Here is a 55,835-nt window from a genome sequence, read left to right as displayed (position 1 = left end):
GCCTGGTCGTCGCCGTGTCCGACGGCCCGCTCACCGGGATCTCCGACGTCCGCCCCTGCACCCTCGGCGGCCTCGACACCAAGTCCGCCCTGGAGCTGCTGACCCGGTACACCGGCTCGGTCCGCATCACCGTCGACCCACGGGCCGCCGAGGGCCTCGTCGAGGAGTGCCAGGGCCACCCCGCCGCCCTGAAGCTGGCGGGCGGGTGGCTCGCGGCCCGCCCCACCACCGCCGTGGCCGACCTGGCCAAGAACCTGCACACGGAGAGTGACGAGGGCACCCCGCTCAGCCGGGTCTTCCGCCTCGCCCACGCCGCCCTGCCGAGCCCCGCCGCCCGGATACTGCGACTGCTCTCCCTCGCCCCGGCCGGACTGGTCGACCCGCACATCGCCTCCGCCCTCGCCGGCTGCTCGGTGGGCGGCGCCCGCACCACCCTGGACGACTTCGTCGCCCTCGGTCTGCTGCACGCGGTCGACTCCCCGCTGCCGCAGTACGAGGTACCGAGCTGTCTGCACCCGCTGCTCAAGGCCCTCGCCGAGACCCAGGACCGCCCCGGTGAGCTGCAGCTGGCCCGGGCCCGGATGCTGGAGCGGACGGTCCGGCTGCTGCAGTCCTGCCGCGCGATCACCGAGACGGACAACCCCGAGGCCCGCGAGAAGCTCCAGGACCTGCCCCGCTCCCTGCGTTTCCCCAGCCCTCGCGCCGCCGAGGAGTGGCTCCAGGCCCGCAGGCCCGCCCTGCTGGCCTCGGCCCGGCTCGCCGTCGCCGACGGGGAGCTCGACACCCTCGCCCGCCGGCTGATGTCCCAGCTGGTCCGGGCGATGGTCGCGCACTTCGGCACCCAGGCCGCCGCGCCCGACCTGTACGGCGTCCACCGGCTCGTGCTGGACGTGGCCGAGCGCCGGGAGCTGCCCCGCGAGCGGGCGGCGGCACTGCTGAACCTCGGCGACCTGGACGCGCAGACCGGTCGGACCCAGGACGCGCTGACCCGCTACCGGGCCGCGCTGGACGCCGGGCGCGAGGCGAGCGACCCGTATGCGACCGGACGCGCGATGGAATCCGTAGGCGGTGCGCATCTGGAACTCGGGGACTACGACCGGGCGGCCGACTGGTTCGGCCGAGCTCTCGCCCAACGGCTGGCCCGGGACGAGCGTGCGGACGCCGCCCGGCTGTACGGCCGGATCGCCGCGGCACACACCTACGCGGGCCGCTACGGCGAGGCGCAGCGCGGATGGCGGGCCGCGGCCGCCGGGCACCGCAAGAACGGTGATGTGGCCGCCCACGCACGGGCGTTGAGCGAGCTCGCCCGTGTCCAGGAGTACGCCGGGCGGCCCGAGGAGTCGCTGCGGACCTGCCAGGAGGCCGTCGAGTGGGCGCGGCGCGCGGAGGACGTACGGCTGCAGGCCGCGTTGCAGCTGCGGCTCGCCGACACCCTGGACCGCCTCGGCGATTCGGCCGCGGCGGGGCTGCACCGGGGGGCCGCCGAGCGGCTGCTGGCGGAGGGGCATTCGGGGGCGGAACCGGAACCGGAACAGCCCGATCCTTCGACACATGACGCTGATGCCTGCGAAATCCGTAGTACACCTGCTGAAGATTGATGCAATGAAAGGCTAGACAGCGGGAACACCTTCATTAGACTGGCTCTGCCGCACCTTCTCCTGCGGTGTCTCCCGGTGTGCTCATGCATGCCCGGGTATGTGTTGTATTGCCCTGCACATCCACTGAGCCAAGGACCGTGATCGACGTGAAGGTCGGCATCCCCCGCGAGGTCAAGAACAACGAGTTCCGGGTGGCCATCACCCCCGCCGGCGTGCACGAGCTGGTGCGCCACGGCCACCAGGTCGTCATCGAGCACAACGCCGGTGTCGGCTCGTCGATCCCGGACGCGGAGTACGTCGCCGCCGGGGCCGAGATCCTGGCCACGGCCGACGAGGTGTGGGCCTCCGCCGACCTGCTGCTCAAGGTCAAGGAGCCCATCGCCGAGGAGTACCACCGCCTCCGCAAGGACCAGACGCTCTTCACCTACCTGCACCTGGCCGCCTCCAAGGAGTGCACCGACGCGCTCATCGAGTCCGGCACCACCGCGATCGCCTACGAGACGGTCGAGCTGCCCTCCCGCGCGCTGCCGCTGCTCGCCCCGATGTCCGAGGTCGCGGGCCGGCTCGCCCCGCAGGTCGGCGCCTACCACCTGATGCGCTCGGTCGGCGGCCGAGGCGTCCTGCCCGGTGGCGTCCCCGGGACCCAGCCCGCGCGGGCCGTCGTGATCGGCGGCGGTGTCTCCGGCTGGAACGCGACCCAGATCGCCGTGGGCATGGGCTTCCACGTCACGCTGCTCGACCGCGACATCAACAAGCTCCGCGAGGCCGACAAGGTCTTCGGAACCCAGGTGCGGGCGATCATGTCCAACTCCTTCGAGCTGGAGAAGGCCGTCCTGGACGCCGACCTCGTCATCGGCGCGGTCCTCATCCCGGGCGCCAAGGCGCCGAAGCTGGTCACCAACGAGCTCGTGGCGCGGATGAAGCCCGGAAGTGTCCTTGTCGACATCGCGATCGACCAGGGCGGCTGCTTCGAGGACTCCCACCCGACCACGCACGCCGAGCCGACCTTCCAGGTCCACGACTCGGTCTTCTACTGCGTCGCCAACATGCCCGGCGCGGTGCCCAACACCTCCACCTACGCGCTCACCAACGCGACCCTGCCCTACATCGTCGAACTGGCCGACCGGGGCTGGGTGGAGGCGCTGCGCCGCGACCCCGCGCTCGCCAAGGGGCTCAACACCCATGACGGCAAGGTCGTTTACCGGGAGGTCGCGGAAGCCCACGGTCTGGAGCACGTCGAGTTGGAGACGCTGCTCGGCTGAGCCTCTGACCTCGGCAGAGAGCTAAGTCACCTTTTCGTAAAGGCGATACGTCAACAAGGCGCGTCAACCACTCACCTGCGGCCGGACCTTGCCCGACAAGGTCCGGCCGGATGTGTGTATGGTCACTTTGCGGCTCTCGGTCAACTCGCCTCGAACGTAACCCTTTGGTCGATTCGTACACCGGTGAAACCTGCTGTGCGACGGCCGTACGCCCTTGACAGCGCGATGTTTGATTGCCGACACATCCTGCCGGGTCCGGCGGATTGTGTTGCTGTGGACACCCGACACGCCATAGAGTCGCCAACCGTCGGCATGGTGCCACGCTGACCTTGTCTAGAAGTTTCCTGGTCACCAAGGAGGTAAGACGACTTGTGAATGAGTCGACATTTACTCCCGGAGGTGGTCAACCAGGAACGCCTGCACGGGCCGAGGGCCCCGCGGGGTTCGAGGCTGTCGGCTCCGTCGCGGTGCGCACCTTCGCAGCCCACCAGAGCCACCCGAATCCAGGAGTGACTCTGTCAGCACACCAGAGCATGGATGGCCATCACGTGAACGCCATGGCCGGCGACGGAAGTGGCGCGCCCCACAACCACTTCGCCGACTACGACGAACTGCCCGAGGGGCACTTCTACGACCCCGACGCCGAGTACGAGCCCGACCCCGAGTACGCGGCTACGCTCGCTCCTGACGCTGCCCGCCAGCGCCGTGAGCGCATCGGCCCGACCGGTCGCCCGCTGCCGTACTTCCCGATCCCGGGTCCGCTGACCGATCACGGACCCGCGAAGATCATCGCGATGTGCAACCAGAAGGGCGGCGTCGGCAAGACCACGTCGACCATCAACCTGGGTGCCGCGCTCGCGGAGTACGGCCGCCGTGTGCTGCTCGTGGACTTCGACCCGCAGGGCGCGCTGTCGGTGGGTCTCGGTGTCAACCCGATGGAGCTCGACCTCACCGTCTACAACCTGCTCATGGAGCGGGGCATGGCGGCCGACGAGGTCCTGCTGAAGACCGCGGTCCCCAACATGGACCTGCTGCCCAGCAATATCGACTTGTCGGCGGCGGAGGTCCAGCTGGTCTCCGAGGTCGCGCGCGAGTCGACATTGCAGCGTGCCCTGAAGCCGCTCATGGCCGACTACGACTACATCGTGATCGACTGCCAGCCCTCGCTCGGCCTCCTCACGGTCAACGCCCTGACGGCCGCGCACAAGGTGATAGTGCCTCTGGAGTGCGAGTTCTTCGCGCTGCGTGGTGTCGCCCTGCTGACGGAGACCATCGAGAAGGTCCAGGAGCGGCTCAACCCGGAGCTGGAGCTCGACGGGATCCTCGCCACGATGTACGACTCGCGCACCGTGCACAGCCGTGAGGTGCTCGCGCGTGTCGTCGAGGCGTTCGACGACCACGTCTACCACACGGTCATCGGGCGCACGGTCCGCTTCCCGGAGACCACGGTCGCCGGCGAGCCGATCACCACGTACGCCTCCAACTCCGTCGGCGCCGCCGCCTACCGCCAGCTCGCCAGGGAGGTGCTCGCCCGGTGTCACGCCGAGTGAGTCTGCCGGGGGCCGACGAACTCTTCCGTACGACAGGGGGAATGGCGCTCCAGCCGTCCACACCGCGACGGGGGGCCAACGGCGACGCCCGGGTGCCCGCCCCCGCGGGGGAGAGCGACGGGGCCGCGGCCGCGTCGCCCGAGGACGCGCCGCAGTCGGTACCCGCCCAGGGCGGCGACGGCGACGGGGCGGAGCACGTGGCCACGGAACCGGCCGAGGCCGGTGAGTCCCGCAGCCGGGGCGCCGGGGCCGAGAACTCCGGACGACGTCAGGACGCGCAGGAAGGTTCTGCCGCGCCGCGCAAGCAGCGCGGTGGCGGCCGGGCGGCCTCCCGCCGGCCCAGCGGACGTGAGCGGCACGACGAGAAGATCACCGTGTACGTCTCCGCCGAGGAGCTCATGGACCTGGAGCACGCGCGTCTGGTGCTCCGCGGCGAGCACGGGCTGGCCGTCGACCGCGGGCGGATCGTCCGCGAGGCGGTGGCCGTGGTGCTGGCCGATCTGGAGTCCCGGGGAGACGCGAGCATCCTCGTACGACGGCTGCGCGGGCGGTAGCGGTAGCCTGCGGGGGCCATGACCTCGAACGACGATCCCGCCCTCGCCTCCGGCCCGGCCGCCGGTCGCCGGCGTGTGCTGGGGCGGGGGCCGGGCCTCGGGGCTCCGGAGCCGGAGGCGTCGGTCGAGCCGGAGCAGGAGTCGGAGCAGGTTCCTGACGAAGCCCTTCCTGAAGAACCGGTTCCCGAGGAACCCGACGACGGTGTCTTCAAGGTGCGCCTGTCCAACTTCGAGGGCCCCTTCGACCTGCTCCTCCAGCTGATCTCCAAGCACAAGCTGGACGTCACCGAGGTCGCCCTGTCGAAGGTGACCGACGAGTTCATGGCGCACATCCGGGCCATGGGGCCGGACTGGGACCTCGACCAGACCACCGAGTTCCTGGTCGTCGCCGCCACCCTGCTCGACCTGAAGGCCGCCCGGCTGCTGCCCGCCGCCGAGGTCGAGGACGAGGCCGACCTCGCCCTCCTGGAAGCCCGTGACCTGCTCTTCGCGCGGTTGCTGCAGTACCGCGCGTACAAGCAGATCGCCGACATCCTCGACCGACGGCTCGACGAGGAGGCCCGGCGCTACCCCCGTACCGTCGGCCTCGAACCACACCACGCCGAGCTGCTGCCCGAGGTCGTCATCAGCATCGGCCCGGAAGGGTTCGCCAAGCTCGCCGTGAAGGCGATGCAGCCCAGGCCCAAGCCGCAGGTGTACGTCGACCACATCCACGCGCCGCTGGTCAGCGTGCAGGAACAGGCCGGGATCGTGGTCGCCCGGCTCAAGGAGCTCGGCCAGGCCAGCTTCCGGACGCTGGTGGCGGACACCGACGACACCCTCACCGTCGTGGCCCGCTTCCTGGCGCTGCTGGAGCTGTACCGGGAGAAGGCCGTCGCGCTGGACCAGGAGACCGCCCTCGGTGATCTCCTCGTGCGGTGGACCGGCGGGGAGGGCGACGCCGAGCCGATGGTGACCGACGAGTTCGACCGGCCGCCCGAGCCGCCCGAGCCGCCCGAGCCACCCGAGCCACCGAAGGAGGACAAGGCGTGAGCGAGCAGACCAGCGACGTCCCGGCCGGGCCGCGTACCGTCGCCGACCTCGATCTCAAGCCTGCCCTGGAGGCGGTCTTCATGGTCGTGGACGAGCCCGTGACCGAGGAGCACCTGGCCAAGATCCTCCAGCGGCCGGGGCGGCAGATCGCGGACGCGCTGCGTGAGCTGGCCGACGAGTACACGGTCCAGGGGCGCGGTTTCGAGCTGCGGCTGATCGCCGGTGGCTGGCGTTTCTACAGCCGCCCGGAGTTCGCGGCGGCCGTCGAGGGCTTCGTGCTCGACGGCCAGCAGGCCCGGCTCACCCAGGCGGCCCTGGAGACGCTCGCGGTCGTCGCCTACCGCCAGCCGGTGAGCCGCAGCCGGGTCTCGGCCGTACGAGGAGTCAACTGCGACGGGGTCATGCGGACCCTCCTTCAGCGCGGTCTGGTCCAGGAGACGGGCACGGAACCCGAAACAGGTGCGATCCTGTACACGACGACGAACTACTTTCTGGAGCGGATGGGCCTGCGCGGTCTGGACGAGCTCCCGGAGCTCGCGCCCTTCCTCCCGGAGGCGGAGGCGATCGAGGCCGAGACGCTGGAAGGGGTTCCGTCGTTCGATCCGGACGCTCCTGAGGCGCCGGACGCACACGACGCAGACGACCAGACGGACATTTGATGCGAAGCAGCAGCGGCAGGAACAGCAGCGGAAACAACGGCGGGAGCCGTGGTGGCAACAGCGGCGGCCGCGGCGGGAACAGCGGCGGCCGCGGTAATCACCGCGGTGCCGACAACGCCCGTGACGACAAGCAGGGCGGTCGGCCGAAGAACCCCCGCCCGGAGGAGCGGCGCTACGACGTAGGGCCGGGCGGCACCCATGAGGGCCCGAAGTCCGGGCGTGGTGCTTCCGCGCGCGGCGGTGCCAAGGGCGGCCCCAAGCAGGGCCAGGGCACCGGGCGCGGCCGTTGGGTGCCGGCGACCTCCCGTGAGTACGAGGCGCGGGCCGAGGAGCGCAACCGGGAGCGGTACGCCGGGAAGAAGGACGTGAAGCTTCCCAAGACCTTCCCGGGCGCCGAGCAGGAGGGCGAGCGTCTGCAGAAGATCCTCGCGCGCGCCGGCTACGGCTCGCGGCGGGCCTGCGAGGAGCTCATCGAGCAGGCGCGGGTCGAGGTCAACGGCGAGATCGTGCTGGAGCAGGGCAAGCGCGTCGACCCGGAGAAGGACGAGGTCAGGGTCGACGGCCTGACCGTGGCGACGCAGTCGTACCAGTTCTTCGCGCTGAACAAGCCCGCCGGTGTGGTCTCGACGATGGAGGACAACGAGGGCCGACAGTGCCTCGGCGACTACGTCACCAACCGGGAGACCCGCCTCTTCCACGTGGGCCGTCTCGACACCGAGACCGAGGGCGTCATCCTGCTCACCAACCACGGTGAGCTGGCGCACCGGCTGACCCACCCCAAGTACGGCGTGAAGAAGGTCTACCTCGCGCACATCGTGGGCCCGATCCCGCGCGACCTGGGCAAGCGGCTCAAGGACGGCATCCAGCTGGAGGACGGGTACGCGAAGGCGGACCACTTCCGGGTGGTCGAGCAGACCGGCAAGAACTACCTGGTCGAGGTCACCCTGCACGAGGGCCGCAAGCACATCGTGCGCCGGATGCTGGCGGAGGCCGGCTTCCCGGTGGACAAGCTGGTGCGGGTCGCCTTCGGCCCGATCACGCTGGGCGACCAGAAGTCGGGCTGGCTGCGGCGGCTGTCGAACACCGAGGTCGGGATGCTGATGAAGGAGGTCGACCTGTAGGTCGGCCCCTGAGACGACGGCCGGTCCCGGGCATCTTGCCGGGGCAGGCCGATTCGTTTTCGCGCTTCCCGCGGTCTCTGTTCCTGACGGAAGGAGCGGGGATGACCACGACGAGCACGAACCGCGACGAGTCGGACCGGCACCGGATGGCCGCGGGGGCGCGTCTGACGGCCCTGGAGGGCCGTGGGTGGTGTCGGCCGCCCTCGGGGCCGTGTGAGCCACCAGAGGCGTTTGAGGGGCCGCTGAGGGCCTCTGGGGCGGACGGGCCGAGCGCAAGGGTCGCCCGCCTTGAGGTGCTGTCGTGAACCCCGGGGAGCTGCTGGAGCGTTCGCTCGCCTACGCGCTGGGCAGCGTCGCCGCGGTGGGGCCCGTGGGTCCGGGCCGGGCGACGCCCTGCGCCGAGTGGGACCTCGGGGAGCTGCTCGCGCACCTCGACGACTCCCTGGACGCGTTGCACGAAGGGCTGACCGGCGGGCGGATCGGGCTGCTCCCGCGGACCGACCGGGTCCGCGGCTTCCGTACGCGCGCGTGCGCCGTGCTCGGCGCCTGGGCGGCCGGACCGGACGGGCGGGTCCTGGTCGGGGAACGGCCGCTGGACGTACGGGTGATGGGTGCGGTGGGCGCCGTGGAGATCGCCGTGCACGGCTGGGACGTGGCCCAGGCCTGCGGACGGCCACGGCCCCTTCCGGCCGCCCTCGCGGCCGAGTTGCTGCCGGTCGCGCGGTGCGTGGTGGCGGGGGAGGACCGGGGGGTGCGGTTCGGGGAACCGGTCGCGGTGGCGTCGGACGCGTCGCCCGAGGTCCTGCTACTGGCGTGGCTCGGACGCCGCGACTCCCTCGCCGATTGACAGCGCGGTCTGCTGCGCCGACGCGGCGTTCGCCCCTTCCCGGAGCTGGCCGGTGCGGGCCAGCAGACCGCGCATCGTCTGCGCGGCACGGACCGCCGCCGTGCCGCAGCAGTTGTTGAACAGGACGTGCAGCTGCTCGACCCGCCCGGCGAGGGAGCTCAACCGGGGCAGCCACTCGGCGAGTTCGTCCTCGCCGTACTCGTAGCGGAACCGGTCCTCCTTGCTCCCCGACCCCCAGGCGGTGCTGCGGCCGTGGAAGCGGACGACGGCCAGCCGTGACGAGGTCACGGGAGCGACGGGCGGGATGGAGGAGGGGAGCGTCTGGGTCATGTCGACGGCGACCGCGGTCATGTCGTACCGGGCCAGCAGCGCGCAGGTGACGTCCGCCCACTCCTTGCGCCACCAGCCGGGATGCCGGAACTCCACGGCGATCGGCCAGCCGGCGGTCCGCTCGGCGCACTCCCGCAGGAACGCCCCGGCCCGCTGTCCGGGCCGGAACCAGGGCGGGAACTGGAAGAGCACGCTGCCGAGCCGTCCGGCCGCCCGGAGCGGTTCGACGCCCTCGGTGAACCGCGCCCACACCTCGTCCAGCACCCGCGGGTCGCCGGGCTCGGGGGGCAGCCCGGCCGGCATCACGGCAGGGCGCGTGGGGTGCCCGGTGAGCAGCGAGAACGCCTTGACGTCGAAGACGAAGCCGGGGGGTGTGCGCTCGGCCCACAGACGGGCGTTGCGGGCGTCAGGCAGGGCGTAGTACGCCGAGTCGACCTCGACGACGGGGAACTGCTCGGCGTAGTGCCGTAGTCGTCCCTCGGCGTCCCGTCGCCCCGGCGGATACCAGCCGCTGCCGGTCAACGCGCGGTCGGTCCATGAACACGTGCCCACCAGGATCTCGCCCATTGGGTCCGGTTACCCGGGTTGTGCGATCCCACCCGGCGACTTTATAGTCGCAGTGACTATTAAGAGCGGGCGGCGGCAGCGGAAGGGGTGGGTGCCTGTGGACGCCTACGACAAGTACGCCCATGAGCCCTTCGCCGTCACCGTCGACCTCGCCGTCCTCACCGTCTCCGAGGGCGCCCTGTGCGTGCTGCTCGTGGAGCGCGGGCAGGAGCCGTACGCCGGACGCTGGGCGCTGCCCGGTGGGTTCGTGCGGCCGGACGAGTCCGCCGAGCGGGCCGCCCGGCGTGAACTCGCCGAGGAGACCGGGCTGTCGGACGTGTCCGGGCTGCATCTGGAGCAGCTGCGCACCTACAGTGAGCCGGACCGCGACCCCCGGATGCGGGTGGTGTCCGTCGCCTTCGCCGCGCTGGTGCCCGACCCGCCCGAGCCGCACGGCGGCAGCGACGCGGCGGACGCCCGCTGGATGCCCTGCGACCGGGCGCGGCCCCTCGCCTTCGACCACGACCGGATCCTGGCCGACGCCCGCGAACGCGTCGGCGCCAAGCTCGAGTACAGCTGCCTCGCCACCGCCTTCTGCCCCGCCGAGTTCACCCTCGGCGAGCTCCAGCAGGTCTACGAGACCGTCTGGGGCACCGCCCTCGACCGGCCCAACTTCCGCCGCAAGGTGCTCGCCACGCCGGGTTTCGTCGAACCGGTCCCGGGCGCCGCGCGGTTGACCGGCGGCCGTGGCAAACCGGCCGCGCTGTACCGCGCGGGTACCGCGACCACGCTCCATCCACCCCTGCTCCGACCGCCTCGGGAAGGACGTCCCGCATGACCGCCACGACCGTCAGGAAGCGCGCCGCCACGGGGGCCCTGCTGGGGCTCGCCCTGGGGGACGCGCTGGGCTTCCCGACCGAGTTCAACGATGTGCCGTCGATCCTCGCCAAGTGCGGGCCGTGGCGCGAGATGGAGCTGCCGAGGCCGGCGATCGTCACGGACGACACACAGATGACGCTGGCGCTGGGGCGAGGGCTGCGCACGGCCATGGACCGCGGGCTGCTCGCGCCCAAGCGGATGGAGCGTCCGGTGCGCGAGGAGTTCGTGGACTGGTACCAGTCGCCGGAGAACAACCGCGCGCCGGGCCGGACCTGTCTCGTCGCGTGCAACCTGCTGAAGACCGAAGGGCGCCTGTGGCAGGACGCCAGCCAGATCCACTCCAAGGGCTGCGGCGCCAACATGCGCGTCGCCCCGGTCGGCCTGATCCCCGGGCTCAGCGACGAACAGCGCGCCGGCGCCGCCCAGTTGCAGTCCGCGCTCACCCACGGCCACCCCACGGCGCTCGCCGCCTCCGACCTCACCGCGCATGCCGTACGGCTGCTCGCCCAGGGTGCCGAGCCGACCGGACTGGTCGGGCAGCTGCGGTCGTACGCCCTGGAGAACCGCACCCGGTACCACGAGCGCTGGCTCGGTGACCTGTGGACGCGCGGCCAGGACCCGACCGCCGAGCACTTCATCGCGCGCGGCTGGGACGAGTGCCTGGAGATCCTCGGGCGCCTTCAGCAGGCGGTCCGTACGGTCTCGCCGGAGACCGACCCGTGTCTGGCCACCGGCCAGGGCTGGATCGCCGAGGAGGCCCTGGCGACGGGGCTGTTGTGCTTCCTGCTCTTCGTCGACGAGCCGGTGACCGCCCTGCGGCGGGCCGCCTGCACCGCCGGGGACTCCGACTCGATCGCCTGTCTGGCGGGGGCGTTCGCGGGGGCGTACCACGGGGCCGACGTATGGCCCGCCGAGTGGGCGGACCGGATCGAGTACCAGAGCGAGCTGGCGACGTTCGGTGCCCTCTGGGACTAGGCCAGCCGGATCGAGTCGCCCTTCACCGTGATCTTCTTCTCGGCCAGCGGCTGGGTCGCCGGCGGGTTCTCCACCGAGCCGTCCGTGATGCTGAACCTGCTGCCGTGGCAGGTGCAGTTGATGGTGCCGCCGTCGACGTTGGCCACCGGGCACCGCTGGTGGGTGCAGATGTTGGTGAAGGCCTTGAACTCGCCTTCCTTCGGCTGGGTGACGACGACCTTCTCGTCCTTGAAGATCCTGCCGCCGCCGACCGGGATCTCGCCGGTCCTCGCCAGTTCCGTACCGGCGGAGGCCTCGACCGTGTCGGAGCCGGTGTCGCCGTCGCCCTCGTCGCCGTACTCGCCACAGCCGACGGCGAACGCCGCGGCGCCGCTCGCGAGGAGGACCGTGCGTCGCGTCGGGCCTTGAGTCGTCATGCAGTCACTCCGAAGGTGCGGAAGAACCAGAGGGCGGACGTCAGCCAGATGATCGTCAGCGCGGTGAAGACGAGCCCGCCGACGATCGGCAGCAGCCAGGCGGGGAGTCGCTCCGAGCGGAGCAGCAGCATCTTGGCACTGAACACCCCGAAGAAGAAGCAACCCAGGAGAGAGTGCCAGAAAACGCGCGTTTCGTATGTTTGGCAGCCGAGCGCGTACAGACAGTGCACCGCGACCGGCACCGACACCAGGAAAGCGGCCCGGCCGGACCAGCGGTGCAGCGCCCCTGACCAGCTCGGACCCGGCAGCTTGCCGTACATCATCAGTGCCGAGAGGAACTGGACGACCGCGAAGAGGATCGCGACCGTGGCCAGCCAGGACTTCACCGCGCCCGTGCTGCTGAAACCGGCGAGGTTGAAGGCGGTCCCCGCCGGGTCGTGCACCGTGCCGTACGCGCCGAGGGCGACCGCCACCGCGGCGGCGACCAGCGCGGGAATCAGATAGCGGGCCGGGCTCGGCGGCGGTGCGGCGGGCCGGCGGGACGGGAATCCCTGGGTGGCGGCGTTCGGTTCGACGCTCATGTCGGCTCCCTCGTACGGACTGGGGTTCAGGGGGTGACGGGGCGGGCCGTGAGCTGCTGTCCGTCGACCGTCACCACGCCGGTCTCCGGGTCGATCCCGGGCGCGGGGGAGGGCTTGCCGTCCTGGGTGAGGATGCCGACCTGGGTGCCGTCCTTCAGCACGATCCAGCCGCCGTCGACCTTCGCGCCCCGCACGGTGGCCGTCGCCCGGTACAGCCCGGACGGCTTGATCGCCTTGTCGGCGGTGAAGGTGTGATGCCCGCCGCCGATGTCGACCGTGCCGCTGATCCGCCTGCCCTCCTCGAGGGTGCCGTTCAGCACGGCCCCGCCCTTGCCGGTGAGCTTCATCGTGCCGTCGTCCTCGATGTCGCCCTTGAGCCACGACTCCTTGTCCCGGCCGTCGCAGAAGTACGCGATGGCCCGGCCGTCGCGCAGCGAGACGGCGATCGCGGAGGAGTCGTCGTCCGTGCGGCCCGCGTAGTCGGCGTTCGGGACCGGGGACTTCGTCGGGGACGGCGAGGGCGACGGGGTCACCCGGGTGGGTGCCGGTGTCGGGCTCGCCCTGGTGCCGGGCGACTCCCGGACGGACGACGACGTGGTCCTCTCGCCGGTCGTCGCGTTCAGCGACAGCATGAACAGGCCCAGCAGCAGGCCGGCGAGAAGGGTGAACAACGGTCCGGGACGCTTCATCAAGGGCCTCCCCCGAGGCGGGTTTCCTGCCCATGAGAGCGGACCGGGGGGCCCGAGTCCAGGGGCGCACGGGTGCGTTCTCACCATGAGTGGCGGAGCTGTGACATCCGGGTGACAGGGTCGTGGGTGTCTCAGCGGGCGGGCGGCGCGCGCCGGGTGGGCGCGGGCTGACTAGGCTGGATGGGCCAAGAGCCGTACATCAGCAAGGAGCATCGCCGTGGCGGTACGAGCGGTCCGGGGCGCCGTCCAGCTCGAACGGGACGAAGCCGGTCACATGGACGAGCAGGTCGGGGCCCTGCTCACCGCCGTCCTGGAGCGGAACGACCTCACCACGGACGACCTGATCAGCATCTGGTTCACGGCCACACCGGACCTGCACAGCGACTTCCCGGCCGCCGCCGCCCGCAAGCTCGGCATCGTCGACGTCCCCCTGATCTGCGCCCAGGAACTCGACATCGAGGGCGCCATGCCCCGGGTCGTGCGGATCCTCGCGCACATCGAGTCCGACCGGCCCCGTAGCGAGATCAACCACGTCTACCTGGGTGCCGCCGGCGCTCTGCGCAAGGACATCGCCCAGTGAGAACCGCACTCGTCATCGGCACCGGCCTCATCGGCACGTCCGCCGCGCTGGCGCTGGTAAGCCGCGGGGTCCAGGTCCACCTCTCCGACCACGACCCCGAGCAGGCCCGTACCGCCGCCGCGCTCGGCGCCGGCACCGACGAGGCGCCCGAGGGACCCGTCGACCTCGCGATCGTCGCCGCCCCGCCCGCCCATGTGGCCGCCGTGCTCGCCGACGCCATGCGCCGGGGCGCGGCCCGCGGTTACATCGACGTGGCCAGTGTCAAGGGCGGCCCGCGCCGGGAGCTGGAGACGCTCGGCCTCGACCTCGCCTCCTACATCGGCACGCACCCCATGTCGGGGCGCGAGAAGTCCGGCCCGCTGGCCGCGACCGGCGACCTCTTCGAGGGCCGCCCCTGGGTGCTGACGCCGACCCGGGACACCGACACCGAGGTGCTGAACCTTGCCCTGGAACTGGTCTCGCACTGCCGGGCGGTCCCGGTGGTGATGGACGCCGACGCCCACGACCGCGCGGTCGCGCTGGTCTCCCACATGCCCCACCTGGTGTCCAGCATGGTCGCCGCGCGGCTGGAGAACGCCGAGGAGGCCGCGGTACGCCTGTGCGGCCAGGGCATCCGTGACGTGACCCGGATCGCCGCGTCCGACCCCCGGATGTGGATCGACATCCTCTCCGCGAACCCCGGGCCGGTCGCCGACCTGCTCACCGACGTCGCCGCCGACCTGGAGGAGACGGTGCAGGCCCTGCGCGCCCTCCAGTCCTCCGACGAGGCCAAGCGCGGCGAGGGAGCCGTGGGCATCGAGGACATGCTGCGGCGCGGGAACGCCGGCCAGGTGCGGGTGCCCGGCAAGCACGGCTCGGCTCCGCGCGCGTACGAGGTCGTGGCGGTCCTCATCGACGACCAGCCCGGTCAGCTGGCCCGCATCTTCGCGGACGCGGGACGGGCCGGGGTCAACATCGAGGACGTCCGGATCGAGCACGCCACCGGACAGCAGGCGGGTCTGGTGCAGCTGATGGTGGAACCGCAGGCGGCACCCGTGCTGACGGCGGCGCTCAGGGAGCGGGGCTGGGCCATCCGCCAGTGACGCGGAGCGGGCCGTCCGCCGGTGACGCGGAGCGGGGCCGTCCGGCCCCGTCAGGAGGCCTCTGGCGAGCCAGTACCCTTGTGCGGGGCCCCATCGCGCCCCGCACACCCCACCGCACCGCACCAGGAAGGTCCCCTCCCGTGGAAAACGGCGCCGCCCAGCCCGTGATCGTCGCCATCGACGGTCCCTCCGGCACCGGCAAGTCGAGCACCTCGAAGGCCGTCGCGGCGCAGCTCGGTCTGAGCTACCTGGACACCGGCGCCCAGTACCGGGCGATCACGTGGTGGATGGTGACCAACGGGATCGACATCGAGGACCCCTCCGCGATCGCCGCGGTGGCCGGCAAGGCCGAGATCGTCTCCGGCACCGACCCGACCGACCCGACGATCACCGTCGACGGCACCGACGTCGCCGGGCCGATCCGCACCCAGGAGGTCACCTCCAAGGTCAGCGCCGTGAGCGCGGTGCCGGAGGTGCGGGCCCGGATCACCGAGCTGCAGCGCTCGATCGCGGCCTCCGCGGTGACGGGCATCGTCGTCGAGGGCCGCGACATCGGGACGACCGTGCTGCCCGACGCCGACCTCAAGATCTTCCTCACCGCCTCGCCCGAGGCGCGCGCCGCCCGGCGCAGCGGTGAGCTCAACGGCGCCGACGTCAACGCCACCCGCGAGGCCCTGGTCAAGCGGGACGCGGCCGACTCCTCCCGGAAGACCTCGCCGCTCGCCAAGGCGGACGACGCGGTCGAGGTGGACACCACCGAGCTCACGCTCGCGCAGGTCATCGAGTGCGTCGTCACCCTCGTCGAGGAGAAGCGGGCCAGTAAGTGACATCACCTTCCCTGCGGGGTGCCGAGGTCGGACGGCGCATCGGCGTCGGCCTGATGTACGGGCTGTGGAAGCCGCGCGTGCTGGGCGCCTGGAAGGTGCCCGCGACCGGCCCGGTGATCTACGCCGTCAACCACTCCCACGCCATCGACGGCCCGATGGTCATGGGCGTGGCGCCCCGGCCGACGCACTTCCTGATCAAGAAGGAAGCCTTCATCGGCCCCCTCGACCCGTTCCTGCTGGCCATCGGACAGGTCAAGGTCGACCGGTCGGGCACCGACCGCACGGCCATCACCCAGGCCCTGGACGTGCTCTCGGCCGGTGGGGTCCTCGGGATCTTCCCGGAAGGCACCCGGGGGGAGGGCGACTTCGCCGCGCTGCGCGCCGGGCTCGCGTACTTCGCCGTCCGCGGCGGCGCCCCGATCGTCCCGGTCGCCGTGCTGGGAAGTTCCGACCGGCCCGGCCGGTTGGTAAAGGCGCTGCCTCCGTTGCGCAGCCGCGTCGACGTGGTCTTCGGTGACCCGTTCGAGGCGGGTGACGGCAGCGGGCGGCGCACCCGCAAGGCGCTCGACGAGGCGACCGAGCGCATCCAGAAGCAGCTCACCGCGCACCTGGAAAACGCCAGGCGCCTGACCGGGCGCTGAGCGACACTAAGTAGTGGATCAATCCGGAGAAACCGGGTGGTCCACCGATCACCACGATGAACGACGAGGTACGGACTTCATGAACGACCACATCCACTCCGACGGCTCGGGCGAGCAGCACGACCACGGAGCGCTTGGCGATGCCGAGTACGCGGAGTTCATGGAGCTCGCCGCGGAAGAGGGCTTCGACGTCGAGGACGTCGAGGGCGCGCTCGAGGAGGCCGGTCACGGGCCGCTGCCCGTGCTCGCCGTCGTCGGCCGCCCGAACGTCGGCAAGTCGACTCTGGTGAACCGCATCATCGGCCGCCGCGAGGCCGTCGTCGAGGACAAGCCCGGCGTCACCCGCGACCGCGTGACCTACGAGGCCGAGTGGGCGGGCCGCCGCTTCAAGGTCGTCGACACCGGTGGCTGGGAGCAGGACGTCCTCGGCATCGACGCCTCCGTGGCCGCGCAGGCCGAGTACGCGATCGAGGCCGCCGACGCGGTCGTCTTCGTCGTCGACGCCAAGGTCGGCGTCACCGACACCGACGAGGCCGTCGTCCGGCTGCTCCGCAAGGCCAACAAGCCCGTGGTGCTCTGCGCCAACAAGGTCGACGGCCAGAGCGGCGAGGCCGACGCCACCGCCCTGTGGTCCCTCGGCATCGGCGAGCCGCACCCGGTCTCCTCGCTGCACGGCCGCGGCACCGGCGACATGCTGGACGCCGTCCTGGAGGCCCTGCCGGAGGCGCCTGAGCAGAGCTTCGGCACCGCTGTCGGCGGTCCGCGCCGCATCGCGCTCATCGGCCGCCCGAACGTCGGCAAGTCCTCCCTCCTGAACAAGGTGGCGGGCGAGGAGCGCGTGGTCGTCAACGAACTCGCGGGCACCACCCGTGACCCGGTCGACGAGCTCATCGAACTCGGCGGCGTCACCTGGAAGTTCGTCGACACGGCGGGCATCCGCAAGCGCGTCCACCTCCAGCAGGGCGCCGACTACTACGCCTCGCTGCGCACCGCGGCCGCCGTCGAGAAGGCCGAGGTCGCGGTCATCCTGATCGACGCCTCCGAGTCCATCTCGGTGCAGGACCAGCGCATCGTCACCATGGCGGTGGACGCGGGCCGCGCGATCGTCATCGCCTTCAACAAGTGGGACTCCCTCGACGAGGAGCGCCGCTACTACCTGGAGCGGGAGATCGAGACCGAGCTCGCCCAGGTCGCCTGGGCGCCCCGGGTCAACGTCTCGGCGCGCACCGGCCGTCACATGGAGAAGCTGGTCCCGGCGATCGAGACGGCGCTGGCCGGCTGGGAGACCCGGGTTCCGACGGGCCGCCTGAACGCCTTCCTCGGCGAGCTGGTCGCCGCCCACCCGCACCCGGTCCGCGGCGGCAAGCAGCCCCGCATCCTCTTCGGCACCCAGGCCGGCACCAAGCCCCCGCGGTTCGTGCTCTTCGCCTCCGGCTTCATCGAGGCGGGCTACCGGCGCTTCATCGAGCGCCGGCTGCGTGAGGAGTTCGGCTTCGACGGCACCCCGATCCACATCTCGGTGCGGGTGCGCGAGAAGCGCGGCAAGAAGAAGTAGACGCTGTGACGCCGGAGGGGCGGCCCCGAATCGGGACCGCCCCTCCGGCGTCTTCGCGACCGGCTCAGAAGCCGCGGCGCTGGCCCGGCGGCAGCCCGGTCGGTACGTGCTGCACCACCGTGCCGTGCTGCCCGATCTGCCCGACGCGCTGCCACTGCGACTGCTGTTGTCCGGCCCGGGCGCTGTGCGCCCCCGCGCTGTAGGCGCTGTACGAGCTGCTGAACGATCCCGGCCGGTGCCCGCCGTAGGAGTCGGAACCCTGGGACAGGCACCCGAAGGCCGTGAACCCCAGCTCCTCCTCGCCGCTGCGGTCACCCGGCAGCGAGCGGAACGACTTGACGTACTCGGCGTAGAGCGCGTCGTAGATCGGCGTGACCGAGGGGCCGCACAGCGGGTCCGGAACCGACCGCGAGGGCGGAATCGACTGGTAGGACTGGCGGCGGGGAACGTCGTAGGTGTGCACGTATGTCCAAACGACCCCAGGCCTCCTGAGATGCGGCCGGGGGAGCGCCCGTTGGGGGCGCGGGGAACCGCGCGACGAGCCGCGCACCACCCCCACCCGCCGACGAGGACGCGGCCCCGTGCGTCCGACGCCCTCAGGTCCCCGCGAGCGGCATCGCGGCGGCGACCAGCTTCCCGTTCGCCGCCGCCTTGTCGATCGCGCCCCGCAGCAGGTCCTCCCGCGGCTGACGCCCGATCGAGCCCGCCGGCGCCGCGAACATCAGCACCTGCTGGTGCTTGTTCGCCGCCGCCCGCCAGCTCTCGGTGACCTGGAGCGGCTGGTGCGCCTGCCACCACGCGACCGGCTGGCCGCCCGCCGCGTTCGGCTGGAGCACCGCGTGCAGCTGGCCCACCGCCAGCAGCACCGACCAGCCGTGCAGCACCGGCGGCACCTCGGTCAACTGCGGGATCGGCATGAACCCCTGCTCGATCAGCAGCGGCAGGAAGTCGTCGCCCGCCCCCGTCGCGCCGGGGCGCACGATGGGGCCGGTCGGTTCGACCACGAGCGCCGGGTGCAACTCCCCGGCGATCAGCACGAGTCCGCTGGTGACACCGAGCACCGCCTGCTCGGGCACGACCTTGTCGGCCTCCAGGTCGACACTGTCGCCGCTGATGGACCGCACGGCGCCCTGAAGCTGCTCCTCGGTCACCTGGACGACCTGCGAGGGCAGACAGGTGGCGTGCGCGAAGGCGAGGACGGCGGTCTCGTCGCCGATGAACAGGACGGTGCTGGTGCGCTCCGCTTCGGAGTCGCCCGGGGTGCGGCAGGACGTGCAGTCGTAACTGCCGGGGGCGTTCTCACCGGCGAGCAGCCGGTCGGCCTCATCGTCGCCGATCTCGGCGCGAACCTCGTCGCTGACGTCGAGCATGCGCGGCACGGGTGACTCCCTCGGGAAGCGGTGCCCGGGTGGGTCCCGGGCTCATGAAGGAGACAACGGCCGATCCGCGGCGGGAGTCACGCTCTTGGGCGAACGGAATCGAACCACCCGAGCGACGGTGACCGGCACACCCACACCCCTCCCGGGCACGGCACCCCGCCCGCCCGGTCCGCCGACCGGGTGGGGCCCTCCGCTCTCCCGCCGCGCCTCGACGGCCCCGCGCGACGCCCCGCCCAGCATGGGCCGATGTACCGCAAGCCGCTCGAACTCCTCCTCGCCGCCTGTCTGCTCGCCGCAGCACCCGCCCTGGCCCACGCGGCCCCACCACCCCCGGCCCCCGGTCCGAACCCCGCGCCCGTGTCCTACGACTGCGCCCGCGACGGCTGGCCCTGGTCGTGTGTCGCGTTCTGCGAGAGCAGCGGGCACTGGGACGTCAACACCGGCAACGGCTTCTACGGCGGCCTCCAGTTCTGGCAGCCCACCTGGGAGTCGTTCGGCGGGCTGAAGTACGCCCCGCGCGCGGATCTCGCCACCCGGGAGCAGCAGATCGCCGTCGCCCAGAAGGTATTGGCCGTGCAGGGCTGGGAGGCCTGGCCGGTCTGCTCGAAGCGGTACGGGCTCAAGGGCCGTATGCACACGGTGCGAGCCGGCGACACCCTCGACGCGATCGCCCGCAAGTACCGCGTCAAGGGCGGCTGGCAGGCGCTTTACCAGGCCAACAAGGACATGATCGGCCCCTATCCGGACCGGCTGAACCCGGGCACGCTCCTGGCGCTCCCGAAGGCCGCCAAGAGCACTACCCGGCGCCCGGCCGTGTTCGGTCCGCCCCTGCCGGCGGGGCCAGTTCGGCCGCCTCTCCGCTGAACACCACCGTGCCGCGGCGCAGTTCGTACACCAGCGCGGGCCGCCCGTGCAGCGCGGGCGGCAGCCGCTGCTCGGCGACGACCACGCACGCGTCTAGGCCGCTGAGCACCTCGTAGGTGCGGGCCGCGACCGCGGGGGACATGCCCTGCGTGGGCTCGTCGACGAGCACCACGCGCGCGCGGGCCAGCACGGCGCGGGAGAGCGCGAGCATGCGCTGCTCACCGCCCGAGAGGGTGCCCGCGCGGCGCCCGAGCAACGCGGCGAGCTGAGGATAGGCGTCGAGGGCCGCGCCGTACGACGGGGAGGCCAGCGTCAGGTTCTCGCGCACCGTGAGCGAACCGAATACCGCCTGCCGCTCGGGGACCAGGCACAGACCGCACCGGGCGCGCACGTGAGCGGGCAGGCGCGTCACGTCGGTGCCGTCCCAGACCACGGCGCCGCCGGAGAGCGGCACGGTGCCGGCGAGGGCGCGCAGGACCGTCGTACGGCCGCTGCCGTTGCGGCCCAGCAGGACGGTCAGGCCAGGGCCCGGGGCGGCGAGGGTGACGCCGTGCAGGGCCTCCAGGGGGCCGTAGCGCACGCGCGCGTGGCGGAGCGCGAGGGTGGTCGTCGTCATGGGGTGGCCGTCCGCAGGGTGTCGAGGACGTGGGCGGGGGGTCCCGAGGCGACGATGCGGCCCGCCGTCATGACGTGCACGACGTCGGCGAGGTCGGCGACCAGGTCGAGGTCGTGCTCCACGACGAGCAGTGCCGTGCCGTCGGCGGCCAGGGCCCTCAGGACCCGGGCCAGCGCGGCGACCTCGGCGGTGTCCAGACCGGCGGCGGGTTCGTCGAGGAGCAGCACGCGCGGGCCGCCGGCGAGGGCTCGGGCGAGTTCGGTGCGGCGCAGGGTGCCGGTGGGCAGGCCGGCGGCGGGGAGATCCCGGACCGGGCCGTCCAGGGCGAGCAGCCGAAGGACCCGCTCGACGGCCGCCGGATCGGGGACGCGGCCCTGTTCGGCGCCCACGCGCACGTTGTCCGCCACGGTCAACGACGGGAAGACCGACAGCTGCTGGAAGGTGCGGGCGACCCCGAGGCGGGTGCGGGCGTGCGCGGGGAGGGCGGTGATGTCCCGGGTGCCGAGGAGAATCCTGCCGCCGGCGGGGGTCAGGGTGCCGGCCAGACAGTGGAAGAGGGTGCTCTTGCCCGCGCCGTTGGGTCCGACGATCGCGGTGACCCGGCCGGGCGGGATGTCGAGGTCGACGGCGTCCAGAGCGGTGAAACCGTCGTAGCGGGCCTTCAGACCGCGCGCCCTGAGCGTGCGGGCGGGTGGCCCCGCCGGGCGCGCGGCGACGGTCACCGGCGGCGCCGGGACCCGCGCCGGCCGCGGCCGCGCCGGCCGCAGCCTCGCCCGCACCGCCTCCCCGAGCGGCGTCGGCCGCACCGCCCGCCGCGGTCGCAGCCGCCCCGCCACCGCCCGCAGCGCCTCGTACGGGCCACCCGGGAACCGGCCCACCAGGACCGCCAGTACGCCGATCAGAGCCGCCGCCACCCCGCCTCGCGCCCCCGCGTCCAGGCCGACCAGCAGGGCCGCCGCCAGGAGCGCGCCCAGGGTGCTGTCGGCGCCCAGGACCACCACCGCGGCGAACCACAGCAGGCCGCGGACGGGGTCGTAGGCGCCGGGGTCGAAGGCGCGCAGGCCCATGCCGAGCATGCCGCCGCCGAGGGCGGCCAGCGCGGCACCCGCGACGAACGCCAGGAGTTTCAGGGACGGCACCCGGACGCCCGCCGCCGACGCGCCCGCCTCGTGGTCGCGCATCGCCGCCAGCGCCCGGCCCGTACGGCCGGTGCGGAGCAGGCGGGTCGCCAGCAGGGCCGCCGCCAACAGCGCCAGCTCCAGGGCGTAGTAGGCCCGGTCACCGTCGAAGCCCGCCGGGCGCCCCAGCGACAGCCCCGAGGTGGCGTACGGCTGCGCGAAGACGAAGCGGCTCACCCCGACGCCCACCGCGAAGGTGGCCAGGGCCAGCGCCAGGCCCCGGCGGCTGATCGCCGGCCACCCCGTCAGCAGGCCCAGGGGGGCCACCAGCGTCACCGCCACGGCCAGCGCGAGCAGTTCGGGCAGCCGGGGCAGTCCGGGGAAGCGGCCGGCCGCCAGCAGGGCCGTGAACAGGGCGCCGAGGCCCGCGTACGCCGCCTGCCCCAGGGAGATCTGGCCGCCCCGGCCCGTGACCACCACCAGCGACAGCAGCACCACCCCCAGCGCGGGCACCTGCACCGACGTCTGGAGGTCCGGGCCCGCGAAGCCGAGCGGGAGCAGGAACAGCACCACCGCCACGATCCACGCGCCCGGCGGGGTCGGCACGCGCGCGGAGGCCGTGCGCGGCAGGGCGTCCCGGGTGCCGACGCGGGGCAGCACGAGCGCCGCGACCAGCAGCGCCACCACGAACAGGTTCGCCCCGACCGCCTGGAGCAGCGGCTCGCCCCAGCCCGCCGGATGCAGCCGCGTCAGCTGGCTCTGCGCCACCCCGATGCCCAGCGCGACGACCACGGCGACCGGCAGGCTGCGCATCCGGGCCGCCACCGCCACCGCCACGACCTCCATCACCAGCAGCGGCAGGCCGTACGGGTCCAGGCGGACGTGGGGCGCCAGCAGGACGCCCGTCAGGCCCGCCGTGAACGAGCCGAACGCCCAGCCCGCCGCGGCCACCCGGTCCGCGTCGATGCCGCCCAGCACGGCCAGCTGCCGGTCGTCGACCACGGCCCGCAGTTCCCGCCCGAAGCGCGCCCAGCGGACCACCGCCCCGACGGCCGCGGAAAGGACCAGCACGACGGCCAGTTGCCCCCACGGATCCGCCCGCAGCACCTCCGGCGCGTCGTCCCGCGTGCCCTGCCCCCACACCAGCGTCGCGCCGCCCACCAGCAGCACGAACACGCCGATCGACGCGACCAGGGTCTGCGCCGGGTCGCCGCCCAGGACCGCCGTCGGCCGGAACACGAAGCGCTCCAGCGCCACCCCGAGACCCGGTGCCAGGACCAGCAGCGTCAGCGTCGCGCCCGCCCACAGCGGCCAGCCCCACTCCACCACGCAGGCGCGCAGCGCGTACGCGCACACCATGGCGATCGCCCCGTGCGCGAAGTTCAGGACACCGGTCGCGCGGTACGTCACGATCAGGCCGATTCCGGTGAGGGCGGCCGCGCTGCCGACCGAGAGGCCGGCGAGCGTGAGGTCGTAGGTGAGCGAGGACATCAGCCGGTTTCCCCGGCGGGCTCGCAGATGGGGCACGGGCCCAGGTCACCGCTCGCCACCCGCTGGGCGTCCACCGGTACGGCCTCGGCCTTCCCGGAGACCAGCGGGCAGTCCGCGCGGTGCCACAGGGTGCCGCCCGGCACCATCAGCAGGTCGCCGCTGACGGCCAGGGGAGCGGTGGCGGGACGCGCGGAGTCGTCCTCGGGCTCGGCGGCCACCAGCAGGCCGTACAGCTCCTCCACGCGCGCGGCGGCCAGGGCGCCCCGGCCGTGGGTGAGCAGCACCGCGCCGGCGATGATCAGGGCGGCGCCGGGGACCGTGCAGGAGGCCAGGTACGGCAGCTGCCGCTCGGCGTACCGCTCGCCGGAGACGCCGTACCAGCCGATGACGCACAGCACCGCGCCCGCGGCGAGCGCGGCCCAGCCGGCCCACAGGACGGGGTGCACGGTCCGCACTCGGGCTGTCCGCATCTGGCTCCCCCATGTCGCGTGCCTGTCCATGTCGGCCAATCTTTTGCACTATGCCTTCTGGAAGCCGACCCTGAAAGCACCGGGCGCACGCGGCCCGGACCGACACCCGGTGGTGAGCCAGATGGTCCTCGCGAGCGACCGCACATGGGGCAAGCGCAGCCGAGGGCCGGCGGCGGTGGTGTTCGTCCTCGCCGCGGCCCTCACGGCATGCGGCGACGACAGCGGCGGGAACGAGAGCCCGTCCGTGACGCCGACCCCGGAGACGACGAGCAGCGCGCCGCGCACGAGCGCGTCGGCCGGTGGGCCCGCCGACCGGGCGGCGGCCGAGAAGGAGGTCACGGAGAACTGGGAGAGGTTCTTCGACCCCAGGACCTCCACCGAGCAGAAGCAGGCCGTCCTGGAGAACGGCGACGAGATGGGGCCCGTCCTGGCCGCCTTCAGCGGCGACAAGCGCGGCGGACAGGTGGACACCGAGGTCAGCGGGGTGGAGTTCGGCTCGGCGACCAAGGCGACCGTGACGTACACCCTGCTCCTGAACGGTGCCACCGCCCTGCCGGACACCAAGGGGACGGCCGTCGAGCAGGACGGCACCTGGAAGGTGTCCGTCAGCACGCTGTGCGCCCTGGTCCAGCTGAGCGGCAATGCGTCGGCGTCGGCGCTGCCGGGCTGCTGAGGCCGTCGCCGCGGTGCTGCTGCTCGCCCTGAGCGCGGCCTGCGGCAGCCGGCTGCCGGAGAGCGACTTCGAGCACGCGGAGCGCTCGGCACCCGCGCGTAACGCCACCCCGATCCGCGTCGGCATCGTCACCAGCGTCACCAGCCCCGTCGGCGGCGACACCTTCGTCGACCCCCGCGACGGGGCGAAGGCCTGGTTCGACCGGCTCAACGCGCGCGGCGGCATCGACGGGCGCCGGGTGGAGGTCCGCGAGTGCGACGACGGGGGCAGCGGCGTCGGCAACAACACCTGTGTGCACCAACTGATCGACGAGGACGAGGTGGTGGCCCTGGTCGCCACCACCGCCCTCGACTACGCGGGCGCCTCCCGGGTCTCCCGCGCGCGCGTGCCCGACATCGGCGGCCAGCCCATCGGGGCCGCCTACGACACCTATCCGCACCTGTACGGCGTCTACGGCAGTCTCGCGCCCCGCGACGGCACCAAGGGCTGGGACGGCAGACAGTACGGCGGCACCGAGGTCTACCGGTACTTCAAGCGCGAGCACGGGGCGCGTACGGCCGCCGTCGTCTCGTACAACCAGGCCGCCTCGGCCGCCTACGCCCGGCTCGTCGAGCGGGGTCTGGAGGCCGAGGGGTACCAGGTGGTCGGCGAGCAGGTCGACTTCGCGCTGCCCAACTTCCGTGCCGTGGCCGCCGACCTGAAGGAGCGGGGCGTGGACCTGGTCTTCGACGCCATCGACGCGCACGGCAACGCCCGGCTGTGCGAGGCGATGGACGACGTCGGCGTCCGGATCACCGCCAAGGTCACCCATGTGCAGAACTGGAGCTCCGCCGTCCCCGAGGTCTACAAGGACTCCCCGACCTGCCGCAACGCCCTGTGGGCCACCGGATCCAGCCGCAACCACGAGGACACCGGCCACAAGGCCGTCCGTGCGTTCCGGGACGCGACCGAGGGCCTGGAGACCCACTCGCAGTGGCAACTGGAGGGGTGGGCGGCCGCGATGTGGTTCACACGGGCCGCCGAGCACTGCGCGAGGACGGAGAGCGGCGTCACGCGCGCGTGCGTGGACGACTTCATGAACCGCGGCGAGGACTACACCGCGGACGGCCTGCTGCTCCCCGTCCGGTTCGAGCGGCTGGCCGAGCCACCGACGACCCGCAGGACGTGTCTGTCGGTGGCCCGGTGGCGGGACGGCACGGGCTGGGTCTCGCAGGGCGACATGGACAGCACCTGCTTCGACGTCCCGCAACTTCCCTACTGAACCACCCGGTTCAGCGCAGCGAACCGAAGAACTCCCGGACGTCGCCGGCCAGCAGATCCGGTACCTCCAGGGCGGCGAAGTAACCCTTGCGGACAGCGACTGTCCGCAAGGCCTGCCAGACTCAAGGTCATGTTGGAGACCTCGGCACGACTCCTGCGTCTGCTCTCGCTGCTCCAGGCCCACCGCGACTGGTCCGGCGCCGACCTCGCCGAACGCCTCGGCGTCACCCCGCGCACCGTGCGCCGGGACGTGGACCGACTGCGCGAGCTGGGCTATCCCGTCAACGCCAGCCCCGGCACCGGAGGCGGCTATCAGCTGGGCGCGGGCGCCGAGCTGCCGCCGCTGCTGCTGGACGACGACGAGGCGGTCGCCGTGGCCGTCGGGCTGCGCACGGCCGCCGGACAGGGCATCGAGGGCATCGGCGAGACCTCCGTACGGGCCCTCGCCAAGCTGGAGCAGGTCCTGCCGAGCCGGCTGCGCCGCCGGGTGGGCGCCCTCACCGCCTTCACCGTGCCGATGCTGCGCGGCCCCCAGGCCTCTCCGGTGGACCCGGCCGTGCTGACCGAGCTCGCCCATCTCTGCCGGGACGCCGAGCGCCTGCGCTTCGAGTACCGCAGCCATCACGGCGAGCCCACCCGCCGCAGCGTCGAACCGCACCGCCTGGTGTGCACCGAGCGCCGCTGGTACCTGGTCGCCTGGGACCTCGACCGCGACGACTGGCGGACCTTCCGGGTCGACCGCATCACCCCCAGACCGCCGCACGGACCCCGCTTCACGCCCCGCACACCGCCCGCCGAGGACCTCGCCGCATTCGTCTCCCGGGGCGTCTCCACGCGCGCGTACGCCGCGCAGGCCGTCGTGCGGCTCCTGGTGCCGATCGAGGAGGCGGCCGAGAAGATCTCACCGAGCTCCGGACAGCTGGAGGCCGACGGCCCGGACGCCTGCGTGCTGCGCACCGGGGCCGCGAGCCTCGACGTGATGGTGATCCACGTGATGATGACGGGCTTCGAGTTCGAGGTGCTGGAGCCCGCCGAGCTGACCGAGGCGATCAGGACGGCCCACGACCGGCTCGCCCGCTCCCTGGCGCGGGCCGCGGAATCCCGGCCGCGTACGCGGGAGGGCGCGGGTCGGACGCCGGGGGCTCGGAGCGGATCCGGGGCGGCGTCGTGACGGTCTGCCGCGGCGGCGGGCAGGGGGTCGGCCGCTCCGGGGAGTGGCCGTAGCCCCGGGATCGTCGCGATGGGGGAGTGCGGTGATTCTGTGCCTGACCCGTGCTTTTCCTACGAGATGTCAGGTCCCGCGAACCCCCTTCGAGCGGGAATGAAAAGGCTCCGGCGGTATGTCTCCCGGCCCTTTCCGTGCCGTTATTCGGAGAGCGGCTCCGGCATAGGGGAATTACGGGCGAGGGCGGGCGGAAGGCCTGGGGAACCGCCCGTACGTGTGACGGAGTTCGGTGGAAACGGCTGTCGGCATCCTGTGACAGAAGCGTGACCGGAGGGGGATCAGTGACCCACCGTGTCCTGATTCCTGGCCCCGCCCCGCGGACAGGGCCTAGCGTGTCGGTATGGCACCCATACCGACACCACCCGCCGAACCCCACGACAACCCGGACGCGTACGTCGGCCTGGACTCCGACCGGGCCGAGCGGCTCGCCCGCGACAAGGGCTGGTCGAGCGTGCGCTCGCTGCCGCCGGGGGCGATCATCACCATGGAGTACCGCGCGGGCCGGCTGAACTTCGAGGTGAAGGACGGTCACGTGGCCCGGGCCTGGAAGGGCTGACACCGGTCGCGGAGACGACGACGGCCCCGGTTCCTGGAGAGGAACCGGGGCCGTCGCTGCGGGTGTGTGCGTACCGTCCCCGCTGTCCGCCGGCTAGCCGCCTGTCAGGGGGCGGGCCGCCGAGGTCGTACCGCGGGCGCCGCGGTCGGGGTGGGGGTGAGGGTGGGGCGGCCGGCGACTGCCGACCGGGGTGACCGGGGTGCGCTCCGAGCGGGCCGTGTGCGGGCCCGGGGCCAGATGGGCGGGCGTCCGGGGCGAGCGGGCCGCGGGCTCGCTCTGGGAGGCCGGGGTGCGCGGCTTGAGCGACACCGGGACCTCGACGGGCTGGACCGTCGCGGGAGCCGCCCGGCGGGCCCGCCAGCGGTCGCGCAGATCGAAGACGGCGGTCTCGGCGCGGGCGATCAGCGGCTCGCACCACGGCAGCGCCAGCAGGATCAGCAGCCCCGCGACCCAGCCGAGGAGCACGTCGCTCAGCCAGTGCGTACCGAGGTAGACGGTGGCGAGGCCGACCCCGAGGGACGTCACGGCGGAGACGGCGGACAGCCATCTGCGGGCTCTCGGGGTGGACGCCAGATAGGCCAGGATGCCCCAGGTCACCACCGCGTTCGCGGTGTGGCCGCTGGGAAATATATCGCCGCCCAGACCCATCTCGTTCGAGCCGATGGTGGTCGCGTAGTGCGGGCCGAGCCGGCCCATGCCGAGCTTGGCGGCGCCGACGGTGATGTTCAGCAGCAGCAGTGAGGCCCCCAGCGTGAGCAGCGGGCGCAGGGTGTGCTGCCGCCAGGAGCGCCAGCCCAGCCAGGACGCGACCATCACCGCGGTCGGGCCGCGCTGGCCGAGCACCACGTAGTAGTCGACGAACCAGTGGATCTCCGCCCACTGCTGGTACGGCCGGAAGAACATGACCTGCCAGTCCAGGCGGACCAGCCACGAGGTGTCGACCACGAGCCACACGATCGCCAGGTAGGAGGCGAGGCCTCCGGCGATCAGCGCGATGCGGTGCCGGGACATCCTCGGCATGTCGAGGTGAGCCGGTCGTTCCGGCTCACGGTCCAGCCTGGTGAACACCCGGTCCAGACGGGTGAGGTTTCGTTCGGTACGCACCCAATCGACGTTACAGCGAGTGAGGTGGGATGCCCGGCGAATCCACGGCTTTGTGATGACGATGTGATGTGGGATTCCTCTCAGGGAGAGGTTTATTTCCGAGGAATCCACTATCCGGGCCGACTCCCCCCTTCAATTCCTTTGATCGTCCGGGTTCCGGTTTATGGCCGCTTATGAATTCGTTCACCGGATGATGGGGCGGAATTATCCGGGCGCTCATCGGACCCCGCGCGTCGATCATGGCGGGCCGGAGCCGTTCAGCCAGAACGCGCCGTACACGGCCGACGCGACGGCGACACCGCACACCACCAGAGCCGCCCGGGACGTGCGCAGCCGCGCCAGCGCCAGGGCCAGGGGGAACAGAAGGGGGAAGGCGGGCAGCAGCAGGCGCGGCTTCGAGCCGAAGTAGCTCGACGCGCACAGGGCGAGCGCGGTCACGACACCCGCGTACACCACCAGCGGCAGCGGCTGACGCTGCCGTACGCCGACGACGTACAGCCATACGACGAGCCCGACCCCGATGATCAGGCCCACGCCGGCGAGGGCGGAGGGGAAGGAGGCGAACTTCTCGCCGACGAACCGCGCGAAGGCGTACCCGCCGTCGAAGCCGTTGCGCCAGCCGGCCTGGACGTCGAGATAGCCGAGGGGGCCCTGGCCGGTGCGGTGGCCGACCCACAGGACGTACGCGGCGGCGCCGAGGGGCGCGAGGAGCATGCCGAGGGCGCGCTCGAGGGGGCGTCCGCCGCCGGACACCGGGGCGCTGGACGGGATGTGCGCGCCGTCCGCTGTCGTGGTGCGCCCGTCCCGCGCCGCGATCGCCGGAGCCGGGGCGCGTTCCCCGGCGCTCGCGCCGTCCGCCCGTGCCGCGCTTCGCCCCCGCCCGGACGAGGGAGTGCTCGCGCCGGTGCGCTCCGGCTCCGGCGAGGGAGTGCTCGCGGCCGCCCGGTCCCGCCGGAACGCCACGATCCCGGCCGCCCACACCGCCGCCACCACCGCGAGCCCCACCGGCCGGGTCAGGCCGGCCAGCGACGCCAGGGTGCCCGCGAGCACCCAGCGGCCCGTCAGCACCGCGTACAGCGACCACGCGGCGAGAGCGGTGAACAGCGACTCGCTGTACGCCATCGACTGCACGATCCCGACCGGCAGCACCGCCCAGACCAGCACCGCGCAGACCCCGGCCCTGCGGCCGTACACATGGTCCGCGACCGCGAAGACGCCCCAGGCCGCCGCGAGCGAGGCCAGCAGGCTGACGACGAAGCCGGCGTCGGCGGCCGACAGCGGGGAGACGGCCGCCAGGCCCCGCTCCAGCCACGGCAGCAGGGGGAAGAAGGCCAGGTTGGAGTGGACGTCCCCGTTGGGCAGGCGCACCTCGTAGCCGTATCCCAGCTCGGCCACCCTGGTGTACCAGAGGGAGTCCCAGCGGGCCGTCAGCAGCGTGTACGCGCTCTTGTCGCGTGCCGCGCTCCACAGCGCGAGGGCGAGCAGGCCGAGCGCGCGGACGGCCGCGTACCCGAGGAGGGCCGGGGCGGCACGCCGCAGGGCGCTCTCCCGCGGCACGGCGCGCGTCTCAAGATCGGTCACGGGTCCGATTATCGACGGCGCGCCGCACCGCACGGCCGCTCCACGGCATGTGCGGTACGGGACGGCAGTGGCGTACGCCACACGTGTTCTCCGCGGAGTGTGAGAGGTCCACCACTTGGCCGACGGGTGAACTCGCGTACGCTGACGTGTCACTCGCCTTCGTTGCGCGGGCCGGAGTCCACCGCTCCTCCGGCCGAGATCACGGGGAGTCCCCACCCCGTGTGCCCGCCGAACGCGAGGGAACATCTGGGAGGTACGTACATGTCCGGGACTTCCACGGTCGCCGCCGCGCTGCGCCGTCGGGCGGCCGGGGCCGGTGCCGACCGCTGGGTCGTCCTCGTCGTCCTCTGTGTGAGCCTGCTGCTGGTCGCGGTCGACGCGACCGTGCTGCACGTGGCCGTGCCCGCGGTCACCGAGGACCTCACGCCCGGCGCGGTGGAACTGCTCTGGATCGTCGACGTCTACCCCCTTGTCTGCGCCTCGCTGCTGATCCTCTTCGGCACGCTCGGCGACCGTGTCGGCCGCAGACGGATCCTCCTGCTCGGCTACGCCCTGTTCGGCGTCGCCTCCGGCATGGCCGCCCTCGCCGACAGTGCCCAGGTGCTGATCGTGGCCCGCGCCCTGCTCGGCGTCGGCGGCGCGATGATCATGCCCGCCACGCTCTCGATCCTTCGCCAGGTCTTCCCCGACCGGCGTGAGCGCGCCCTCGCCATCGGCATCTGGAGCGCGGTCGCCGCGGTCGGCGCGGCCGTCGGCCCGCTGCTCGGCGGTTTCCTCCTGGAGCACTTCTGGTGGGGCTCGGTCTTCCTCGTCAACATCCCGTTGATGCTGGTCAGCCTGCCGGTGGGCCGACTGCTGCTGCCCGAGTCGAAGGGCACCGCCGAGGGCCCCTGGGACGTGGTCGGCGCGCTGACGGCCGCCGCGGGCCTCTTCGGCCTGGTCCTCGGCGTGAAGCGGCTCGGCAGCGGCGAGCTCGACGGGCTCACGGCGCTGCCCCTGCTGGTCGGCGCCGCCCTGCTGGTCCTCTTCGTCCGTCGGCAGCGGCGCCGCACGCATCCCCTCGTCGACCTCCGGATGTTCTCCCGCCCGGCCTTCAGCACCTCCGTCGGCTGCATCGTGCTGGCGATGCTCGCGCTGGTGGGCCTGGAGCTGATCGCGGCGCAGTACCTCCAGCTGGTGCTGGGCCTGTCCCCGCTGGAGACGGGACTGCGGCTGCTGCCGCTGACCATCGCGGCCATGGCCTCCGGGCTCGCCGGTGCGCGGTTGCTGCGGCGGTTCGGCCCGCGCCGGATGGTCTGCTTCGGCTTCCTCCTGACGGCGGTCGCCGTGCTGACCCTCATGGCGATGGGCGGCGAGGACAACACGCCCCTGCTGCTCGCCGGCTTCGTCCTGCTGGGCTTCGGTCTGGAGGTCACGCTCTTCGGGGCCTACGAGTCGATGCTCAGCGAGGCACCGCCGGAGCAGGCGGGCGGGGCCGCGGCGATCGGCGAGACCTCCTACCAGCTCGGTGCCGGGATCGGCATCGCGCTCCTCGGCAGCGTGATGAACGCGGCGTACGCCCCCGGGCTCTCCTCGGTGCAGGGCGTCCCGGCCGCCGACTCGGCGCGGGCGGGGCACTCACTGGGCGAGGCCTACGAGGTCGCGGCGCGGCTCGGCGGATCGGCCGGGGAGACCCTGCGCCGCACCGCGCGGGACTGCTTCGTGCACGGTCTGCATGTGACGCTGCTGGTCAGCGCGGGCCTGCTGCTGCTCGGCGCGGTGATGGCGCTGCGGCTGCCGCGGGCCATGAGCTGCGAGCCGATGACGGTCGAGGTGCCCGCGCCCCGGGAAGTCGCGGAGTCCCGCGTCTCCGCCTGAGGTACTGGACGTGCGCGAGACTGCACCCGTAACGTCGGCCGGAGAGTCGTGACTAGCGCTGCTAGTTTTCAGTTGCCGGAGGGTGCCCCATGTCCGCGTCCGTGAAGCTGCCCCCGTTCGATCCGGCCGATCCGCTCGGCATCGACGACCTGCTGGAGCCGGAGGACCTCGCCGTCCGGGACACCGTGCGGTCCTGGGCGGCCGACCGGGTCCTGCCGTACGTCGCCGACTGGTACGAGAGCGGCGAGCTGCCCGGCATCCGGGAACTCGCCCGCGAGCTCGGCGGGATCGGGGCGCTCGGGATGTCGCTCGACGGGTACGGGTGCGCCGGGGCCAGCGCCGTGCAGTACGGGCTCGCCTGTCTGGAGCTGGAGGCCGCCGACTCCGGGATCCGGTCCCTCGTCTCCGTGCAGGGCTCCCTCGCCATGTACGCCATCCACCGTTTCGGCTCCGAGGAGCAGAAGCGGAACTGGCTGCCGCGCATGGCGGCCGGGGAGGTCATCGGGTGCTTCGGGCTGACCGAGCCCGACCACGGGTCCGACCCGGCCTCCATGCGGACGTACGCCAAGAAGGACGGCACGGACTGGGTGCTCAACGGGCGCAAGATGTGGATCACCAACGGGTCCGTCGCCGGGGTCGCCGTGGTGTGGGCGCAGACCGACGACGGCATCCGCGGGTTCGTCGTGCCGACCGACGTGGCCGGGTTCTCGGCACCGGAGATCAAGCACAAGTGGTCGCTGCGTGCCTCGGTGACGAGCGAACTCGTCCTGGACGACGTGCGGTTGCCGGCGGACGCGGTGCTGCCGGAGGTCGTCGGGCTCAAGGGCCCGCTGAGCTGTCTGTCGCACGCCCGGTACGGGATCGTCTGGGGGGCGATGGGGGCGGCGCGGTCCTGTCTGGAGGCGGCCGTGGACTACGCGAAGTCCCGGGAGCAGTTCGGGCGGCCCATCGGCGGCTTCCAGCTCACCCAGGCCAAGCTCGCCGACATGGCGGTCGAACTACACAAGGGGATCCTGCTCGCCCACCACCTCGGGCGGCGGATGGACGCCGGGCGGCTGCGTCCGGAGCAGGTCAGCTTCGGCAAGCTGAACAACGTACGGGAGGCGATCGAGATCTGCCGGACCTCGCGCACCATCCTCGGTGCCAACGGGATCTCCCTGGAGTACCCCGTCATGCGGCACGCGACGAATCTCGAGTCGGTGCTCACCTACGAGGGCACCGTCGAGATGCATCAACTGGTTCTGGGCAAGGCGCTCACCGGACTCGACGCGTTCCGGTAAAGCCTCTCGGTAACCCTGCGCGGGGGCAGGGCCGGTGAGCGGCCCTGCCTCAGCTCTGGTTGAAGAAGCCGTCCGTGCGGTGCGCGGCCGGGGCGCCGTTCACGATCTCGGTGTGGGCGGGGGTCAGCAGGAAGACGCGTGTGGACACGCGCTCGATGGAACCGCGGAGGCCGAAGATCAGGCCGGCTGCGAAGTCGACGACGCGCTTGGCGTCGGTCGCCTCCATCGCGGTCAGGTTCATGATGACGGGGACCCCGTCCCGGAAGAGCTCGCCGATGGCGCGCGCGTCCCGGAAGCTGTCGGGGGTGACCGTGCCGATGCGACGGCCCTTCTCCTCGGCGACGTCCGAGGCCACCTTGACCCGCGGGTCGGTGACCCAGGCATCCCCGGGCTCGGTTCCTTCGGAGTAGCCGTCGTCGTCGTAGTAACGCTCGTCATCGTTGTCGTCAACGAGGCCCAGCCAGGCACTCGCCTTGCGCACCGATCCCATGGACGCCTCCTCTCACAGCGGTCTTTCTCTCTTTACGTATCCCTATCGTCATCCATGATGCGGATGACGCGCCATGTGGATAGACGCCGCGCGGGGGGTTTGTGACGGTACTGGTGCACAGCGCATACGTCGAGGGCCCGCGTTTCACAAGGGCCGTTCCCCAAACGGCTGCTGACTGTGAGTGAAATATGATTCTTCACGGCGTATGGGTGACGGTCGGGGCGTACGGGTGAACGACGGACCGATACGATGCCGCCGCTCAACGTCGTACTGACCACGGGGGATCGTCATGTTCGGAATCGTCAGGCCCTGCCGGCATCGGCTCGGGGAGAGCCTCAAGACCCAGTGGATGGCGCATTTGTGCGGGTTGTGTCTCGCGCTGCGCAAGGATCACGGGCAATTCGCGCGGATCGTCACCAACTATGACGGTCTGCTCATATCGGTTCTGACGGAGGCTCAGGCCCCGCGGGACGCGGGCGGACGGCGGACGGCGGGCCCGTGCCCGTTGCGCGGCATGCGCACCGCCTCCGTCGCGGACGGCGAGGGCGCGCGCCTGTCGGCCGCCGTCTCGCTGGTGCTCGCCTCCGCCAAGGTCCGTGACCATGTCGCCGACGGCGACGGGCTGCTGGCCCGCAAGCCGGTGGCGCTCGCGGCCCGCCGGGTCGCGTCGAGCTGGGGTGCGGCGGGGGCCCGCGGTGGTCTCGCCGTCGGGTTCGACACCGCCGTGCTCGTGGACGCCGTGGACCGGCAGCTCGGCATCGAGACCCTCGCCGGGCCCGGCACCCCGATCCTGACCGTCACCGAGCCGACCGAGACGGCCACCGCAGCCGCCTTCGCGCACACCGCGGTCCTCGCCGGACGGCCGGGCAACGCCGCGCCGCTCGCCGAGGCCGGGCGCCTCTTCGGGCGGCTCGCGCATCTGCTGGACGCCGTGGAGGACCGGGAGTCCGACGCCGCGGCGGGGGCGTGGAACCCACTGACCGCGACCGGGACCTCCCTGGCGGAGGCCCGGCGGCTCGCCGACGACGCCGTGCACGGCATCCGGCTCGCGCTGCGGGAGGCCGAGTTCGGCGACCCGAAGCTGGCGCACGTGCTGCTGGTGCACGAGCTGCGGACGTCCGTGGACCGGGCCTTCGGCACCGCCTCCTGCGGACACGGCGGCGAACTGTCGCACCCCTACGCGCCTCCCGGCCCGGGCGGTCCGGGCTTCCCGCCGCCCCCGGAGCCGCCCCGCCGGGACCGGCGCGGGCTGCTCGCGGGGTGTGCGGTGTGGCTGGGCCTGGCCTGCACGTGCCAGATGTGCTGCGGCGAGTTCGAGGACCCGTGGACCCGGCAGCGCAGGGAAGGGCTGTGCAACCAGAGCGACTGCGGCGACTGCTGCGATTGCTGTGACTGCTGCTCGTGCTGCGGTGACGGGTGCGACTGCTGCGACTGCGGGTGCGACTGCTGATCCGCCGTGGGGGCGCGGCTGTTCGGGGGCCGCGGATTCGCCGTGGCCCGGTCGTGCGGCTTGTTCGGGCGCGGGTTCGCCGTGGCCCGGTCGTGCGGCTTGTTCGGGGGGCGCGGGCTCGCTGTCATCGGGCGCGCGGCTTGTTGAGGGGCCGCGGGTTCGCCGTGGCCGTCGCGCGGCTTGTCTTGTCCGGCGGCCCCTAGGAGTCCTTCAGCTCCGGCGGTGAGATCTCGGACCTGGTGATCGCCGAGCCCGTCGTCCCCCACTTCTTCAGGATCTCGGCGTACGTCCCGTCCGCGATCAGCCTGTTCACCGCGGCCTGGAAGGCGGGCGCGAGTTTCGTGCCCTTGTCGAAGGCGAAGCCCACGTCCAGACGGTGGAACTCGCCCAGGAACGTCACGCCCTCCTGGTGGGCGACCGCGTAGCGCAGGCCGTTGATGGTGGACATCACCACATCGCTGCGGCCCTGCTGGAGCGAGGACCAGATCGCGCCCTGCTCGCTGTACGTCTGCACCTGGTACGCCTTCTCGCCGGCGTCGGCGCAGACGTGCTTGTTCTCCTCCAGGGTGGCCTCGAAGGTGGTGCCCGCGCTGGTCGCGACGTTCAGGCCGCACAGCTGCCGGAGGTCGGTGACCTTCTTCAGGTCGCTGTCCTCACGGGTGGCGAAGCCCTGGCCGTCGTTGATGTAGGTGACGAAGTCGATCGTCCTGCGGCGCTCGTCGGTGACACCGAAGTTGCCGACGCCGAGGTCGTACTTGCCGCTGTCCAGGGCCGGCAGGATCGCCTCGAAGCTCGCCTGACGGGTCTTCAGCTCGACGCCGAGGACCTTCGCGACCGCCTGGGCGAAGTCGACGTCCTGGCCGGCCAGCGTCTTGCCGTCGTCCAGGATCGACGTACCGGGCGGCTGGCCGGAGATGCTGACGGCGAGGGTGAGGCTCCGGACGCCGGGGGGCAGCAGCCCGGCGGCCGCCGGGTCCTTGCGGATCGCGGAGACGACGTCGGCGGTGGGGATCTCGTCGGACCGGGCCGCGGCGTTCACCGTGTCGTCGGTACCGGAGCCGCACGCCGTGAGGAACAGCGTCCCGGCGGTGATGAGAACGAACGGCGCCATGAGGGCATTTCGGGCACGCAGAGGTGTGCGCATGGCAGGAGGGTCTCCTGGGAGCGAGAAGCGCTGGGTGAGGGGAGGGCGCGTGTGAAGGCGAAGAAGAAAAAGGCAGCGAAAGGGGGTCGGCTCAACAGGAAGAGGACCACACACGACCGAAGTCGATGTGGGAGCGCGTGACCAGCCACTGCTGCGAATGCATGGGGTTAGTGGAACAGGCATCCGGTTGTGCGTCAACCGACTTGAGACGTCCGGCTCACAGTACGGACAGCCTTGACAGCGAGGGGAAACGGCCCCGTAGTCTCACAAGGCGGCCCTGCTGAGGGGCTCGGCCGCATCCGTGTGAAGGCATCCATCCGAGTTCATCACCGACTCGACTTCCCGGAGCCTTCGCATGTCCTCCGACACCCTCGCCAAAGCACCCGCACCGGAGATACCCGAGAACGCGGCCTCCCTGCGCATCGTCCCGCAGCGCCGCCTCGGCCAGTGGGCGGCCGCCGTCGCCGTCCTCGTCCTGCTCGTCCTCGCGCTCGACTCGGTCCTGCGCAACGACGCGTTCCAGTGGGACGTCGTCGCCGAGTACTTCACCACCGCCGCCGTGCTGCGCGGACTGTGGCTCACCCTGTGGCTGACCGCGGTCGTGATGGCGCTCGGCTTCGTGCTGGGCGCGCTGCTCGCGTCGGCCCGGCTGTCGGCCAACCCGGTCCTCAGAAGCGTCAGTTGGGGATACGTCTGGCTGTTCCGGTCGATCCCGATCCTGGTCCAGCTGCTGCTGTGGTTCAACATCGGGGCGCTGTACCCGCGGGTGTTCGGGGTGCGGACGGTCGACCTGCTCGGGCCGGTCACCGTCGCCGTCATCGGACTCACCCTGCACGAGGCCGCGTACGCCGCCGAGGTGGTGCGCGGTGGCATCCTCTCCGTCGACCGCGGCCAGATCGAGGCCGCGCAGGCGCTCGGACTGAGCCGATGGCGGCGCTGGTGGCGGATCGTGCTGCCGCAGGCGATGCGCTCGATCGTGCCGCCCGCCGGGAACATGCTGATCGGCACCCTCAAGGGCACCTCCATCGTCAGCGTCATCGCCGTACAGGACCTGCTCCACTCGGTGCAGCTCGTCTACCACCGCACCTACCAGGTCATCCCGCTGCTGATGGTGGCCACTGTCTGGTACACCCTCGTCACCTCGGTGCTCGGCGTCGGCCAGTACTACGTGGAGCGGTACTACGCGCGCGGTTCGGAGCGGGCGCGATGACGCGGCACTCGCTGGTGATCGTGGGCGCCGGACCGCGAGGGACCGGCCTGATCGAGCGGATCGCCGCCAACGCGCCCGAGCTGTACGGCGGTTCGGGCCTCGACATCCATCTCGTGGACCCGCACCCGCCCGGCGCCGGACGGATCTGGCGGGCCGACCAGTCCCCGCTGCTGTGGATGAACTCCCACGCCGAGGACATCACCATGTTCACCGACGAGACGGTGGCCATGGCGGGACCCGTCCGCCCCGGTCCCACCCTGCACGAGTGGGCCGGCATCGAAGGCGCCGCCTTCGCCGACCGGCAGCTCCAGGGCGCCTATCTGCGCTGGGTCCACGAGCAGGCGGTGGCCGCGCTGCCCGACGGAGTCCGCGTCCACCACCACCCCCGGCGGGCCCTGCGCGTCGGCGGTCCCCGCGAAGGACGTCAGCAGGTGTGGCTGGAGGGCCGCCCCCGGCCCCTGCTCGCCGACCTCGTGGTACTCACCCTCGGCCACCTGGACGCCGAACTGGACGAGGAGCAAGGCCAGTTGGCGGCCCATGCCGACGAACACGGCCTGGTCCACCTGCCGCCCGACTTCACCGCCGACAGCGACCTGTCCGCGCTCGAGCCCGGCCGGCCCGTCCTGGTCCGCGGGTTCGGGCTGGCCTTCGTCGACCTGATGGTGCTGCTCACCGAGGGGCGCGGCGGACGGTACGAGGGTGACGTCTACGTGCCCTCGGGGCAGGAGCCGGTGCTGTACGTCGGCTCGCGGCGCGGAGTGCCGTACCACTCGAAGATCGGCTACGAGTGGACCGGTGAACGGCCGCCGCTGCCGCGGTTCTTCGGGCCCGCCGAGGTCGACGCGCTGCTGGCCCGGCCGTCCGGCTTCGACTTCCGGCGGGACGTGTGGCCGCTGATCGAGAAGGAGTTGGGCTTCGCCCACTACCACCGGCTCTTCCACGCCCACCCCGAACGGACGGCCATGGCCTGGCCGGACTTCGAGGAGAGGTACGCGGCCGGTACGGGCGTCGGGGAGCTGGTCGCGTCCGCCGTGCCCGACCCCGCCGACCGGCTGGACCTGGCCGCGCTCGACCGTCCGCTGGAGAGGGCGCGGTACGGCTCGCACGAGGAGTTCCAGGCCGGGCTGCGGGAGTACGTCGAGCGGGACCTGACCCGGCGTCACAGTCCGGCGCACAGCCCGGACCTGGCGGTGTTCCTCGGGCTGCTCTCGGTGTACGGGCAGCTGGTGCGGCTCGGTGACGCCGGGCCGTGGTGGCACGGCTTCTTCAGCTATTTGGCCTCCGGACCGCCCGGGCCGCGGCTGCGGCAGCTCCTGGCCCTGTCGCGGGCCGGAGTGGTGAGGTTCGTCGGCGCCGACATGAACGTCCGCGCCGAGGAAGGGGTGTTCCGGGCGACGAGCGCCACCGTGCCGGGCGCCTTCGTGGAGGCGCGGGCGCTGGTGGAGGCGCGGCTTCCCGAGCCCACCGTCGGCAGGGCCCGCGACAGCCTGCTGCGCGCACTGCACGCCGACGGCGCCGACGAGACGCCCGACGGGCTGCTCCGGGTCGATCCCGTCGACGGGCGGATCGTCGATCGGGACGGCCGTCCGCACCCCCGGCGCTTCGCGCTCGGCCCCTTCACCGAAGGCCGTACCTCCGGAGCCTTCACCCGGCCGCGCACCGGCGGCCCCGCGTTCCGGCAGAACGACGCGACGGCACGTGCGGCCCTGTCGTTCCTGAGCGCCCTCGTCGCCCGTGCGGCTGCCTGAGACCTCCTACCGCGTCGCCCGGCCTGAGACCCCCTACCGCAAGGAACCCCCACCATGAGCGTGATGGTCGACATCAGATCCGTCCACAAGAGCTTCGGCTCCCTAAAAGTGCTGAAGGGCATCGACCTCGCCGTGCGCACCGGCGAGGTCACCGTGATCCTCGGCCCGTCCGGCTCCGGCAAGTCGACGCTGCTGCGCACCATCAACCACCTGGAGAAGGTGGACGGCGGCGCGATCAGCGTCGACGGTGCGCTGATCGGCTACCGGCGCTCCGGCGACAAGCTGTACGAGCTGCCCGAGCGCGAGGTGCTCAGACAGCGCACCCGGATCGGCTTCGTCTTCCAGAACTTCCACCTCTTCCCGCACCTCACCGTGGTCGACAACATCGTCGAGGCCCCCGTATCCGCGCTGAAGCGCCCGCGTCGGCAGGCCGTCGAGGACGCGCTTCGGCTGCTCGACCGGGTGGGGCTCGCCGACAAGGCCGACGCCTACCCCCGGCAGCTGTCCGGCGGGCAGCAGCAGCGGGTCGCCATCGCCCGGGCGCTCGCGCTGGAACCCCGGCTGCTGCTGTTCGACGAACCGACCTCCGCGCTCGACCCCGAGCTGGTCGGTGAGGTCCTCGACGTCCTCAGAGACCTGGCCCACCAGGGCACCACCATGATCGTCGTCACCCATGAGATCGGCTTCGCCCGCGAGGCCGCCGACACGGTCGTGTTCATGGACGACGGCCGGATCGTCGAACAGGGCCCGCCGGCCAACGTCCTGGACCACCCGCGGCACGAGCGCACGCGGGCCTTCCTCTCGAAGGTGCTGTGATGCTGCATCTCGCCGCGGCCGTGGACCGGCCGGCGACCTCCGAGGCCGCCCCCTATGTCGAACTGGCCCGGCTCGCCGAACACGGAGTGCTCGACTTCGTGACGCTCGACGACACCTTCGCCCGCCCCGGGCCAAACGCGCTCGACATGGTGTCCCGGGTGGCGCCGGCCACCAGCCGGATCGGTCTCGTCCCGACGGTCACGACCACCCACACCGAGCCGTTCCACGTCCAGGCGGCCGTCACCGCCCTCGACCGGGTCAGCCGCGGCCGGGTCGGCTGGCGGCCGGCGGTGGCGGCAACCGAGGGCGAGGCCCGGTCCCTCAGCCGCCGGCCCGCCGAGGCGCTCCGGCGGGAGGCGGGTGAAGTCACCGATGCGGCAGCCGAGTTGTGGGGCAGCCGGGAGGACGCCGCCGGGACACGGGAGGTGCTCATCGACGGGGGCACCCCGGGCCGAGAAGGTCCAGCCCTCGACGTCGACGTGGTGCGGCCCCGGCCCCCGCAAGGGTGTCCGGTGCGGGTCCTCGACGCCACGGAGGGGCCTGCCCGGCGGACGGCCGCCCGGTACGCCGATGTGGCGCTGGTCCAGGTCGCGAGCGCGGCGCAGGCCATGGCCGTGCGCGCCGAACTCCGGTCGGCCGCAGAGCGGTTCGGCCGCGCCCCCGGGGAGCTGCGGGTCCTCGCGAGCCTCCTCGTGGACCTGGGCGACGGCGAGCACGCGGCCGAGCCCGGCCATGGCGGAGGCGGCCCCCGGAGCACCGCGCGGGGCCCGCTGTACCGGGGCGGCCCCGTCGACCTCGCCGAGCTGATCGGCGCCTGGCACGGGCAGGGTGCCGTCGACGGTTTCCATCTCACGCCCGCCGAATCGGCCCGCGACCTGGAGCGGCTCGTCAACGGCACCGTGCCGCTGCTCCAACACCGGGGTTTGTTCCGCACGTTCTACCCGGGCAGCACGCTCCGGGACCACCTGGGCCTGGCCCGGCCCGCCAACCGGTACGCGGGGGAGCTGTCCTGAGCCGGCGGCCGTCGCACCGACCCGGTGAGGGAAGGCGGGCGTCTCAAGTGACCGTTGAGACGGATGGCTTGCCGAAGGCGGTTTTCGGCGATGTCACGAGCGGGCCGCGCAGGGGCCGCTTCCGCTTCCCGCGGCCCGCCGCGCCCGGCACCGAGGGACGCACGGCGGTCCGCCTCGACCGGGTGCCGCTCACCGTGTGCGCCGTCACCGACCATGTCATCTGCCGTGTCCCCGCCGCCCCGGACGACGCCGGACGGCGCTGTCGCGGCGGGGGAGCACACTCTGCTCCGGGGGAGGGGCCTCTCCGTGTCACCGCATGGGTGGTTCAAAGATTGACGGCCGAAAGGCGCCCTTGCGGCTACCGGTCGTTCGGCCGAATACTCCCCCTCAGCGCTTGTCAGGGGCACGGCGTGTTCGAAATCCGAACGTTCCCGCTTCTGGCTGCGCCTCACGGGCCCCGACCCCACGCGGGCCCCCGACCTCCCTGGGAGGGAACGACAAGTGAGGATCAAGCGCACCACCCCCCGCAGTGGCATCACGAGACGGACCCGGCTGATCGCCGTATCCTCCGGACTCGTGGCCGCCGCCGCGATCGCGATCCCCAACGCGAACGCCTCGGACGTGTCCACCTTCAGCGCGAGCGAGCTGAAGAGCGCCAACAGCTCGGTGCTCAAGGCCGATGTCCCGGGCACCGCCTGGGCGGTCGACAGCAAGACCAACCGTGTGGTCGTCACCGTCGACAGCACGGTCTCCAAGGCGGAGATCGCCAAGATCAAGCGGCAGGCCGGCGCCAACGCCGACGCGCTGACGATCAAGCGCACCAACGGCACGTTCAGCAAGTTCATCCAGGGCGGCGACGCCATCTATGCGAGTAGCTGGCGCTGCTCGCTCGGCTTCAACGTCCAGGACAGCAGCGGCAACCAGTACTTCCTGACCGCCGGTCACTGCACCGACGGCGCGGGCACCTGGTACTCCAACTCGGGCCGCACCACGGTCATCGGTTCGACCGCCGGCTCCAGCTTCCCGGGCAACGACTACGGCATCGTGCGCTACACCGGGTCCGTCAGCCGGCCCGGCACCGCGAACGGCGTCGACATCACCCGCGCGGCCACCCCGTCCGTGGGCACCACCGTCATCCGTGACGGCTCGACCACCGGTACGCACAGCGGCCGGGTCACCGCCCTGAACGCCACGGTCAACTACGGCGGCGGCGACGTCGTCGGCGGTCTGATCCAGACCACCGTCTGCGCGGAGCCCGGCGACTCCGGCGGCTCCCTGTACGGCAGCAACGGCACCGCGTACGGTCTCACCTCCGGCGGCAGCGGCAACTGCACCTCCGGTGGCACGACCTTCTTCCAGCCGGTCACCGAGGCCCTGAGCGCCTACGGCGTCAGCGTCTACTAGACCCGGCCGGACCTCGGCGTCCCGACGCCCCGCAGCACAGCCGGTCCCCGGTGGGCCCCCGCACGCGCCTGGCGTGCGGGGGCCCACCGCCGTCGTGAGCACGGGCGCCCGGGCTCACGAGGCCGGGCACAGCCAGTCCAGTACGGCGGGCAGGGCCTCGATCGCCCCGAAGTGACCGGTGTCCGGGGCGAGGACGGGGCGGACGCGGGGCACCCGGTCCAGGAGCCGGTGGAAGTGACCCACCGGGGAGAGCCGGTCCAGGGCCCCGTGCCACAGCAGGACCGGCCGGGTGATGGCCGCCGGGTCGAAGCCCCAGTTGCTCAACAGGGCGAGGGAGTCGTCGAGCCAGCCGTACGCCGAGACGCGCAGCGCCTCCCGGTAGGCGCGCAGCAGCATGTCGCCGACGGACGGGTCGAAGACGATCCGCCGGTCGGCCTCGGTGAGCCCGTCGCGGAGGGTCACCAGCAGCTGGGCGGGGTCCCGGCGGACGTCGGCGGCGCGGGCGGCGAGCCGTTCGGCGTAGGCGAGCGGGTCGGTGAGCGCCAGCGTGCAGTCTTCGACGTGGGACGGCGCCATGCCCTCGAACCAGCTCAGCCCGGCCGCGTCCGGCGGTGCGGGACAGGCCAGTGCCGCCGCCCGCCGGACCCGCCCGGGCAGCAGCGCGGCGCAGGCCAGGGCGTGCGGGGCGCCGCCCGAGTGGCCCAGGACGGTGAACCGCTCCAGGCCGAGGGCGTCGGCCAGGTCCGCCACGTCCCGGGCGGCGTCGGCGACCCGGCGCCCGGGCTGCCGGTCGGAGTCCGCGTAGCCGGGACGGTCGTAGGCGAGGAACCGCACCCAGGGGTGGGTCTTCATCACCGCCTCGGGGACCACTCCGAAGCGGCAGCCCGGGGTCGCGTGCAGCAGCACCACCGGCATGCCGCGCGGGTCGCCGTACTCCTCGACCGTCAGCCACCGGCCGTCCCTGGTCCGTATGCCGTCGAGCACCTGCGTCCTCCGTCTCCCTTTGTGTACAGCGCGGAGTTACCGTCGAAGTACACACCTTGAGCGCCTGAATCGGACCCTGGGGGCCGTCATGGTCGAGGAGCTGGTGGTGGCGGGAGTGACGCTCGCGTCCGCCGGAGCGGTGTACGTGATGGCGGCGGCGCGGGTCGTCAAGCAGTACGAGCGGGGCGTGGTGTTCCGGCTCGGCAGGCTCCGGCCGGACGTGCGCGGGCCGGGGTTCACGATGATCGTTCCGGGCATGGACAAGCTCCGGAAGGTCAACATGCAGATCGTGACCATGCCGGTGCCCGCGCAGGAGGGCATCACCCGGGACAACGTCACCGTGCGGGTGGACGCCGTCGTGTACTTCAGGGTGACCGCGCCGGCCGAGGCGGTCGTGCGGGTGGAGGACTACCGGTTCGCGGTCTCGCAGATGGCGCAGACCTCGCTGCGGTCCATCATCGGCAAGAGCGAGCTGGACGATCTGCTGTCGGACCGGGAAAAGCTCAACCAGGGGCTGGAGTTGATGATCGACAGTCCGGCCGTGGAGTGGGGCGTGACCATCGACCGGGTGGAGATCAAGGACGTCTCGCTGCCCGAGACCATGAAGCGGTCCATGGCCCGGCAGGCCGAGGCCGACCGGGAGCGACGGGCCCGGGTCATCAACGCCGACGCCGAGCTCCAGGCGTCCAAGAAGCTCGCCGAGGCCGCCAAGGAGATGTCCGAGCAGCCCGCCGCGCTGCAACTGAGGCTGCTCCAGACGGTGGTGGCGGTCGCCGCCGAGAAGAACTCCACGCTGGTGCTGCCGTTCCCCGTGGAGCTGCTGCGGTTCCTGGAGAGGGCGCAGCAGGGATATCCGGGGCCGCAGCAACCGCCGGTTCCGGGGACTCAGCAGGCGGCGCCCCCGGTCGAGCAGCAACCGGTGCAGGAGCAACTTCCGCCTCCCGCGCCCCGCCTGGACGCCGGCTCGGAGGGGTCGAGTTCAGGACAGGACTAGACCTCACAGACTGGTCATGGGTTACTCGCACGTAGTGTTTGCGCTGCGAACACACCTGGTGTGACTGTGCATGGTCAATCCCAAGGGGGCGTGCACCCCGCGTTCTACGCGCGTCCTGAACTCAACCTTGTGCGCCCCCTGGGGGGTTCGAAAGAGTAAGGGCTCGTCAACCAGCCTTCCGGCCCGCGAGGTCCCCACAACCGACCGGGCCGACCCCCCACAGGAGGACCCGAGTTGAAGCACCGACGCATACCCAGGCGGCGGGCAGCCCTGGCAGGCGCGGGAATCGCCGCGCTGGTCGCCGCGGGCGTCACCTTGCAGACTGCGAACGCCAGCGAGCCCGCGAAGAGCTCCGAACCCAAGGTTCTGTCGGCACTGGCGGCCGGAAACCTCGCCTCCACGCTCGACAAGGAGCTCGGCACCGACGCGGCGGGAACGTACTACGACGCGAAGAGCAAGGCTCTCGTCGTCAACGTCCTCGACGAGGCCGCGGCCTCGGTCGCCGAGGAGGCCGGCGCCAAGGCCCGGGTGGTGGAGAACTCCCTCGCCGAGCTCAGAGGCGCCCGTACGACGCTCAAGGACGACGCGACCATCCCGGGTACCTCCTGGGTGACCGACCCGACGAGCAACAAGGTGGTCGTCACCGCCGACCGCACGGTCTCCGACGCCGAGTGGGCCAAGCTCGCCAAGGTCGTCGACGGGCTCGGTGCCACGGCCGAACTGCAGCGCACCAAGGGGGAGTTCAAGCCCTTCGTGGCCGGCGGTGACGCGATCACCGGGGGCAGCGGCCGCTGCTCGCTCGGCTTCAACGTGGTCAAGGGCGGCGAGCCGTACTTCCTGACCGCCGGGCACTGCACCGAGTCGATCTCCACCTGGTCGGACTCGAGCGGGACCCGGATCGGCACGAACGAGGTCTCCAGCTTCCCGGGCGACGACTACGGGCTGGTGAAGTACACCGCCGGGGTCGACCACCCGAGCGAGGTGAACCTCTACAACGGGTCCGCGCAGGCGATCTCGGGGGCGGCGCGGGCGACGGTCGGCATGTCCGTCACCCGCAGCGGCTCCACCACCCAGGTGCACTCCGGGAAGGTCACCGGTCTCGACGCCACGGTGAACTACGGCAACGGCGACATCGTCAACGGCCTGATCCAGACGGACGTGTGCGCCGAGCCCGGTGACAGCGGCGGCTCGCTGTTCTCCGGGAGCAGCGCGGTCGGGCTCACCTCGGGCGGCAGCGGTGACTGCGCCTCGGGCGGGGAGACGTTCTTCCAGCCGGTGACGGAGGCGTTGTCGGCGACGGGTACGTCGATCGGCTGACCGGCGCGGATCGTGCGAGGTCCCGCCCCTTCCACAGGGGCGGGACCTTCCGTCTGCCTCAGGACGCCTGGGCGGGCAGCGGCTCGCCGTCGCGCTTCGCGCGCAGTACCGCCACCCCGAGCGTGATCGCGATCCCGACCGCCGCCCACGCCGACAGCACCAGCAGGGCGCCGGTGGTGTCGTTGCCGTCGAAGTAGGCGATCGAGCGGGCCACCCAGGTGCCCGCGCCCGGCGGCAGCGCCGGGCCGATCGCCGCCCAGAACGGCGGCAGCATCGGCAGCGGGAAGGCGCCGCCCGCGCTCGGGTTGCCCGCGATCACCACGAGCAGGATCGCCAGCCCGATGCCGACGGTCCCGAACAGGGCCTGGAGGGCGAGGGTCGCCGCCCCGACGGCGAAGGTGATCAGGGCGCCGAGTCCCCAGAAGGCCAGGACGCTCCCCGGCAGCGCGTCCAGGATCGGCCCCACGATGACCGCGCCGCCGAGCCCGCCGACGATCGACACCAGGGCCGTCACCGCCAGCCGGATCACCGCGCGGCGCGGGCCGGCGGGCCGGGCGCCGCTGCTGATCGCGAGGATCGAGGCGGTCAGATAGCCGCCGACGCACCAGCCCACGACGACGTAGAAGGACGACAGCCCGTCGAAGTCCGTCGAGGAGGCCGGGGCCACGTCCACCGTCCGGACGGTCCTCCGCTGGGAGGTCTCCAGGGCGGTCAGGTACGTCTCCAGGGTGGTCGCGAGGACCGTGCCGCCGCCGCTGGCGACCAGGAGCCGGTCGGTCGTGCCGGACGCGTCGATGATCAGAGCCCCGTCGATGTCCCGGTTCATGATCTGCTTCCGGGCCGTCGCCTCGTCGGACAGTGCCCGCGGGTCCAGCGGTGCGCCGGGCAGCTTCTCCAGCCGGGCCACCGCCTGCTCGGCCGCGGCCCGCGGCGCGACGACCGCGAAGGGCACGTCCCTGGGCTTCGGGTTGTGCAGTGCGCCCACATAGGAGGCGATGAACAGCAGCTGGAGGGCGAGCACCCCGAGGACGAGCAGCGTCGCGCGCGGGGTGACCGCGTCCTTCACCTCGGCGAGAAGGCCGTTCCGGGCGCCGTTGCGTGTCATGTCCCCACAGTCCGAGGTGGGGGGCGTTTCCGCAGGTGGGGGAGGGCCGAACGGTTGTCGTACAGATGTTCGGGAATTGGTCTATGGTGGGGGTGAGGCAGTCGGGAACTGATGTTCGATTTACGGGAGGCGTGGATGCCAGGGTTCACGCATCTGCACACCGTCTCCGGGTTCTCCCTGCGCTACGGCGCCTCCCACCCGGAGCGGCTGGCGGAGCGCGCCGCCGAGCGGGGCATGGACGCCCTCGCCCTCACCGACCGCGACACCCTCGCCGGCACGGTCCGCTTCGCCAAGGCCTGCGCGAAGGCGGGGGTACGGCCGGTCTTCGGCGTCGAGCTGGCGGTGGAGGAGCGCGCACCGGAACCCGTACGGCGGGAAAAGCGCCGCGCGCCGGTCCGCGGAGGTGCCTTCATCGACGAGTCGACCCCCCGCGTCACCTTCCTCGCCCGGGATGGCGCCCACGGCTGGGCCGACCTGTGCCGACTGGTCACGGCGGCCCACACGAGCGAGGGCACCCCCCTGCTGCGCCGGGCGGACAACGCGGGCGACGGTCTGACCGTCCTGCTCGGCCCCGCCTCCGACGTCGGCCGCGCCCTCGCCGCCGGACGCCCCGACCGGGCGGCCCGGCTCCTCGTCCCCTGGCGCGAGACCTACGGCGACGCCCTCCGGCTGGAGGCCGTCTGGCACGGCCGCGAGGGCACCGGGTCCGGCTCCCTGCGCCTCGCCGCCCGCACCGTCGGCTTCGCCGCCGAGCAACGGGTGCGCCCCGTGCTCAGCAACGCCGTCCGGTACGCCGACCCCGGTCAGGGCCCGGTCGCCGACGTGCTGGACTCCGCCCGCCGGCTGGTCCCCGTCGACCCGACGAAGGAGCTGGACTCCGGCGAGGCCTGGCTCAAGGACGCGTCCGCCATGCTGGCGGCGGCCGAGCGGGTCGTGGAGGCCGCGGGCTTCCGGCGCGACACCGCCCACCGGCTGCTGGAGCAGACCCGGGCCACCGCCGCCGAGTGCCTGGTCGACCCCGAGGACGACCTCGGCATCGGCACGGTCCACTTCCCCGAGCCGCATCTCGTCGGCGCGGGCCGCCGCACCGCCCAGCGCGTGCTCGCCTCACGGGCGGCGGCGGGGATGGTGCTGAAGGGCTATGCCGGCCGGCGCGACTACTGGGAGCGGGTGCACCAGGAGCTGGACATCATCGCCCACCACGGCTTCGCCTCCTACTTCCTGACGGTCGCTCAGGTAGTGGACGACGTACGGGAGATGGGTATCCGGGTGGCCGCACGCGGCTCCGGCGCCGGCTCCCTCGTCAACCACCTCCTCGGCATCGCCCACGCCGACCCGGTCGAGCACGGGCTGCTGATGGAACGGTTCCTGTCCAAGCGTCGGCTCGTGCTGCCCGACATCGACATCGACGTGGAGTCCGCGCGCCGGCTGGAGGTCTACCGCGCGATCATCGACCGGTTCGGCACCGAGCGGGTGGCGACCGTCGCGATGCCGGAGACGTACCGGGTGCGGCACGCGATCCGCGATGTCGGCGCGGCCTTGTCCATGGACCCCGCCGACATCGACCGCATCGCCAAGTCCTTCCCGCACATCCGCGCCCGGGACGCCCGCGCGGCCCTGGAGGAACTGCCCGAACTGAAGGAGCTGGCCGGGGAGAAGGAGAAGTACGGCAGGCTCTGGGAGCTGACCGAGGCGCTCGACGCCCTTCCGCGCGGAGTCGCCATGCACCCCTGCGGGGTCCTCCTCTCCGACGCCTCCCTGCTGTCCCGGACGCCGGTCATGCCGACCAGCGGCGAGGGCTTTCCCATGGCGCAGTTCGACAAGGACGACGTCGAGGACCTCGGGCTGCTGAAGCTGGACGTGCTCGGGGTGCGGATGCAGTCGGCGATGGCGCACGCGGTCGCGGAGGTGGAGCGGGCGTCGGGGGAGCGGGTCGACCTGGACGCGATCGCGCCGGGCGACCCGGCGACGTACCAACTCATCCGTTCCGCCGAGACGTTGGGCTGCTTCCAGATCGAGTCGCCGGGCCAGCGGGACCTGGTCGGGCGGCTCCAGCCGGCCACCTTCCACGACCTGGTCGTCGACATCTCGCTCTTCAGGCCCGGCCCGGTCGCCGCGGACATGGTGCGGCCGTTCATCGAGGCGCGGCACGGGCGGGCGCCGGTGCGCTATCCGCACCCGGACCTGGCGGAGCCGTTGAAGGGGACGTACGGGGTCGTCGTCTTCCACGAGCAGATCATCGACATCGTCGACATCATGACCGGCTGCGGGCGCGGCGAGGCGGACCGGGTGCGGCGCGGGCTGTCCGACCCGGAGTCGCAGGGGCGGATCCGGTTCTGGTTCGCGCAGCACGCGGCGGCGAAGGGGTATACCGCGGAAACGATTCAGCGGACCTGGGAGATCATCGAGGCCTTCGGCTCCTACGGCTTCTGCAAGGCGCACGCGGTCGCCTTCGCCGTACCGACCTACCAGTCGGCGTGGCTGAAGGCGCATCACCCGGCGGCCTTCTACGCCGGGCTGCTCACCCATGACCCCGGGATGTACCCGAAGCGGCTGCTGCTGGCGGACGCGCGGCGGCGCGGGGTGCCGATCCTGCCGTTGGACGTGAACCGGTCGGCGGTCGCCCACCGTATCGAACTGGTGTCTGAATCTCCCTCGGTGTGGGGGCTGCGGCTCGCCCTCTCCGACGTGCACGGCATCAGTGAGGCGGAGGCGGCGCGCATCGCGGACGGGCAGCCGTACGCCTCGCTCCTGGACTTCTGGGAACGGGCCCGGCCGAGCCGGCCGCTCGCCCAAAGGCTGGCCCAGGTGGGCGCGCTGGACTCCTTCGGCGCCAACCGGCGTGACCTGCAACTGCACCTGACCGAGCTCCATCGGGGCGCGCGGGGCGCCGGTGGTGGTCAACTGCCGCTGGCGGGCGGGCGGAGGACCGCGCCCGCGGGACTTCCGGACCTCTCCTCCGCCGAGCGGCTCAGCGCCGAACTGGGCGTGCTGTCGATGGACGCCTCGCGCAACCTGATGGACGACCACCGGGAGTTCCTGGGCGAGTTGGGCGTGGTCGACGCCCGCCGGCTGCGCGAGGCGCGGCACGGCGAGACCGTGCTGGTCGCGGGCGCCAAGGCGGCCACCCAGACACCGCCGATCCGGTCCGGCAAGCGGGTCATCTTCAGCACCCTGGACGACGGCACCGGCCTGGTCGACCTCGCCTTCTTCGACGACTCCCACGACGCCTGCGCCCACACCGTCTTCCGCTCCTGGCTGCTGCTGGTGCGCGGGGTGGTGCAGCGGCGCGGGCCGCGCAGCCTCAGTGTGGTGGGCGCCGCCGCCTGGAACCTCGCCGAACTGGTCGAACTGCGGGTGGAGAAGGGCCTCGACGCGGTGGCGGCCCGGCTGGTGGAGCCGGTGCCCGGGAGATCCGGTGACGCACCCGGCGACCCGACCGGCGGCCGGCGCGTCCGGATGCCGACGGGATACGAACTGCATCCGTGGGCCGATCTGCGACCTGCGGGTCAAGAGCCCTCACAGGTAAGGAAGTTGTGGCACCAGAGTCCGGGGAGTGCGGGATGACCATCCTCTGCGTACGTTTCCAGCTGCCGCCCACGGGTGAGGCGGCCCTGTCGGGTCTGCTCGGGTTGCTGGAGGAGTTCACGCCGGTCGTCGAGGCGTTGCCGCCGGACGGGGCGCTGGTCGATCTGCGGGGCGCCGAACGCTACTTCGGGCGGGACGCCGTCGAACTGGCCTCGGTGATCCGGGTCCGCGCCCTCGCCCTGCACGGCGTCGACTGCGTGATCGGCGCCGGACCGGGGCCGATGCTGGCCCGGATGGCGATGCGGGACGCGCGGCCCGGGGTGACCCGCGCGGTGTCCGAGGAGACGGTCAGGGACTTCCTGGCCGAGCGGCCCGTCGCCGCGCTCCCCGGCGTCGGTACGGCCACCGCCCGCACCCTGTGCGAGTACGGCCTGGACACCCTCGGCCGGGTCGCCGCCGCCCCCCTGTCCACGCTCCAGCGCCTGGTGGGCGCGCGGGCCGGCCGCGAACTGCACGAGAAGGCGAACGGGATCGACCGCGGCCGGGTCGTCCCGAACGCCGTCTCCCGCTCCCTGACCACCGAACGCCCCTTCACCCGCGACGAGTTGGACCCCGACCGGCACCGCCGCGCGCTGCTCTCCGCCGCCGACGAACTGGGCGCCCGGCTGCGCGCCCTCGACAAGGTCTGCGGCGCCCTCACCCTCACGGTCCGCTACGCCGACCGCTCCTCGACCACCCGCACCCGGACCTTGAAGGAACCCACCGCCCACTCGGTCGCGCTGACCAGGGCGGCGTACGAGATGTACGAGGCGCTCGGCCTCCAGCGCGCCCGGGTCCGCTCGACGGCCCTGCGCGCCGAGTCCCTCGGCCCCGCCGAACAGGCCTCCCACCAGCTCAGCTTCGACCCCGTCGACGAAAGGCTCCGCCGTATCGAGGAGGTCGCGGACCGGGTGCGGGCGAGGTTCGGGCCGCATGCGGTGATGCCGGGGTCGCTGGCGGCGTGACCCGGGGCGTTCGCGGGTCAGTTGGCCCACGGCGGGGTGATGACCGTGCCGTCGGCCAGGGTCGCCTGGAGGCCGACGGACGTGGTCACCCAGGAGACGGCGGTGCGGTCCGTCGGGTTCTCGACGCTCAGGGTCGCACCGCGGTTGATGATCACGGTGTCGCCGGCCGTGATGCGGTGGACCTCCTCGTCCAGGGTGATCAGCAGTTCCCCGTCGAGGAGATGGAAGATCTCCTCACGGTTCACCGTGTGGGCGGGGGCCTTGGTGCCCGCCGGGATCTCGCCGCGCCAGGCGCACAGCTCCTTGCTGCCGCTGAGCGGGGTGGCGTACGAGACGAAGCGGGCGCCGTGGATCTCGTGGGTGACGGCTGCCGAGGAGTGGATGACGGGCATGGGCGGCCTCCGTGGCGATAAGTGGTCAAGCTGCTTGACTATATGACTCTATGGTCAAGCAGCTTGACCAATTCGTCAAGGGTGTTTCAATGCATCCGTGCAAAACTCCGAAGCCCTGGCCCTGTCCGCCGCCCTGCTCGCCGCCGCGGGCGACCTGACCCAGCGCATCAACGACGGCGTCGTCGCCCGCGGGTTCTCCGGGGTGCGCCCCATGCACGGCTTCGCGTTCGCCCGGCTCGCCCCGGACGGGGCCACGGTCACCGAGCTCGCCGCCCATCTCGGGGTGACCAAACAGGCCGCCAGTCAGCTCGTCGACGAACTCGTGCGCAAGGGATACGTCGAGCGGCGGTCGCATCCCGTCGACGCGCGGGCCCGGCTCGTGGTGCTGACCGAGCAGGGGTGGGCGTGCACCCGGGCCGCGGAGGAGGCGGCCGCGGAGGCGGTTCGGGTGTGGGTCGACGTCATCGGCGAGGGTGAAGTGCGGGCGCTGCGCGAGCGGTTGACGCGCATTGCCCCCTATGGCCCGCTCAGGCCCTCCTGGTGACGGTTCGTCAGCCGATGTGCTCGCGTCCCGCTCGTGCGCGGTTAGCACTGGAAGTTTTTACTGCCGCGTAACTTCACAGTCGCACTACTCGTTCGTAACTTGACGAATGAACAGCATCCTCGTGATCCGGATCACAGGGCGTAAGGCCGTCGCACCTCCCCTGAGCCGCAAGGAGATCACCCGATGCTGCCCTGGAAACGACTGCTCAGACCCCTGGCCGCGCTCCTGCTGACCGCCACGGTCGCCGTCCTGCCCGCCGCCACCGCCCACGCCGCCGACGCCGCCGAAGTCCAGCGCAGCGGCTGGAACGACTTCTCCTGCAAGCCGTCCGCCGCCCACCCCCACCCCGTCGTCCTCGTCCACGGCACCTTCGCCAACTCCATCGACAACTGGCTGGGCCTCGCGCCCTACCTGAAGAACCGCGGTTACTGCGTCTACTCCTTCGACTACGGCCAACTGCCCGGCGTTCCCGTCTTCCACGGCCTCGGGCCCATCGACAGGTCGGCCGAGCAGCTGTCCGCCTTCGTCGACAAGGTGCTCGGCGCCACCGGCGCCGCCGAGACCGACCTCGTCGGCCACTCGCAGGGCGGCATGATGCCCCGCTACTACCTCAGGTTCCTCGGCGGAGCCGCGAAGGTGAACGCCCTGGTCGGCATCGCGCCCAGCAACCACGGCACCTCCTTGAACGGCCTCACCCGGCTGCTGGCCTACTTCCCGGGCGCCGGCGACCTGCTCTCCCAGAACACCCCGGCCCTCGCCGACCAGGTCGCCGGCTCCGCCTTCCTGACCAAGCTCAACGAGGGCGGCGACACCGTCCCCGGCGTGCGGTACACCGTCCTCGCCACCCGGTACGACGAGGTCGTCACGCCGTACCGGAGCCAGTTCCTCAGCGGACCCGGCGTCCGCAACGTGGTGATCCAGGACCTGTGCCCGCTCGACCTCTCCGAGCACGCGGCGATCGGGCTGTTCGACCTGATCGCCTTCCACGAGGTGACCAACGCGCTCGACCCCGCGCACGCCACCCCGACCACCTGCGCGTCGGTCCTGGGCTGACACCCGGGTGGGGGCTGCCCGGCCTGAGCCGCCGAACAGCCCCCGCCCCCCGCGGCGGACCTACCGGCCGTGCCGGCCGCCGCTCACCGCGCGCCGCCGCACCGACCCGAACAGCAGCGCCGCACCGAGCGCGAGGACGGCGGCGCCGCCCATGGCGAGGTAGGCGGAGCTGCTGTCGCCGCCGGTCTCGGCGAGGTCCTGCGGGGCACCGGACGCCCGCACGTCGTGCGCCGGAGCGGCGGCGGTCGTCCCCGCCCCGGGCGCGGCCGACTCGGTGGCGGCGGACTGCGAGGCGGCCGGTTCCGCCGACGTACCGGCGTCCTGGTCGCCGTGGCCGTGGTGCTCGACCGTCGACTCGTCCTGACCCTCCTCGATCTGCTCCTCGGAGGGCGCCGACGCGCTCGGCGCCGGGGACGAGCCGCCCGGAGCGGCGCCGTCGCCGCCGAAGGTGACGTCGGAGCAGGAGTAGAACGCCTCCGGGCTGTCCGAGCGCTGCCAGATCCCGTACAGCAGCTGCGTGCCGGTGCGCTGGGGGAGCGTGCCGGAGAACGTGTAGTAGCCGCCCGTCGCGGTCGGGTCGGTGGCCGTCGCCACCGGGTGGTCCAGGTCCAGGTCGTCCCAGCCGAGCGGCCGTGCCGGGTCGTAGCCCGCCTTGGTGATGTACACCGTGAAGGTGCCCTTGTGCGGCGCGGTCACGCGGTACTTGAAGGTGTACGAGCCGCTGCTCACGCTCGTCGTCGGCCAGTCCGCGCGGGCCAGGTCCAGGCCCTTGAACTCGTCGTTGTTCGCGCTGCACAGCCTGCCGTCCGGGATCAGCGCCTGGTGCCGACCGTTCGCGTCACCGATGCGGACGCCGTTCCAGTCGTACAGCGCCTGCGTGCCGCCGGCCGCGACCGCCGCCTCGCACGCGTCGGACGTCGGGCTCTCGGCACCCTCCGCGTAGCACTGGGCGACCCGGCTGACCGGGTCACCCATCGTGCCGTGCGCCGACGCAGGAGCGGCGGCCAGCGCGGTCAGGGCGAGCGGGGCCAGGCCGAGGGTGGCGACGGCGGCGACCTTGCGGCGTGCAGGCATGCGGAGACTCCTCGCAGACGTTCTTGGGGATCCCGTGGGGGCGATCAGCAAGCTAGCCCCAAGGAACCCCGGAATCGCCTGCTGGGAGCGGCCGGGGGAGATCCTTATGGTCCCTTTAAGGGAGTGTTCGGACTGCGATCAGGTAGCTACCGTCGCGGGTATGAACGACGAGGAGATCCGGCCGGCCGACGCCGCCGACGTGGCGGCCGTGAAGACCGTGACCGACGCGGCGTACCACCCCTACATCGCGCGCATCGGCGTGGTGCCGCAGCCCATGGAGGCGGACCACACGGCGAACGTGGCCGCGGGGCGGGTGTTCGTCACGGGGGACCCCGTGCACGGACTGGTGGTGGTCGAGGAGCACCCCGACCACCTGTTCCTGGACAGCATCGCCGTCCATCCCGACGCCCACGGCAAGGGCGTGGGGGGACGGCTGCTGCGGTTCGTGGACGCACGCGCGCGCGAGCTGGGGCTGACCGAGGTCAGGCTCTACACGAACGCCATGATGTGGGAGAACCAGAAGCTCTATCCGCGGTTCGGCTACGAGGTCCTGGAACGGCGAGTGGACGGGCCCTATGACCGCGTCCACTACCGCAAGCGACTCGTCTGAGGGGACGGCCCGCGCCGTCAGCCGTCCGGCCACCAGGTGCGTGCGATGTCCTTCCGCACCTCCTGGCGCCCGGAGGGGCGCTCTTCGGCCTCCTCGCGGATCCGGCGGGAGTCCGACTTCTTCAGGGGCTTCTGCACGGTTGCGCGGCGCATGGCTGCCTCCTTCAGTGCCTACCGAGTTCCGCGTTCTCACGGAGGTAGACGCTTTTGGGGAGAGTTCCTCATCGGAGCGGATCTGTCAGTGGTGACCGTCACGATTTCGACTGGCTTTCGAGCGAGGCTCCGGCGGCGTCTGATTGTCAGTGCCGGATGCCACGCTGTGGACCATGGTGAAACACAGGGAAACTGATGCCCACGTGGACATGGATTGGAACGCGGCGGCCGGATCTTTCGACGACGAACCGGATCACGGCCTGCGCGACCCCGAGGTGCGCGCCGCCTGGGCCGAGCGGCTGCGCTCCTGGCTGCCCGGCCGGCCAGGCGACATCCTCGACCTCGGCTGCGGCACCGGCAGCCTGTCGCTCCTCGCGTCCGAACAGGGACACCACGTCACCGGCGTGGACAGCTCCCCCGCCATGGTGGACCTCGCCCGCGCCAAGCTCGCCGGCCGTGACGCGGCGTTCCTCGTCGGTGACGCGGCGGCACCCCCGGTGGGGGAGCAGCGCTTCGACGTCGTCCTCGTACGGCACGTGCTGTGGGCGCTGCCCGACCCCGACCGGGCCCTGCGGCACTGGCGCGAGCTGCTCAGACCCGGCGGC

General features: G+C 72.3%; 54 protein-coding genes (2 of these 54 cut by a window edge). 36 read left to right on the top strand and 18 right to left on the bottom strand.

From position 1 onward, the window contains the following. From ACZ56U_RS34385 to ACZ56U_RS34350, 8 genes are all read left to right on the top strand, one after another. On the top strand, positions 1-1,598 hold the 3' portion of the coding sequence (locus ACZ56U_RS34385; protein WP_469087842.1) for a tetratricopeptide repeat protein. 466 nt of this gene lie to the left of the window's left edge; only the last 1,598 of its 2,064 coding nucleotides appear in the window; the start codon falls outside the window, past its left edge; it ends in the stop codon at positions 1,596-1,598. A 137-nt stretch (positions 1,599-1,735) separates the two neighbouring features. Continuing rightward, entirely contained in the window at positions 1,736-2,860 is a 1,125-nt protein-coding gene (ald, locus tag ACZ56U_RS34380; protein WP_469087841.1) for an alanine dehydrogenase, read from the top strand. A 371-nt stretch (positions 2,861-3,231) separates the two neighbouring features. Next, positions 3,232-4,410 carry a ParA family protein gene (locus tag ACZ56U_RS34375; RefSeq protein ID WP_391240642.1) on the top strand — a complete coding sequence of 393 codons (1,179 nt, stop codon included), beginning with the start codon at positions 3,232-3,234 and terminating at the stop codon, positions 4,408-4,410. Beyond that, complete coding sequence (locus ACZ56U_RS34370; protein ID WP_469087840.1) at positions 4,395-4,964, top strand: hypothetical protein; 570 nt, start codon at positions 4,395-4,397, stop codon at positions 4,962-4,964. The genes ACZ56U_RS34375 and ACZ56U_RS34370 overlap by 16 nt, the downstream gene beginning before the upstream one ends. Positions 4,965-4,982: 18 nt before the next feature. After that, the gene (locus ACZ56U_RS34365; RefSeq protein WP_469087839.1) at positions 4,983-5,996 is read left to right on the top strand and encodes a segregation and condensation protein A; all 1,014 of its coding nucleotides are present in this window, start codon (positions 4,983-4,985) and stop codon (positions 5,994-5,996) included. Continuing rightward, the gene (gene scpB / locus ACZ56U_RS34360; protein ID WP_469087838.1) at positions 5,993-6,655 is read left to right on the top strand and encodes an SMC-Scp complex subunit ScpB; all 663 of its coding nucleotides are present in this window, start codon (positions 5,993-5,995) and stop codon (positions 6,653-6,655) included. Before ACZ56U_RS34365 ends, scpB begins: the two co-directional genes overlap by 4 nt. After that, on the top strand, positions 6,655-7,776 hold the full coding sequence (locus tag ACZ56U_RS34355) for a pseudouridine synthase (protein WP_469087837.1): 1,122 nt from the start codon (positions 6,655-6,657) through the stop codon (positions 7,774-7,776). The genes scpB and ACZ56U_RS34355 overlap by 1 nt, the downstream gene beginning before the upstream one ends. Positions 7,777-8,077: 301 nt before the next feature. Further along, complete coding sequence (locus tag ACZ56U_RS34350) at positions 8,078-8,623, top strand: TIGR03086 family metal-binding protein (RefSeq protein ID WP_469087836.1); 546 nt, start codon at positions 8,078-8,080, stop codon at positions 8,621-8,623. Here ACZ56U_RS34350 and ACZ56U_RS34345 read toward each other — a convergent pair. Next, complete coding sequence (locus tag ACZ56U_RS34345) at positions 8,582-9,520, bottom strand: DUF72 domain-containing protein (RefSeq protein ID WP_469087835.1); 939 nt, start codon at positions 9,518-9,520, stop codon at positions 8,582-8,584. The genes ACZ56U_RS34350 and ACZ56U_RS34345 overlap by 42 nt on opposite strands. Before the next feature lie 97 nt (positions 9,521-9,617). Between ACZ56U_RS34345 and ACZ56U_RS34340 the strand changes: the two genes are divergently transcribed. Then, positions 9,618-10,337 (top strand): NUDIX hydrolase, encoded by a 720-nt coding sequence (locus tag ACZ56U_RS34340; protein ID WP_469087834.1) that lies wholly within the window; start codon positions 9,618-9,620, stop codon positions 10,335-10,337. Further along, on the top strand, positions 10,334-11,353 hold the full coding sequence (locus tag ACZ56U_RS34335) for an ADP-ribosylglycohydrolase family protein (RefSeq protein ID WP_469087833.1): 1,020 nt from the start codon (positions 10,334-10,336) through the stop codon (positions 11,351-11,353). Before ACZ56U_RS34340 ends, ACZ56U_RS34335 begins: the two co-directional genes overlap by 4 nt. Here ACZ56U_RS34335 and ACZ56U_RS34330 read toward each other — a convergent pair. Genes ACZ56U_RS34330 through ACZ56U_RS34320 form a run of 3 tightly spaced genes read right to left on the bottom strand, consistent with a single transcriptional unit; the run spans position 11,350 to position 13,039 of the window. Then, positions 11,350-11,769 (bottom strand): Rieske (2Fe-2S) protein, encoded by a 420-nt coding sequence (locus ACZ56U_RS34330; RefSeq protein ID WP_469087832.1) that lies wholly within the window; start codon positions 11,767-11,769, stop codon positions 11,350-11,352. The genes ACZ56U_RS34335 and ACZ56U_RS34330 overlap by 4 nt on opposite strands. Beyond that, entirely contained in the window at positions 11,766-12,350 is a 585-nt protein-coding gene (locus ACZ56U_RS34325; RefSeq protein ID WP_469087831.1) for a DUF6529 family protein, read from the bottom strand. Before ACZ56U_RS34325 ends, ACZ56U_RS34330 begins: the two co-directional genes overlap by 4 nt. 26 nt (positions 12,351-12,376) lie before the next feature. After that, complete coding sequence (locus ACZ56U_RS34320) at positions 12,377-13,039, bottom strand: hypothetical protein (RefSeq protein ID WP_469087830.1); 663 nt, start codon at positions 13,037-13,039, stop codon at positions 12,377-12,379. Positions 13,040-13,256: 217 nt separating this feature from the next. Between ACZ56U_RS34320 and aroH the strand changes: the two genes are divergently transcribed. The 5 genes from aroH to der all read left to right on the top strand — a co-directional run bounded on the left by aroH (position 13,257) and on the right by der (position 17,724). After that, positions 13,257-13,619 carry a chorismate mutase gene (aroH, locus tag ACZ56U_RS34315; protein ID WP_469087829.1) on the top strand — a complete coding sequence of 121 codons (363 nt, stop codon included), beginning with the start codon at positions 13,257-13,259 and terminating at the stop codon, positions 13,617-13,619. Then, the gene (locus ACZ56U_RS34310) at positions 13,616-14,701 is read left to right on the top strand and encodes a prephenate dehydrogenase (RefSeq protein WP_469087828.1); all 1,086 of its coding nucleotides are present in this window, start codon (positions 13,616-13,618) and stop codon (positions 14,699-14,701) included. The genes aroH and ACZ56U_RS34310 overlap by 4 nt, the downstream gene beginning before the upstream one ends. Before the next feature lie 140 nt (positions 14,702-14,841). Next, entirely contained in the window at positions 14,842-15,528 is a 687-nt protein-coding gene (gene cmk / locus ACZ56U_RS34305) for a (d)CMP kinase (protein WP_469087827.1), read from the top strand. A gap of 53 nt (positions 15,529-15,581) precedes the next feature. Further along, the gene (locus ACZ56U_RS34300; protein WP_469087861.1) at positions 15,582-16,169 is read left to right on the top strand and encodes a lysophospholipid acyltransferase family protein; all 588 of its coding nucleotides are present in this window, start codon (positions 15,582-15,584) and stop codon (positions 16,167-16,169) included. A gap of 79 nt (positions 16,170-16,248) precedes the next feature. Further along, complete coding sequence (der, locus tag ACZ56U_RS34295) at positions 16,249-17,724, top strand: ribosome biogenesis GTPase Der (protein ID WP_469087826.1); 1,476 nt, start codon at positions 16,249-16,251, stop codon at positions 17,722-17,724. Between the two features lie 64 nt (positions 17,725-17,788). On the opposite strand, the gene ACZ56U_RS34290 is transcribed toward der, so the two are convergent. Together ACZ56U_RS34290 and ACZ56U_RS34285 are read right to left on the bottom strand one after the other, a co-directional pair. Beyond that, positions 17,789-18,187 (bottom strand): hypothetical protein, encoded by a 399-nt coding sequence (locus tag ACZ56U_RS34290; RefSeq protein ID WP_469087825.1) that lies wholly within the window; start codon positions 18,185-18,187, stop codon positions 17,789-17,791. Between the two features lie 133 nt (positions 18,188-18,320). Beyond that, a complete protein-coding gene (locus ACZ56U_RS34285; protein ID WP_469087824.1) occupies positions 18,321-19,103 on the bottom strand; it encodes a hypothetical protein in 783 nt (260 codons plus the stop codon). A 246-nt stretch (positions 19,104-19,349) separates the two neighbouring features. Here ACZ56U_RS34285 and ACZ56U_RS34280 point away from each other — a divergent pair, with 246 nt between their 5' ends. Then, positions 19,350-19,967, top strand: coding sequence for a transglycosylase family protein (locus tag ACZ56U_RS34280; RefSeq protein WP_469087823.1), 618 nt, complete (start codon positions 19,350-19,352; stop codon positions 19,965-19,967). On the opposite strand, the gene ACZ56U_RS34275 is transcribed toward ACZ56U_RS34280, so the two are convergent. The 3 genes from ACZ56U_RS34275 to ACZ56U_RS34265 are packed head-to-tail and all read right to left on the bottom strand — an operon-like array spanning position 19,900 to position 23,662. Beyond that, on the bottom strand, positions 19,900-20,583 hold the full coding sequence (locus ACZ56U_RS34275; RefSeq protein ID WP_469087822.1) for an ATP-binding cassette domain-containing protein: 684 nt from the start codon (positions 20,581-20,583) through the stop codon (positions 19,900-19,902). The two genes, ACZ56U_RS34280 and ACZ56U_RS34275, sit on opposite strands and share 68 nt — an antisense overlap. Next, positions 20,580-23,192 (bottom strand): ABC transporter permease subunit, encoded by a 2,613-nt coding sequence (locus ACZ56U_RS34270; protein WP_469087821.1) that lies wholly within the window; start codon positions 23,190-23,192, stop codon positions 20,580-20,582. The genes ACZ56U_RS34275 and ACZ56U_RS34270 overlap by 4 nt, the downstream gene beginning before the upstream one ends. Next, on the bottom strand, positions 23,192-23,662 hold the full coding sequence (locus ACZ56U_RS34265; protein WP_469087820.1) for a hypothetical protein: 471 nt from the start codon (positions 23,660-23,662) through the stop codon (positions 23,192-23,194). Before ACZ56U_RS34265 ends, ACZ56U_RS34270 begins: the two co-directional genes overlap by 1 nt. Before the next feature lie 109 nt (positions 23,663-23,771). Between ACZ56U_RS34265 and ACZ56U_RS34260 the strand changes: the two genes are divergently transcribed. From ACZ56U_RS34260 to ACZ56U_RS34245, 4 genes are all read left to right on the top strand, one after another. Next, positions 23,772-24,335, top strand: coding sequence for an MTB12 C-terminal domain-containing protein (locus ACZ56U_RS34260; protein ID WP_469087819.1), 564 nt, complete (start codon positions 23,772-23,774; stop codon positions 24,333-24,335). Then, positions 24,304-25,596, top strand: coding sequence for an ABC transporter substrate-binding protein (locus ACZ56U_RS34255; protein WP_469087818.1), 1,293 nt, complete (start codon positions 24,304-24,306; stop codon positions 25,594-25,596). The genes ACZ56U_RS34260 and ACZ56U_RS34255 overlap by 32 nt, the downstream gene beginning before the upstream one ends. Before the next feature lie 129 nt (positions 25,597-25,725). Further along, positions 25,726-26,766, top strand: coding sequence for a helix-turn-helix transcriptional regulator (locus ACZ56U_RS34250; protein ID WP_469087817.1), 1,041 nt, complete (start codon positions 25,726-25,728; stop codon positions 26,764-26,766). A 394-nt stretch (positions 26,767-27,160) separates the two neighbouring features. Continuing rightward, positions 27,161-27,376, top strand: a complete 216-nt coding sequence (locus ACZ56U_RS34245) for an I78 family peptidase inhibitor (RefSeq protein ID WP_469087816.1) — start codon at positions 27,161-27,163, stop codon at positions 27,374-27,376. Positions 27,377-27,469: 93 nt separating this feature from the next. On the opposite strand, the gene ACZ56U_RS34240 is transcribed toward ACZ56U_RS34245, so the two are convergent. After that, positions 27,470-28,480, bottom strand: a complete 1,011-nt coding sequence (locus ACZ56U_RS34240; RefSeq protein ID WP_469087815.1) for a phosphatase PAP2 family protein — start codon at positions 28,478-28,480, stop codon at positions 27,470-27,472. A gap of 237 nt (positions 28,481-28,717) precedes the next feature. Continuing rightward, complete coding sequence (locus ACZ56U_RS34235; RefSeq protein ID WP_469087814.1) at positions 28,718-30,061, bottom strand: hypothetical protein; 1,344 nt, start codon at positions 30,059-30,061, stop codon at positions 28,718-28,720. A gap of 261 nt (positions 30,062-30,322) precedes the next feature. On the opposite strand from ACZ56U_RS34235, the gene ACZ56U_RS34230 reads away from it, so the two are divergent. Next, positions 30,323-31,918, top strand: coding sequence for an MFS transporter (locus tag ACZ56U_RS34230; RefSeq protein WP_469087813.1), 1,596 nt, complete (start codon positions 30,323-30,325; stop codon positions 31,916-31,918). Between the two features lie 89 nt (positions 31,919-32,007). Then, complete coding sequence (locus ACZ56U_RS34225) at positions 32,008-33,198, top strand: acyl-CoA dehydrogenase family protein (protein ID WP_469087812.1); 1,191 nt, start codon at positions 32,008-32,010, stop codon at positions 33,196-33,198. A 49-nt stretch (positions 33,199-33,247) separates the two neighbouring features. On the opposite strand, the gene ACZ56U_RS34220 is transcribed toward ACZ56U_RS34225, so the two are convergent. After that, complete coding sequence (locus ACZ56U_RS34220; protein WP_391240554.1) at positions 33,248-33,688, bottom strand: cell division protein SepF; 441 nt, start codon at positions 33,686-33,688, stop codon at positions 33,248-33,250. A gap of 289 nt (positions 33,689-33,977) precedes the next feature. On the opposite strand from ACZ56U_RS34220, the gene ACZ56U_RS34215 reads away from it, so the two are divergent. Beyond that, positions 33,978-35,138 (top strand): DUF5685 family protein, encoded by a 1,161-nt coding sequence (locus ACZ56U_RS34215; protein ID WP_469087811.1) that lies wholly within the window; start codon positions 33,978-33,980, stop codon positions 35,136-35,138. Between the two features lie 199 nt (positions 35,139-35,337). Here ACZ56U_RS34215 and ACZ56U_RS34210 read toward each other — a convergent pair whose 3' ends face one another. Beyond that, positions 35,338-36,282 carry an ABC transporter substrate-binding protein gene (locus tag ACZ56U_RS34210; protein ID WP_469087810.1) on the bottom strand — a complete coding sequence of 315 codons (945 nt, stop codon included), beginning with the start codon at positions 36,280-36,282 and terminating at the stop codon, positions 35,338-35,340. 355 nt (positions 36,283-36,637) lie between these two features. On the opposite strand from ACZ56U_RS34210, the gene ACZ56U_RS34205 reads away from it, so the two are divergent. From ACZ56U_RS34205 to ACZ56U_RS34185, 5 genes are all read left to right on the top strand, one after another. Further along, positions 36,638-37,492 carry an amino acid ABC transporter permease gene (locus ACZ56U_RS34205; RefSeq protein ID WP_469087809.1) on the top strand — a complete coding sequence of 285 codons (855 nt, stop codon included), beginning with the start codon at positions 36,638-36,640 and terminating at the stop codon, positions 37,490-37,492. Next, a complete protein-coding gene (locus ACZ56U_RS34200) occupies positions 37,489-39,240 on the top strand; it encodes an FAD/NAD(P)-binding protein (RefSeq protein ID WP_469087808.1) in 1,752 nt (583 codons plus the stop codon). Before ACZ56U_RS34205 ends, ACZ56U_RS34200 begins: the two co-directional genes overlap by 4 nt. Before the next feature lie 54 nt (positions 39,241-39,294). Continuing rightward, a complete protein-coding gene (locus ACZ56U_RS34195) occupies positions 39,295-40,056 on the top strand; it encodes an amino acid ABC transporter ATP-binding protein (protein ID WP_469087807.1) in 762 nt (253 codons plus the stop codon). Continuing rightward, positions 40,056-41,069 (top strand): LLM class flavin-dependent oxidoreductase, encoded by a 1,014-nt coding sequence (locus ACZ56U_RS34190; RefSeq protein ID WP_469087806.1) that lies wholly within the window; start codon positions 40,056-40,058, stop codon positions 41,067-41,069. The genes ACZ56U_RS34195 and ACZ56U_RS34190 overlap by 1 nt, the downstream gene beginning before the upstream one ends. A 501-nt stretch (positions 41,070-41,570) precedes the next feature. Then, complete coding sequence (locus ACZ56U_RS34185) at positions 41,571-42,473, top strand: S1 family peptidase (RefSeq protein ID WP_469087805.1); 903 nt, start codon at positions 41,571-41,573, stop codon at positions 42,471-42,473. A gap of 114 nt (positions 42,474-42,587) precedes the next feature. On the opposite strand, the gene ACZ56U_RS34180 is transcribed toward ACZ56U_RS34185, so the two are convergent. After that, entirely contained in the window at positions 42,588-43,457 is an 870-nt protein-coding gene (locus ACZ56U_RS34180; RefSeq protein ID WP_469087804.1) for an alpha/beta fold hydrolase, read from the bottom strand. Between the two features lie 88 nt (positions 43,458-43,545). Here ACZ56U_RS34180 and ACZ56U_RS34175 point away from each other — a divergent pair, with 88 nt between their 5' ends. Further along, positions 43,546-44,451: a slipin family protein gene (locus ACZ56U_RS34175; protein ID WP_469087803.1), complete on the top strand. Its 906-nt coding sequence runs from the start codon at positions 43,546-43,548 to the stop codon at positions 44,449-44,451. Positions 44,452-44,685: 234 nt separating this feature from the next. Further along, positions 44,686-45,768, top strand: a complete 1,083-nt coding sequence (locus ACZ56U_RS34170; RefSeq protein ID WP_469087802.1) for a S1 family peptidase — start codon at positions 44,686-44,688, stop codon at positions 45,766-45,768. Between the two features lie 58 nt (positions 45,769-45,826). On the opposite strand, the gene ACZ56U_RS34165 is transcribed toward ACZ56U_RS34170, so the two are convergent. Further along, on the bottom strand, positions 45,827-46,873 hold the full coding sequence (locus tag ACZ56U_RS34165) for an ABC-2 transporter permease (RefSeq protein WP_469087801.1): 1,047 nt from the start codon (positions 46,871-46,873) through the stop codon (positions 45,827-45,829). Positions 46,874-47,008: 135 nt separating this feature from the next. Here ACZ56U_RS34165 and ACZ56U_RS34160 point away from each other — a divergent pair, with 135 nt between their 5' ends. Continuing rightward, entirely contained in the window at positions 47,009-50,440 is a 3,432-nt protein-coding gene (locus ACZ56U_RS34160) for a DNA polymerase III subunit alpha (protein WP_469087800.1), read from the top strand. After that, entirely contained in the window at positions 50,437-51,405 is a 969-nt protein-coding gene (locus ACZ56U_RS34155) for a DNA polymerase Y family protein (protein ID WP_469087799.1), read from the top strand. Before ACZ56U_RS34160 ends, ACZ56U_RS34155 begins: the two co-directional genes overlap by 4 nt. Before the next feature lie 17 nt (positions 51,406-51,422). Here ACZ56U_RS34155 and ACZ56U_RS34150 read toward each other — a convergent pair whose 3' ends face one another. Then, positions 51,423-51,797 carry a cupin domain-containing protein gene (locus tag ACZ56U_RS34150; RefSeq protein ID WP_469087798.1) on the bottom strand — a complete coding sequence of 125 codons (375 nt, stop codon included), beginning with the start codon at positions 51,795-51,797 and terminating at the stop codon, positions 51,423-51,425. 97 nt (positions 51,798-51,894) lie between these two features. Between ACZ56U_RS34150 and ACZ56U_RS34145 the strand changes: the two genes are divergently transcribed. Further along, a complete protein-coding gene (locus ACZ56U_RS34145; RefSeq protein ID WP_469087797.1) occupies positions 51,895-52,341 on the top strand; it encodes a MarR family winged helix-turn-helix transcriptional regulator in 447 nt (148 codons plus the stop codon). A gap of 183 nt (positions 52,342-52,524) precedes the next feature. Next, on the top strand, positions 52,525-53,394 hold the full coding sequence (locus tag ACZ56U_RS34140) for an esterase/lipase family protein (protein ID WP_469087796.1): 870 nt from the start codon (positions 52,525-52,527) through the stop codon (positions 53,392-53,394). Positions 53,395-53,454: 60 nt separating this feature from the next. On the opposite strand, the gene ACZ56U_RS34135 is transcribed toward ACZ56U_RS34140, so the two are convergent. Next, entirely contained in the window at positions 53,455-54,468 is a 1,014-nt protein-coding gene (locus ACZ56U_RS34135) for a lytic polysaccharide monooxygenase auxiliary activity family 9 protein (RefSeq protein WP_469087795.1), read from the bottom strand. A gap of 160 nt (positions 54,469-54,628) precedes the next feature. On the opposite strand from ACZ56U_RS34135, the gene ACZ56U_RS34130 reads away from it, so the two are divergent. Next, positions 54,629-55,078 carry a GNAT family N-acetyltransferase gene (locus ACZ56U_RS34130; protein ID WP_469087794.1) on the top strand — a complete coding sequence of 150 codons (450 nt, stop codon included), beginning with the start codon at positions 54,629-54,631 and terminating at the stop codon, positions 55,076-55,078. A 17-nt stretch (positions 55,079-55,095) separates the two neighbouring features. Here the strand turns inward: ACZ56U_RS34130 and ACZ56U_RS34125 are convergent, their stop codons facing one another. Then, complete coding sequence (locus ACZ56U_RS34125) at positions 55,096-55,230, bottom strand: hypothetical protein (RefSeq protein ID WP_391240498.1); 135 nt, start codon at positions 55,228-55,230, stop codon at positions 55,096-55,098. A 209-nt stretch (positions 55,231-55,439) separates the two neighbouring features. Here ACZ56U_RS34125 and ACZ56U_RS34120 point away from each other — a divergent pair, with 209 nt between their 5' ends. Continuing rightward, positions 55,440-55,835 carry the 5' portion of a class I SAM-dependent methyltransferase gene (locus ACZ56U_RS34120; protein ID WP_469087860.1) on the top strand. The gene runs 183 nt beyond the window's last position, so the window shows 396 of its 579 coding nt (coding positions 1-396); it begins with the start codon at positions 55,440-55,442; the stop codon falls past the right edge of the window.

Source organism: Streptomyces sp. NPDC034103 (assembly GCF_055575395.1).
This window is presented reverse-complemented; position numbering and strand designations above follow the sequence as displayed.

Excerpts from the sequence above, each read along its gene's own strand:
- ACZ56U_RS34160 (WP_469087800.1), top strand. The coding sequence starts at position 47,009 with ATGCCAGGGTTCACGCATCTGCACACCGTCTCCGGGTTCTCCCTGCGC.
- ACZ56U_RS34225 (WP_469087812.1), top strand. The coding sequence starts at position 32,008 with ATGTCCGCGTCCGTGAAGCTGCCCCCGTTCGATCCGGCCGATCCGCTC.
- ACZ56U_RS34270 (WP_469087821.1), bottom strand. The coding sequence starts at position 23,192 with ATGTCCTCGCTCACCTACGACCTCACGCTCGCCGGCCTCTCGGTCGGC.
- ACZ56U_RS34345 (WP_469087835.1), bottom strand. The coding sequence starts at position 9,520 with ATGGGCGAGATCCTGGTGGGCACGTGTTCATGGACCGACCGCGCGTTG.
- ACZ56U_RS34175 (WP_469087803.1), top strand. The coding sequence starts at position 43,546 with ATGGTCGAGGAGCTGGTGGTGGCGGGAGTGACGCTCGCGTCCGCCGGA.
- ACZ56U_RS34190 (WP_469087806.1), top strand. The coding sequence starts at position 40,056 with ATGCTGCATCTCGCCGCGGCCGTGGACCGGCCGGCGACCTCCGAGGCC.
- ACZ56U_RS34215 (WP_469087811.1), top strand. The coding sequence starts at position 33,978 with ATGTTCGGAATCGTCAGGCCCTGCCGGCATCGGCTCGGGGAGAGCCTC.
- ACZ56U_RS34320 (WP_469087830.1), bottom strand. The coding sequence starts at position 13,039 with ATGAAGCGTCCCGGACCGTTGTTCACCCTTCTCGCCGGCCTGCTGCTG.
- ACZ56U_RS34245 (WP_469087816.1), top strand. The coding sequence starts at position 27,161 with ATGGCACCCATACCGACACCACCCGCCGAACCCCACGACAACCCGGAC.
- ACZ56U_RS34200 (WP_469087808.1), top strand. The coding sequence starts at position 37,489 with ATGACGCGGCACTCGCTGGTGATCGTGGGCGCCGGACCGCGAGGGACC.
- ACZ56U_RS34355 (WP_469087837.1), top strand. The coding sequence starts at position 6,655 with ATGCGAAGCAGCAGCGGCAGGAACAGCAGCGGAAACAACGGCGGGAGC.
- ACZ56U_RS34300 (WP_469087861.1), top strand. The coding sequence starts at position 15,582 with ATGTACGGGCTGTGGAAGCCGCGCGTGCTGGGCGCCTGGAAGGTGCCC.
- ACZ56U_RS34130 (WP_469087794.1), top strand. The coding sequence starts at position 54,629 with ATGAACGACGAGGAGATCCGGCCGGCCGACGCCGCCGACGTGGCGGCC.
- ACZ56U_RS34210 (WP_469087810.1), bottom strand. The coding sequence starts at position 36,282 with ATGCGCACACCTCTGCGTGCCCGAAATGCCCTCATGGCGCCGTTCGTT.
- ACZ56U_RS34250 (WP_469087817.1), top strand. The coding sequence starts at position 25,726 with ATGTTGGAGACCTCGGCACGACTCCTGCGTCTGCTCTCGCTGCTCCAG.
- der (WP_469087826.1), top strand. The coding sequence starts at position 16,249 with ATGAACGACCACATCCACTCCGACGGCTCGGGCGAGCAGCACGACCAC.
- ACZ56U_RS34335 (WP_469087833.1), top strand. The coding sequence starts at position 10,334 with ATGACCGCCACGACCGTCAGGAAGCGCGCCGCCACGGGGGCCCTGCTG.
- ACZ56U_RS34365 (WP_469087839.1), top strand. The coding sequence starts at position 4,983 with ATGACCTCGAACGACGATCCCGCCCTCGCCTCCGGCCCGGCCGCCGGT.
- ACZ56U_RS34275 (WP_469087822.1), bottom strand. The coding sequence starts at position 20,583 with ATGACGACGACCACCCTCGCGCTCCGCCACGCGCGCGTGCGCTACGGC.
- ACZ56U_RS34205 (WP_469087809.1), top strand. The coding sequence starts at position 36,638 with ATGTCCTCCGACACCCTCGCCAAAGCACCCGCACCGGAGATACCCGAG.
- ACZ56U_RS34265 (WP_469087820.1), bottom strand. The coding sequence starts at position 23,662 with ATGCGGACAGCCCGAGTGCGGACCGTGCACCCCGTCCTGTGGGCCGGC.
- ACZ56U_RS34140 (WP_469087796.1), top strand. The coding sequence starts at position 52,525 with ATGCTGCCCTGGAAACGACTGCTCAGACCCCTGGCCGCGCTCCTGCTG.
- ACZ56U_RS34230 (WP_469087813.1), top strand. The coding sequence starts at position 30,323 with ATGTCCGGGACTTCCACGGTCGCCGCCGCGCTGCGCCGTCGGGCGGCC.
- ACZ56U_RS34330 (WP_469087832.1), bottom strand. The coding sequence starts at position 11,769 with ATGACGACTCAAGGCCCGACGCGACGCACGGTCCTCCTCGCGAGCGGC.
- ACZ56U_RS34280 (WP_469087823.1), top strand. The coding sequence starts at position 19,350 with ATGTACCGCAAGCCGCTCGAACTCCTCCTCGCCGCCTGTCTGCTCGCC.
- ACZ56U_RS34125 (WP_391240498.1), bottom strand. The coding sequence starts at position 55,230 with ATGCGCCGCGCAACCGTGCAGAAGCCCCTGAAGAAGTCGGACTCCCGC.
- ACZ56U_RS34150 (WP_469087798.1), bottom strand. The coding sequence starts at position 51,797 with ATGCCCGTCATCCACTCCTCGGCAGCCGTCACCCACGAGATCCACGGC.
- ACZ56U_RS34155 (WP_469087799.1), top strand. The coding sequence starts at position 50,437 with ATGACCATCCTCTGCGTACGTTTCCAGCTGCCGCCCACGGGTGAGGCG.
- ACZ56U_RS34325 (WP_469087831.1), bottom strand. The coding sequence starts at position 12,350 with ATGAGCGTCGAACCGAACGCCGCCACCCAGGGATTCCCGTCCCGCCGG.
- ACZ56U_RS34135 (WP_469087795.1), bottom strand. The coding sequence starts at position 54,468 with ATGCCTGCACGCCGCAAGGTCGCCGCCGTCGCCACCCTCGGCCTGGCC.
- ACZ56U_RS34255 (WP_469087818.1), top strand. The coding sequence starts at position 24,304 with ATGCGTCGGCGTCGGCGCTGCCGGGCTGCTGAGGCCGTCGCCGCGGTG.
- ACZ56U_RS34165 (WP_469087801.1), bottom strand. The coding sequence starts at position 46,873 with ATGACACGCAACGGCGCCCGGAACGGCCTTCTCGCCGAGGTGAAGGAC.
- ACZ56U_RS34220 (WP_391240554.1), bottom strand. The coding sequence starts at position 33,688 with ATGGGATCGGTGCGCAAGGCGAGTGCCTGGCTGGGCCTCGTTGACGAC.
- ACZ56U_RS34195 (WP_469087807.1), top strand. The coding sequence starts at position 39,295 with ATGAGCGTGATGGTCGACATCAGATCCGTCCACAAGAGCTTCGGCTCC.